At 36.7% G+C, this 57,671-nt stretch carries 59 protein-coding genes, 2 pseudogenes, 1 riboswitch and 1 other annotated feature (1 of these 63 running past the window's edge); of the genes and pseudogenes, 6 read left to right on the top strand and 55 right to left on the bottom strand.

Features of this window, described 5'->3' with window-relative positions; genetic code table 11:
* The 6 genes from ABH966_RS11865 to ABH966_RS11840 form a co-directional block, all read right to left on the bottom strand.
* Positions 1 to 847, bottom strand: partial view of a hypothetical protein gene (locus ABH966_RS11865; RefSeq protein WP_370078612.1) — the 5' portion only. It extends 35 nt beyond the left edge of the window; 847 of the gene's 882 nt are visible here — the first part of the coding sequence; its start codon is at positions 845 to 847; its stop codon lies beyond the left edge, outside the window.
* Positions 831 to 1,364, bottom strand: a complete 534-nt coding sequence (locus tag ABH966_RS11860) for a sigma-70 family RNA polymerase sigma factor (RefSeq protein WP_370078610.1) — start codon at positions 1,362 to 1,364, stop codon at positions 831 to 833. The genes ABH966_RS11865 and ABH966_RS11860 overlap by 17 nt, the downstream gene beginning before the upstream one ends.
* A 90-nt stretch (positions 1,365 to 1,454) precedes the next feature.
* Positions 1,455 to 1,841 carry an SRPBCC family protein gene (locus ABH966_RS11855; RefSeq protein WP_370078608.1) on the bottom strand — a complete coding sequence of 129 codons (387 nt, stop codon included), beginning with the start codon at positions 1,839 to 1,841 and terminating at the stop codon, positions 1,455 to 1,457.
* 155 nt (positions 1,842 to 1,996) lie between these two features.
* Positions 1,997 to 2,785, bottom strand: coding sequence for an ABC transporter permease (locus ABH966_RS11850; protein ID WP_370078606.1), 789 nt, complete (start codon positions 2,783 to 2,785; stop codon positions 1,997 to 1,999).
* A complete protein-coding gene (locus ABH966_RS11845; RefSeq protein WP_370078604.1) occupies positions 2,782 to 3,792 on the bottom strand; it encodes an ATP-binding cassette domain-containing protein in 1,011 nt (336 codons plus the stop codon). Before ABH966_RS11845 ends, ABH966_RS11850 begins: the two co-directional genes overlap by 4 nt.
* 149 nt (positions 3,793 to 3,941) lie before the next feature.
* Positions 3,942 to 5,141, bottom strand: a complete 1,200-nt coding sequence (locus tag ABH966_RS11840) for an MFS transporter (RefSeq protein ID WP_370078602.1) — start codon at positions 5,139 to 5,141, stop codon at positions 3,942 to 3,944.
* A gap of 133 nt (positions 5,142 to 5,274) precedes the next feature.
* On the opposite strand from ABH966_RS11840, the gene ABH966_RS11835 reads away from it, so the two are divergent.
* Positions 5,275 to 6,153 carry a LysR substrate-binding domain-containing protein gene (locus ABH966_RS11835; RefSeq protein ID WP_370078600.1) on the top strand — a complete coding sequence of 293 codons (879 nt, stop codon included), beginning with the start codon at positions 5,275 to 5,277 and terminating at the stop codon, positions 6,151 to 6,153.
* 225 nt (positions 6,154 to 6,378) lie between these two features.
* Here ABH966_RS11835 and ABH966_RS11830 read toward each other — a convergent pair whose 3' ends face one another.
* From ABH966_RS11830 to ABH966_RS11805, 6 genes are all read right to left on the bottom strand, one after another.
* The gene (locus tag ABH966_RS11830) at positions 6,379 to 7,479 is read right to left on the bottom strand and encodes a lactonase family protein (protein ID WP_370078598.1); all 1,101 of its coding nucleotides are present in this window, start codon (positions 7,477 to 7,479) and stop codon (positions 6,379 to 6,381) included.
* A 131-nt stretch (positions 7,480 to 7,610) separates the two neighbouring features.
* Complete coding sequence (locus ABH966_RS11825; protein ID WP_370078596.1) at positions 7,611 to 8,603, bottom strand: sensor histidine kinase; 993 nt, start codon at positions 8,601 to 8,603, stop codon at positions 7,611 to 7,613.
* Positions 8,600 to 9,271 (bottom strand): response regulator transcription factor, encoded by a 672-nt coding sequence (locus ABH966_RS11820; protein ID WP_370078594.1) that lies wholly within the window; start codon positions 9,269 to 9,271, stop codon positions 8,600 to 8,602. Before ABH966_RS11820 ends, ABH966_RS11825 begins: the two co-directional genes overlap by 4 nt.
* On the bottom strand, positions 9,271 to 10,260 hold the full coding sequence (locus ABH966_RS11815) for an alpha/beta fold hydrolase (RefSeq protein ID WP_370078592.1): 990 nt from the start codon (positions 10,258 to 10,260) through the stop codon (positions 9,271 to 9,273). Before ABH966_RS11815 ends, ABH966_RS11820 begins: the two co-directional genes overlap by 1 nt.
* Positions 10,261 to 10,382: 122 nt before the next feature.
* On the bottom strand, positions 10,383 to 12,194 hold the full coding sequence (locus ABH966_RS11810) for an ABC transporter ATP-binding protein (RefSeq protein ID WP_370078590.1): 1,812 nt from the start codon (positions 12,192 to 12,194) through the stop codon (positions 10,383 to 10,385).
* A complete protein-coding gene (locus ABH966_RS11805) occupies positions 12,191 to 13,924 on the bottom strand; it encodes an ABC transporter ATP-binding protein (protein WP_370078588.1) in 1,734 nt (577 codons plus the stop codon). The genes ABH966_RS11810 and ABH966_RS11805 overlap by 4 nt, the downstream gene beginning before the upstream one ends.
* 314 nt (positions 13,925 to 14,238) lie before the next feature.
* Here ABH966_RS11805 and ABH966_RS11800 point away from each other — a divergent pair, with 314 nt between their 5' ends.
* From ABH966_RS11800 to ABH966_RS11790, 3 genes are all read left to right on the top strand, one after another.
* Positions 14,239 to 15,300, top strand: coding sequence for a tetratricopeptide repeat protein (locus ABH966_RS11800; protein ID WP_370078586.1), 1,062 nt, complete (start codon positions 14,239 to 14,241; stop codon positions 15,298 to 15,300).
* Positions 15,301 to 15,482: 182 nt separating this feature from the next.
* Positions 15,483 to 16,385 carry a M23 family metallopeptidase gene (locus ABH966_RS11795; RefSeq protein ID WP_370078584.1) on the top strand — a complete coding sequence of 301 codons (903 nt, stop codon included), beginning with the start codon at positions 15,483 to 15,485 and terminating at the stop codon, positions 16,383 to 16,385.
* Between the two features lie 46 nt (positions 16,386 to 16,431).
* A complete protein-coding gene (locus tag ABH966_RS11790; RefSeq protein ID WP_370078582.1) occupies positions 16,432 to 16,707 on the top strand; it encodes a DUF4190 domain-containing protein in 276 nt (91 codons plus the stop codon).
* A 149-nt stretch (positions 16,708 to 16,856) separates the two neighbouring features.
* Here the strand turns inward: ABH966_RS11790 and ABH966_RS11785 are convergent, their stop codons facing one another.
* From ABH966_RS11785 to ABH966_RS11645, 29 genes are all read right to left on the bottom strand, one after another.
* Positions 16,857 to 17,897 (bottom strand): ribonucleotide-diphosphate reductase subunit beta, encoded by a 1,041-nt coding sequence (locus ABH966_RS11785; protein WP_370078580.1) that lies wholly within the window; start codon positions 17,895 to 17,897, stop codon positions 16,857 to 16,859.
* A gap of 12 nt (positions 17,898 to 17,909) precedes the next feature.
* The gene (locus tag ABH966_RS11780) at positions 17,910 to 20,123 is read right to left on the bottom strand and encodes a ribonucleoside-diphosphate reductase subunit alpha (protein WP_370078578.1); all 2,214 of its coding nucleotides are present in this window, start codon (positions 20,121 to 20,123) and stop codon (positions 17,910 to 17,912) included.
* 162 nt (positions 20,124 to 20,285) lie between these two features.
* Positions 20,286 to 20,473: riboswitch (cobalamin riboswitch) on the bottom strand.
* Between the two features lie 110 nt (positions 20,474 to 20,583).
* The gene (locus ABH966_RS11775) at positions 20,584 to 21,267 is read right to left on the bottom strand and encodes a hypothetical protein (protein WP_370078576.1); all 684 of its coding nucleotides are present in this window, start codon (positions 21,265 to 21,267) and stop codon (positions 20,584 to 20,586) included.
* Positions 21,264 to 21,758, bottom strand: a complete 495-nt coding sequence (locus tag ABH966_RS11770) for an ECF transporter S component (protein ID WP_370078574.1) — start codon at positions 21,756 to 21,758, stop codon at positions 21,264 to 21,266. The genes ABH966_RS11775 and ABH966_RS11770 overlap by 4 nt, the downstream gene beginning before the upstream one ends.
* A gap of 238 nt (positions 21,759 to 21,996) precedes the next feature.
* Positions 21,997 to 22,341, bottom strand: a complete 345-nt coding sequence (locus ABH966_RS11765) for a bifunctional adenosylcobinamide kinase/adenosylcobinamide-phosphate guanylyltransferase (protein WP_370078572.1) — start codon at positions 22,339 to 22,341, stop codon at positions 21,997 to 21,999.
* A complete protein-coding gene (locus ABH966_RS11760) occupies positions 22,338 to 22,937 on the bottom strand; it encodes a histidine phosphatase family protein (protein ID WP_370078570.1) in 600 nt (199 codons plus the stop codon). Before ABH966_RS11760 ends, ABH966_RS11765 begins: the two co-directional genes overlap by 4 nt.
* A complete protein-coding gene (cobS, locus tag ABH966_RS11755) occupies positions 22,910 to 23,686 on the bottom strand; it encodes an adenosylcobinamide-GDP ribazoletransferase (protein WP_370078568.1) in 777 nt (258 codons plus the stop codon). The genes ABH966_RS11760 and cobS overlap by 28 nt, the downstream gene beginning before the upstream one ends.
* A gap of 23 nt (positions 23,687 to 23,709) precedes the next feature.
* Complete coding sequence (locus ABH966_RS11750) at positions 23,710 to 24,285, bottom strand: bifunctional adenosylcobinamide kinase/adenosylcobinamide-phosphate guanylyltransferase (protein WP_370078566.1); 576 nt, start codon at positions 24,283 to 24,285, stop codon at positions 23,710 to 23,712.
* 11 nt (positions 24,286 to 24,296) lie between these two features.
* Positions 24,297 to 24,905 carry a histidine phosphatase family protein gene (locus ABH966_RS11745; protein WP_370078564.1) on the bottom strand — a complete coding sequence of 203 codons (609 nt, stop codon included), beginning with the start codon at positions 24,903 to 24,905 and terminating at the stop codon, positions 24,297 to 24,299.
* Between the two features lie 11 nt (positions 24,906 to 24,916).
* Positions 24,917 to 25,996: a pyridoxal phosphate-dependent aminotransferase gene (locus ABH966_RS11740; RefSeq protein ID WP_370078562.1), complete on the bottom strand. Its 1,080-nt coding sequence runs from the start codon at positions 25,994 to 25,996 to the stop codon at positions 24,917 to 24,919.
* Positions 25,983 to 26,939, bottom strand: coding sequence for an adenosylcobinamide-phosphate synthase CbiB (gene cbiB / locus ABH966_RS11735; RefSeq protein WP_370078560.1), 957 nt, complete (start codon positions 26,937 to 26,939; stop codon positions 25,983 to 25,985). Before cbiB ends, ABH966_RS11740 begins: the two co-directional genes overlap by 14 nt.
* Positions 26,936 to 27,619 carry an adenosylcobinamide amidohydrolase gene (locus tag ABH966_RS11730; protein ID WP_370078558.1) on the bottom strand — a complete coding sequence of 228 codons (684 nt, stop codon included), beginning with the start codon at positions 27,617 to 27,619 and terminating at the stop codon, positions 26,936 to 26,938. The genes cbiB and ABH966_RS11730 overlap by 4 nt, the downstream gene beginning before the upstream one ends.
* A 206-nt stretch (positions 27,620 to 27,825) precedes the next feature.
* A complete protein-coding gene (locus ABH966_RS11725) occupies positions 27,826 to 28,008 on the bottom strand; it encodes a hypothetical protein (protein ID WP_132358490.1) in 183 nt (60 codons plus the stop codon).
* A gap of 282 nt (positions 28,009 to 28,290) precedes the next feature.
* Positions 28,291 to 29,649 (bottom strand): aspartate kinase, encoded by a 1,359-nt coding sequence (locus ABH966_RS11720; RefSeq protein WP_370078556.1) that lies wholly within the window; start codon positions 29,647 to 29,649, stop codon positions 28,291 to 28,293.
* An 893-nt stretch (positions 29,650 to 30,542) separates the two neighbouring features.
* Positions 30,543 to 30,761: a hypothetical protein gene (locus ABH966_RS11715; protein WP_370078554.1), complete on the bottom strand. Its 219-nt coding sequence runs from the start codon at positions 30,759 to 30,761 to the stop codon at positions 30,543 to 30,545.
* A gap of 110 nt (positions 30,762 to 30,871) precedes the next feature.
* The gene (locus tag ABH966_RS11710; protein WP_370078552.1) at positions 30,872 to 32,209 is read right to left on the bottom strand and encodes a sodium-dependent transporter; all 1,338 of its coding nucleotides are present in this window, start codon (positions 32,207 to 32,209) and stop codon (positions 30,872 to 30,874) included.
* A gap of 322 nt (positions 32,210 to 32,531) precedes the next feature.
* Positions 32,532 to 32,755, bottom strand: a binding site (T-box leader).
* 208 nt (positions 32,756 to 32,963) lie between these two features.
* Positions 32,964 to 33,500, bottom strand: coding sequence for an SMI1/KNR4 family protein (locus ABH966_RS11705; protein WP_370078550.1), 537 nt, complete (start codon positions 33,498 to 33,500; stop codon positions 32,964 to 32,966).
* Positions 33,501 to 33,571: 71 nt separating this feature from the next.
* Positions 33,572 to 34,075 carry a DUF6630 family protein gene (locus ABH966_RS11700; RefSeq protein WP_370078548.1) on the bottom strand — a complete coding sequence of 168 codons (504 nt, stop codon included), beginning with the start codon at positions 34,073 to 34,075 and terminating at the stop codon, positions 33,572 to 33,574.
* A 28-nt stretch (positions 34,076 to 34,103) separates the two neighbouring features.
* Positions 34,104 to 34,616 carry a hypothetical protein gene (locus ABH966_RS11695; protein ID WP_370078546.1) on the bottom strand — a complete coding sequence of 171 codons (513 nt, stop codon included), beginning with the start codon at positions 34,614 to 34,616 and terminating at the stop codon, positions 34,104 to 34,106.
* Between the two features lie 27 nt (positions 34,617 to 34,643).
* Positions 34,644 to 34,958 (bottom strand): hypothetical protein, encoded by a 315-nt coding sequence (locus tag ABH966_RS11690; RefSeq protein ID WP_370078544.1) that lies wholly within the window; start codon positions 34,956 to 34,958, stop codon positions 34,644 to 34,646.
* Between the two features lie 27 nt (positions 34,959 to 34,985).
* Complete coding sequence (locus ABH966_RS11685) at positions 34,986 to 35,636, bottom strand: hypothetical protein (protein ID WP_370078542.1); 651 nt, start codon at positions 35,634 to 35,636, stop codon at positions 34,986 to 34,988.
* A gap of 493 nt (positions 35,637 to 36,129) precedes the next feature.
* Complete coding sequence (locus tag ABH966_RS11680) at positions 36,130 to 36,534, bottom strand: hypothetical protein (RefSeq protein ID WP_370078540.1); 405 nt, start codon at positions 36,532 to 36,534, stop codon at positions 36,130 to 36,132.
* Positions 36,535 to 36,662: 128 nt separating this feature from the next.
* Positions 36,663 to 37,472 carry a hypothetical protein gene (locus tag ABH966_RS11675; protein ID WP_370078538.1) on the bottom strand — a complete coding sequence of 270 codons (810 nt, stop codon included), beginning with the start codon at positions 37,470 to 37,472 and terminating at the stop codon, positions 36,663 to 36,665.
* 158 nt (positions 37,473 to 37,630) lie between these two features.
* A complete protein-coding gene (locus tag ABH966_RS11670; RefSeq protein WP_370078536.1) occupies positions 37,631 to 37,966 on the bottom strand; it encodes a DUF7716 domain-containing protein in 336 nt (111 codons plus the stop codon).
* A 276-nt stretch (positions 37,967 to 38,242) separates the two neighbouring features.
* Positions 38,243 to 38,452, bottom strand: a complete 210-nt coding sequence (locus ABH966_RS11665) for a hypothetical protein (protein ID WP_370078534.1) — start codon at positions 38,450 to 38,452, stop codon at positions 38,243 to 38,245.
* 180 nt (positions 38,453 to 38,632) lie between these two features.
* On the bottom strand, positions 38,633 to 39,100 hold the full coding sequence (locus ABH966_RS11660; protein ID WP_370078532.1) for an SMI1/KNR4 family protein: 468 nt from the start codon (positions 39,098 to 39,100) through the stop codon (positions 38,633 to 38,635).
* A gap of 102 nt (positions 39,101 to 39,202) precedes the next feature.
* The gene (locus ABH966_RS11655) at positions 39,203 to 39,508 is read right to left on the bottom strand and encodes a hypothetical protein (RefSeq protein WP_370078530.1); all 306 of its coding nucleotides are present in this window, start codon (positions 39,506 to 39,508) and stop codon (positions 39,203 to 39,205) included.
* 66 nt (positions 39,509 to 39,574) lie between these two features.
* Positions 39,575 to 40,228 (bottom strand): hypothetical protein, encoded by a 654-nt coding sequence (locus ABH966_RS11650; RefSeq protein ID WP_370078528.1) that lies wholly within the window; start codon positions 40,226 to 40,228, stop codon positions 39,575 to 39,577.
* Positions 40,229 to 40,939: 711 nt separating this feature from the next.
* On the bottom strand, positions 40,940 to 41,764 hold the full coding sequence (locus ABH966_RS11645; RefSeq protein ID WP_370078526.1) for a DNA alkylation repair protein: 825 nt from the start codon (positions 41,762 to 41,764) through the stop codon (positions 40,940 to 40,942).
* Positions 41,765 to 42,003: 239 nt separating this feature from the next.
* On the opposite strand from ABH966_RS11645, the gene ABH966_RS11640 reads away from it, so the two are divergent.
* Positions 42,004 to 42,957, top strand: a complete 954-nt coding sequence (locus tag ABH966_RS11640) for a TRM11 family SAM-dependent methyltransferase (RefSeq protein WP_370078524.1) — start codon at positions 42,004 to 42,006, stop codon at positions 42,955 to 42,957.
* A gap of 482 nt (positions 42,958 to 43,439) precedes the next feature.
* Here ABH966_RS11640 and ABH966_RS11635 read toward each other — a convergent pair whose 3' ends face one another.
* Positions 43,440 to 43,799, bottom strand: a complete 360-nt coding sequence (locus ABH966_RS11635) for a winged helix-turn-helix transcriptional regulator (RefSeq protein WP_370078522.1) — start codon at positions 43,797 to 43,799, stop codon at positions 43,440 to 43,442.
* Positions 43,800 to 43,937: 138 nt separating this feature from the next.
* Here ABH966_RS11635 and ABH966_RS11630 point away from each other — a divergent pair.
* Positions 43,938 to 44,806: pseudogene (locus ABH966_RS11630) on the top strand (SDR family oxidoreductase).
* A 423-nt stretch (positions 44,807 to 45,229) separates the two neighbouring features.
* Here the strand turns inward: ABH966_RS11630 and ABH966_RS11625 are convergent.
* From ABH966_RS11625 to ABH966_RS11565, 13 genes and pseudogenes are all read right to left on the bottom strand, one after another.
* Complete coding sequence (locus ABH966_RS11625; protein ID WP_370078520.1) at positions 45,230 to 45,856, bottom strand: V-type ATP synthase subunit I domain-containing protein; 627 nt, start codon at positions 45,854 to 45,856, stop codon at positions 45,230 to 45,232.
* 505 nt (positions 45,857 to 46,361) lie between these two features.
* The gene (locus tag ABH966_RS11620) at positions 46,362 to 46,886 is read right to left on the bottom strand and encodes a GNAT family N-acetyltransferase (protein ID WP_370078518.1); all 525 of its coding nucleotides are present in this window, start codon (positions 46,884 to 46,886) and stop codon (positions 46,362 to 46,364) included.
* Positions 46,887 to 47,208: 322 nt separating this feature from the next.
* Entirely contained in the window at positions 47,209 to 48,225 is a 1,017-nt protein-coding gene (locus tag ABH966_RS11615; protein WP_370078516.1) for an aminoglycoside phosphotransferase family protein, read from the bottom strand.
* The gene (gene rsgA / locus ABH966_RS11610; protein ID WP_370078514.1) at positions 48,222 to 49,289 is read right to left on the bottom strand and encodes a ribosome small subunit-dependent GTPase A; all 1,068 of its coding nucleotides are present in this window, start codon (positions 49,287 to 49,289) and stop codon (positions 48,222 to 48,224) included. The genes ABH966_RS11615 and rsgA overlap by 4 nt, the downstream gene beginning before the upstream one ends.
* A gap of 927 nt (positions 49,290 to 50,216) precedes the next feature.
* Positions 50,217 to 50,921 (bottom strand): annotated as a pseudogene (locus ABH966_RS11605) (SAM-dependent methyltransferase).
* 168 nt (positions 50,922 to 51,089) lie between these two features.
* Complete coding sequence (locus ABH966_RS11600; RefSeq protein ID WP_370078512.1) at positions 51,090 to 51,521, bottom strand: SMI1/KNR4 family protein; 432 nt, start codon at positions 51,519 to 51,521, stop codon at positions 51,090 to 51,092.
* A gap of 195 nt (positions 51,522 to 51,716) precedes the next feature.
* Complete coding sequence (locus ABH966_RS11595; RefSeq protein WP_370078510.1) at positions 51,717 to 52,154, bottom strand: VOC family protein; 438 nt, start codon at positions 52,152 to 52,154, stop codon at positions 51,717 to 51,719.
* A 522-nt stretch (positions 52,155 to 52,676) separates the two neighbouring features.
* Entirely contained in the window at positions 52,677 to 52,850 is a 174-nt protein-coding gene (locus ABH966_RS11590) for a hypothetical protein (RefSeq protein ID WP_370078508.1), read from the bottom strand.
* A gap of 451 nt (positions 52,851 to 53,301) precedes the next feature.
* Positions 53,302 to 53,958 carry a hypothetical protein gene (locus ABH966_RS11585; RefSeq protein WP_370078506.1) on the bottom strand — a complete coding sequence of 219 codons (657 nt, stop codon included), beginning with the start codon at positions 53,956 to 53,958 and terminating at the stop codon, positions 53,302 to 53,304.
* Positions 53,959 to 53,971: 13 nt separating this feature from the next.
* Complete coding sequence (locus ABH966_RS11580) at positions 53,972 to 54,436, bottom strand: hypothetical protein (RefSeq protein ID WP_370078504.1); 465 nt, start codon at positions 54,434 to 54,436, stop codon at positions 53,972 to 53,974.
* Between the two features lie 837 nt (positions 54,437 to 55,273).
* Entirely contained in the window at positions 55,274 to 55,762 is a 489-nt protein-coding gene (locus ABH966_RS11575; protein WP_370078502.1) for a magnesium transporter, read from the bottom strand.
* 173 nt (positions 55,763 to 55,935) lie between these two features.
* Positions 55,936 to 56,577: a DUF3885 domain-containing protein gene (locus tag ABH966_RS11570; protein ID WP_370078500.1), complete on the bottom strand. Its 642-nt coding sequence runs from the start codon at positions 56,575 to 56,577 to the stop codon at positions 55,936 to 55,938.
* A gap of 746 nt (positions 56,578 to 57,323) precedes the next feature.
* A complete protein-coding gene (locus tag ABH966_RS11565; RefSeq protein ID WP_370078498.1) occupies positions 57,324 to 57,446 on the bottom strand; it encodes a putative holin-like toxin in 123 nt (40 codons plus the stop codon).
* Between the last annotated feature and the right edge of the window lie 225 nt (positions 57,447 to 57,671).

Raw genomic sequence — 57,671 nt, 5'->3', positions numbered from 1 at the left:
TAGAAGTATTTCCTTCATGATCCAATGCATGTATCAGCAATTGAGAAGTAGCTATTTCTGATTTTAGAGGCACTGATATTAATTGCGCATCATTCGAATCAACTGCTTTCTCAATACGCTCGGTCCCAGTGTCTATTATTAATTTTTCAATGTTATGATTGTTAAGTAATGGAATAACAAGATTGTGGATGTCTTTTAAATAAACAGAAACCATGGTATCTACTTCGCTCTGTATATACTGATCCAATGCATAGCCTTTTCCATCATGCTTGAAAATTGCAATACCTCTAAAGCGATTCTCCGAAAAATAACCAATTCTATACTGTTGTATCGTTATTGTACCATTCATTTTAACAGTATCTGGATGAAACGGTCCCAGTACAGTATTTCGAATGTCCGCTTCATTCTGTACGTAAACGCGATAGCCAATTCGTTCAGACATATTCCCTAAAATGGCAATAATAATGACGATACATAGTAGTACGCGCCAAAACCATTTTTTCATAAATGCTAATATCGCAAAAATAAATAAGAACACAGAACTCACTAATCCTACTACCATCCAAGGTTTTGTTAATACGCTATAGTCTTTCACCCTTCCAGACTTTTCTGGATAGAAATTTGAATCGATAACCGTCGACGTCGTTAATTGGATATCATGTTGGAAAAGCATCATCTTTAAACCGATGATCAGACAAGCTGTTACGACTACTGTTAGGATAATTGGCATTAACGGTGTTCGCTTCTTCGTTTTTTGATTGATTTTTTGAAACGTTTTACCATGACTTTCATGAGAGAATTTACCTTCCTTATACATTTCATTGATGGCATTACGAATCTGATCCATATTCGAACCCCTCCTCCAATAGCGTGATGCCAACCATTTGACGTGCTCGCCTTAATCGTGTTTTGACCGTATTTTCTGGTAGCTTTAGTAAAGCTGCAACGTCCTTTAAGGAAAACTCGGCAAAGTGAAATAGTAGTAATACATCTTTGTATTTCGTCGGGAGTTTCTCAATCGATGCCACTAGCAATGCATCCGTCTCTCCCATCAATACTTCTTTTTCAGGATTATTGGAAAGGCTCTTTAATTTGCTCCAATAATCAATGACTTGTATTTTTTTATAACGCCAGCTTGAAAGATAACTATGACAATTGTTAATCGCAATTCGATATAAATATGTTTTGATGGAAGCTTCTTCACGGAATTGCTCCATTTTCTCATAATATTTAACAAAGGTATCTTGTACTAAATCTTCAGCCACTGCCCAATCTTGTACATATGTAAAGCATACGCGTAATAAATAATCCCCGTACATTGTCATGGCTCTAGATAAGTGAGCGTCCTTTTGTTCTTTTAACATTTTGCTCGCCCCCACAAAAGCATTTACAGTTAGACTGATGAACAATAAAAAAGTTTCATGAAAAATGAAAATTTCCATGAAACATACAAGTTAACAGATTTCATTTCCCTCCACTAAAACTTTTAAGCTTGCGAGAGAAGCCCCGTAGCCGCTCGTATTAAAAGTGACCGTGGTGCCATTTTTTTCTTCCTGTAAAAATATAGCGATCAGCGTTTCTTCTACACCTAAGTAAAAAGAAAACTCTCGATTTGGCGTTACATTTTTAATCGTTAACACCATCGGTAATTTTTCTGCAAGCTGATTTTGTTCATTCGGCATTATCGAGAAAATCATCTCTTCTCCTGCCTCTAATTTGGGAATTTCCCAAGTTGAATCTGGGGCGTACCATTGCGTCAGTAGCTGTTCCTCTGTGACAGCCTGCCAAACTGTAGCAATACTTGCATCAATCCAAATCGAACTTTTTTCTGGATCCATCATCGCATTCCTCCGTTTGTTGAATTCATTCCTTTTTCCATCATTTTATCCTATTATAGGAATCAGTAACAGTTACAACTTTAATTCTCGCAACAATCCAAAATAAAAAGCGTGTTTTGACAATTGCTTGATCAAAACACACTCTTTAAGGATTTTTCTTATGTTCTACGCATATAAGCACGAACTGTCAGTGGTGCAAAAATGATGACAACAATTGCCGCTCCAATAAGTGAAGCTGACAAATCCCAACCTATAGTTCCTGAATTTGCAAGTTCTCTAACGGCTGTGACGAGATGTGAAATTGGATTAAATTTCACAAACCACTGCAGGAAATTTGGCAAAGTCTCTGCTGGTACAAAAGCGTTAGAAAGAAATGTCAGTGGAAACAGAACGAGCATGGAAATTCCCTGTACACTCGAAGCTGTACGTGCAATGACACCAAAGAAGGCAAAAATCCAGCTAATAGCCCAGGCACAGACAATAACTAAAAGCCCCGCAAGTACAACGTAACCAAATCCACCTTCTGGTCGATACCCCATGATATATCCCATAGTAAAAGTAAGTACAGTTGCAATTGTATAACGAATTGTATCCGCCAATAGGGCCCCTGCCAGTGGAGCAATGCGGGCAATCGGTAGTGATTTAAATCGATCAAACACCCCTTTATCCATATCTTCCCGCAATTGGACTCCTGTAACGATTGAGGTAGTGATGACCGTTTGCACGAGAATTCCTGGAATGATGACTGGCAAATAGTTTTGCACATTGCCCGAAATGGCTCCCCCAAAAATATAGGTGAACATGAGGGTGAAAATAATCGGCTGAAGCGTTACGTCAAATAATTGCTCAGGTGTACGTCGAATTTTTAATACGCCTCGATAGGCCATCGTTAACGAATTTCTTAAAGATTGATTGAAGCTCGGCTTCTTTAGCAATTGACTTTTCATACTCTTTCCCCCTCTACTTGCTCAGAGCCTTTGAGTTCTTGGGGAACATTCTCATCGGTAATTGTCAAAAACACTTCATCTAAGGTCGGTTTTTGTACGCTGAACTCATCAAGTTGTATTCCTTTTTGACGAAGGGCGATCAGTAAATCCGTCACTGCGTCAACATTTGCCATCGGGGCCGTAATCTTCCCGATGTCCTGTGTAACTGTAGTTTTTACGTCGAGTATTTGTTCTACGGTTTCACGAGCAACTATGATCTCCTGAGGATTTTGAATGTTCAAATGTAAAGATGATGTACCTACAGATGCCTTTAGCTCATCGACCGTTCCCTCCGCAACAACTCGACCATGATCAATAACGGCAAGTCGATCTGCTAGCTCATCAACCTCTTGCAAATACTGTGTCGTTAATAGGACGGTTGATCCTGTATCTACTAATCGGCGGATTGTGTCCCACATTTGATTGCGTGTTCGAGGGTCTAACCCTGTAGTCGGCTCATCTAAGAAAATCAATGGTGGCTGTGCGATAAGACTTGCAGCCAAGTCCAAGCGACGTCGCATACCACCAGAGAAATTTTTCAAAGGACGTTTGGCAGCTTCTGATAAACCGAACTCTTCCAGTAATTCAGCTGCTTTATTTCGAGCCTCTGTACGTCCCAATCCTAGCAAACGAGAGAAGATTATCAAATTTTCCGTTGCACTAAGTGACTCGTCAACCGAAGCATACTGACCAGTGACTCCAATTAATTGACGGACAATGTGAGGCTCTTTCACTATGTCATAACCGAATATTCGTGCCGACCCCGCATCTGCTCGTAGAAGGGTTGCGAGCATTCTGATCGTAGTAGTCTTTCCCGCTCCGTTAGGGCCAAGTACACCATAGATAGTGCCAGCACGTACGTTTAGATCGACATCATCAACAGCACGATTTTCTCCAAAATGTTTGATGAGACCATGTGCTTCAATGGCCCATTCACTATTCCCTATCGTGCTTTCCATTCTATTCATTGTATTTCCTCCTTCGCTTATTTCCATCATTTCATTTTTCTTGAAACAGATGAAAATCACTTTTCTAAGTTTTTTATAGATGTTGTCTATAAACGGATAATACAACAAATATATGAACTGAATGTGAACCGAATTTGGGTTTATTTTTGCTACGATACTACAGCGTTTTTGTTTTGGGTCACTCTATATAAATTCATTGCACCGAGAGCGACAAATATGGCTACAATGTCCAGCGCCAATTGATAACTTGCAAAAAAAGTTACCATGAATCCAAATAACGAAGGGGCGATCACAATAAATAACTGATTCAACGTCAAGGCTGCACTTACAGTTAGACCAACATATTGTGGATTCGATTGCTCTGTTACACAAGCGATAAACAGTGAATACCAGCCAAGTGCTACGAAGCCTAATAAGAAACAACCTAATAGCATCAACATTTTTGCATGTAGCATAAGCGGCAATATGACGATAAGAATAACTGCACTAGCCATTACGATCATTAATAAAAATTCCCGCTTCTGCGCAAAAAATTGATCACTAATCCACGCAATTGCTACCCTTCCAATCATTCCACCGATTAATACAACGCTTAAATATTGCCCCGCCTCTGTTAAGGAATAACCTCCTTCTTGATGTAAATAACTCATGAAATGAGCAACAAGTATCATTTGTAACGTCATCATCACAATCCCAACAATATAGATTGGATATAAATCTTTATTATTTTTAATAGCTTCTAGCTTCTCTTTAAAAGTGACAGAGGTTGTAGCTACTGCTTCGCGATTTTTAGGCTCCTGATAAATCAGTAAAAAAAGCAATCCACCAGCAATAGCCACCAATCCTTGTACAAGATGTACCGATATTAGGCTATGATGATAGTACATATATGTGAGAATGGCTGACGCTAAAGCTCCACCGATAGGAATGCCTGTTTGTCGAATGCCAATCGCTAGTCCGCGATGTTTGTCTGGAAACCATTTCACAATTGCGGTGCTGCCCCCTGTTTGTGCACTTCCGTACCATACGCCCACGATTAATAATAAAAATAACAATACTGCATAATTATTGACCAACATGAGAAGTAAAGCTGAGAACCCTAATAAAATAGAGCCCCATCCGATAATTTGTTTTTCTCCTCTTTTATCCATTAAATAGCCGAACAGCATCATCGAAAAAATTGGCCCAATATTAACAGCAGAAACGATAAAACCTGTTTGAAACGATGATAAATCCCATTCAATTTGATAAAATGTAGCAATTGGCCCCATGCCGTACGTCACAAAAGTTGCCGCAGTTTGGGACAGTGTCGCTACTAATACGATGATCCATTTATAATATGTATTCATAAAAATTCCTCCAATGCTGTTTCACTGATTCATTAACTTTACGTATTTGAGTTTACGCTTGCTCAATGAATGCGTAAAATGGAGGAAAGTGATAGTAGCTATCAAAAAATTTTATAGGTGTGTGACATACAACATGAACATAGAAGAAATAGCATTAAAAATCGAAATTTTAGAGAGGCAAAATCTTAGTAAATCCGCTGAAATCACAAATTATACGCAATCTGCCTTAACCTCTAAAGTGAAGAAAATGGAGGGAGAGATTGGTCAGGAGGTGTTTAAGCGTACACCGCAGGGCTTGAAGATTACAAATGTAGGGACACAATATTTAAAATTTCTAAAGCTTATTACACAGGAGTACGATGAATTTTTACAAGAGATTGGTTTGACACAAACGAAGTCGAAAATTACCCTTGGCACTTCTCATACAACGATTAAAATTTATGGCGCATCCATTATGAATGCCTTGCAGACAAATAATATTCCTTTAGATGTCGATTTCACTGTGGAGTCTAGCACTTCCTTAAATGAAAAAATACATAATGCCGAAATGGATTGTGCACTGACGAGTAATCCTATTAAACACTACCCTGATGTAAATTATGACTTGATTGCAACAGAAACATTTGAAGTCATTTCGAACAATTCTTATATTATTGATTTTGAGAAACGTTCACCTGTCACACTCCTTGTGTTAAGTAGAGGCTGTATGTATACACGGGCGATGGCAGAGTGGTTAAAAAAGAATGAAGTTCCATTTACGATGAAAGAAATAAAATCGGTCAGTAGTATCCTTGATTTCCTACAAATTGACAATACGATTGCTGTATTAAATACAAAACTAATTGACCTTTATAACTACTCCAACATTCACTATTACGATTTGCCGCAGTTAAATAAAGTGATCGAGACTGTCTTTATTTACAAGAAGAACGAAAGTCAACAATCTTCTATTTTTCAATTAAAACATGTGATTAAATCATTGTTGCTGGAAGACCCTATCGAACGAAGCTAGTTCGATAGGGCCTTCTAGTGATTTATCGGAACAATTTTTAAATTTATCGCCTAACTTTTTTAATTTATCTACCAACTTTTAAAATTTATCAACCAACTTTTTTAATTTATCACCCAACTTTAATTTATCACCTAACTTTTAAAATTCATCAGCCAACTTTTTTTATTTATCACTCAACTTTTAAAATTCATCACCCAACTTAACTTTTTATCGCTCAACTTAAAGTCAAAGAACCGCTAATCCCTGCGAGCCAAAATAAGGGAGTTGAGTCCATGCAGCAACCTGCAATCTAACTAGACTTCCATCCCCTTGAATAGCAAATACGGAGACTGTTCCCTGATTTCCGTTCAGGGTGTAAAAATGCCGCCCATCTTTACTCACTCCAACATCCATCGGTAGTCCTGGAGCTGTACCTTGCGGTGTACTAGTAATATGCCCTGCCACTGACAGTTCACCATTGGGATCGATTCGGTAGGTGGAAATAGTGCCACTTAAAGTATTTGTTATGAATGCAAAACGTTCATCTCTAGTTGTGATTACCCAGCATGCGGTTTTATATCCGTTTGGTACAGAGCCACTGATCACTTGGAGAATCCCGTCGTTGTTCATTGAATAGGATGACAGGGCATTTGAACTCGCTTCAGTAACTAAGAGGATTCCAGAGGATAGAAAATAGGCACCCAATGGACCGTCACCATAAGAATCATTAACGATTGGTTCTGAAACTGTACCATTTTGATTTACGTTGAAAACGCTAAGACGGTTTGTAGTATACTCGGTTACAAGGAGCTTACTGCCATCACGTGTGAAAAGAACCTGAGCAGGCTCGGCATTGAAAGTACTGAGAGAACGTGAGGAGCCAGCAATAGGAGTAAGGCGTCCATGTTCTTCTATGCGAAAACCCATGATGTTAGATGCAAAATTGTTTGTGCCATACCCTACATTGGCAACATAGATAAAATCACCAAACACATCTACACTATTTGGCTGAGCACCTCCCGATGGCTTTACGTCCACTAGAACAGGTACACCGCTGTCACTAATGATAAAACTGCTGATACTATGGCTGCCTGCGTTCACTGCGAGAAGAAAACGACCATCATGGGATAAGGTTAATGCTCCTTGTGACGTCAGAGGATCGACACCATTGTTTGGGGTTGCCGCTGAGACTTTCCTTATGCCAGTACCTCTACCATTAGTTGGATAGGCACCCACAAAGGCGAGCATTCCATTTGTGTCCCTGTAAAAGGCAATGACTTGATTCATGACTTCATTATTCGTCATCATGTAAACCATACTTACACTTGCAGGGGAATTTTTGTTCATATAAACTTTCCTCCTTTTATAGCTTTATATGGTTCTTTAACGGTTTCAATTCCCTGTTTTTTATTTAAAAACATCAACTAACTTTTTTCGACGTAATAAAAAACAACGGCAAAATGAAAAAGCCGTTGTTTTTATGTTGAAATAGAAAAACAAAATGATGTCCCTTCTTCGGTTGAATGAAGTGAATAGCTTACTTGAAGAATTCTAGCGATGTCATCAATGATCTTCAAACCTAGACCCCCACTTAAACGATTTTGTTCAAAGCCAATACCGTTATCAATCATGAAAATCATACTATCTGTTATTGTTATCTCAAGCTTCGTAGCATTGGAATGTTTCAATGTATTTTGGAACACATTATCGAACATTCGTTGAAGCCATAGCTCATTACTAGTCCATGCTAAATGAGTATCCTCTGGATGATAGATTAATTCAATGTTATGCATTCTATATAAATAGCTCCATTTTTTTATCATCGTTTCTAACAGTATCGCGAGTTGTACTTGTTCCGTCACTATATAAGAATTCTCAATATCGTCTAAGGACTGCAAATTAAATTCATTCGTTAAGCTAGCGATATACTGTATTTGCTCATTCAAGGATTCTACCAATTTTGGTTGTTCCTTATAGTAATCTTCTAGATAAAATAATTGTAAACGGAGCGCTGTTAATGGTGTATTAATGTCGTGCCTCAGCTTTTGTAGTAGCTCTTTTTGTTGCTCTTGCTGTTGTTTAAGCTCTAATTCCCGATAAGAAGTTCGCTCAATTAGTATATTCACCGACTGAATTAGCTGTCCAATTTCATCCTCACTGCCAGCCTCTAATGTACTCGGTGTACTTTCATTACTCGCTAAGTCACGAATCGTTTTGTTTAGCATATTAATTTTCGCTAGTAATGAATTGATCGATTTCGAAAATAAAAATGCTAGCAAACATAAGGATAGGAAGAACACAATCAGCATCGTTGGATAGGCGAAAGATTCATGGAATGGAGTGCCTTTATTTCTAGTTTTAAAAGCAAATTCGTAAATAATAGACATCGACACACTAATCCCTAACAAGACGATTGGAACACTAACTATAGCAGTAAATAATAATAATCGATATTTTGTTTTTAATGTCATTTCTTTATGTAGGTATTTAATCGATACCCTTCTCCGTAAATATTTTGTAGGATGGTACCTGATGAATCATTCATTTTCGTTCTAATCTTTTTGATGTGAACATTGATGATATTTTGATTTCGATCTTCAAGTGGCCATAAATAGTCAAAAAAGTGATCCTTCGTTAACACCCTATCCTTGTTGTCAAATAAATAAAAGAAGATTTTACGTTCGATTGCTGTTAATGAAATTTCATCATGTATATTATTTTTAAATAATTTACGATGTTCGGTATCAATTAATAGATGCTGGATTTGCGTAAATGTTCCATATTGCTGCTCTAGCATTTTCTGCATTCTTAAAAGGAGCTCTCTCGGATCAAATGGTTTTGTCATATATTCTTCACCAACTGTTAACCCTTGAAGCTTGCTCTCTATATCGTTACGAGCCGAAAGAAAAATAATGGGGATATTTAAGCCTAAGCTTTTAATGTTCTTTGTTAGCTGATAGCCATCCTCCCCTGGAAGCATAATGTCCATTATGACTAAATCGATTTGATGGATAAGATTCATAATTTCTCGTCCATCAGTTTTCCATACAACGTCGTAACCTTCACGTTGTAGTATTTTTTGCATCAAATCGCCAATCATTTGGTCGTCTTCTACTATTAAAATTGTAAATCCTTTCATTACCTCGACCTTTCTTTGTTGCCAACTTTTGTCTTCATAAATTCTATCGCAAGATTATAAATTTCATCAGGTTTATATAAATAAATACTATGAGTACCACTTATTTCTTTCACTTCCGCTATATTAATTTGATCGGCAAATTCAGCATATTTCTGGCGATGGTACTTCGTAAATTCCAAATCTTTATTTTGTTCAGCAATGGCATCTATTAATAATATCGGAGTGTCTTTTGGTTTCGGAAGCTCTTCTGATTTTAAACTATTTTCATACACATGTAGTAGCTCATTTTTCATATCATTATTAAAAACTTGTTTATAGGATAGTGCTTTATAAATTTCTTTTTCTTCCCCCGTTAAAAACGATTGTTTTATTACTTCTGGATTATACACTTGCGAAGGTGTTAAACGATGTACGCCCAATTTCGTTAGCAAATTCATTCCCCTAACAGTCCATAAATCGACTACTCCCATTTTATGCTCCACATATTGACTTGGCAAACCAATATCAAGCGCAATAATCCCCTTAATTTCTTCAGGATATTTTTGAGCCCAATAAATAGCTTCAACCCCTGAAATGGAATGAGGTACTAATATATAAGGAGGCTTATTCCCACTTTTCAGGAGCGCTTCCCTCATCTGCGCTAACATTGTATCAACATCTCGTTCGTCCTTCGAGACATCGCTATAGCCATATCCCGCTCTTTCAATAACAGCAATCTTATGTTCTTGAGAAAATTTACTGTACAGTCCTTTCATTTCATAAATAGGTGCTGCAACCCCTGAGCCTGCCATAAACACATAAGTGTCCTGACCATCCCCCTCAGTGTAAACATTGATTTTTTGATGATCGACCTCAACAAGTGTTCCTTTAATATCTAAAAGTTTGGATTCCTTACTTAGCTGATATCGATGATAGCTGAATATCGCCACTAGTCCAATAAGCATGAACGCGATAAAGTAGATGACTATTTTCTTAAACATTTTTTTCATAAATTTCCCCTCTCAGTTGATAATGAAAAGGATAAACAATAAAAATAAATTTCCCATAAATTTTTTGCAGAAAATAAAAAAGCTGTCTATTAAGCTTACTTAATAGACAGCCTTCTATATTATTATTCCACTTGCTCTAGCAAAAGTTTTTGTTGGAGATTACTATAAATGCCTTGTTTTTTCATGAGCTGCTCGTGATTGCCCTGCTCAACTATTTCACCTTGTTGAATAACAAGAATTTGGTCAGCATTTTCGATTGTTTTTAGACGGTGCGCAATAACAAAGCTTGTGCGCCCCTGCATTAAATGCTGGAGACCTTTTTGAATATCGACCTCTGTTTGCGTATCCACACTGGATGTAGCTTCATCTAAAATCAAAATATCCGAATTTTCTAAAATTTCCTGGGCAATAGCCAATAATTGTCGTTGACCTTGACTTAAGTTCGCCCCACCTGCCTGTACAGGTGTATCGTATTGAGCTGGTAAATATTTAATGAAGTTATGGGCATTCGCGATTTTCGCCGCTTCTTCCACCTCTTCATCTGTAGCATCTAGTTTACCGAAACGAATATTTTCACGAATCGTTCCGGAAAATAAATACGTATCCTGCAATACAACACCCACTCGTTGACGGATCGTTGCCATTTTAAAATCCTCAATGTTATGACCATCAATCAAAATTTCACCTGCATCGACATCATAAAAACGAGTTAACAAATTGATTATCGTTGTTTTCCCTGATCCGGTTGGGCCAACAAGTGCAATAGTTTCACCAGCCTTGGCATGGAAGCTAATATTTTTCAGTACTGGCTTCTCTGGTACATAGCTGAAGGATACATGTTGAAATGACACGTCCCCTTTTAAACTTTGACAATCAATGGCATGCTTTTTATCAGCTACTTCCGAAGGTTCATCTAAAATTTCGAAGACTCGTTCGGCCCCAGCAATCGCTGACTGGAATGTATTCAAAAGGTTAGATAGCTGATTCAGCGGACGGAAAAATTGACGTGTATACGTGACAAATGCGGCGATAACCCCAATTGAAACGATTCCTTTTACCGATAAAAATGCTCCTGTACCAATAACAACAGCTAAACCTAAGTTATTCATAAAGTTATTAATAGGCCCGAGTAGACCAGAAGTAATTTCTGCTCGCTGTGCCGAGTTACGGAGATTTTCATTCTGTTTATGGAACGTCTCAATCGTTTGTTGTTCTGTTCCAAAAAGTGTCACAACCTCCGCCCCCGTAATCATCTCCTCAATAGTACCGTTCAGCTTCCCTAAATCACGTTGACGTGCCGCATAGTTTTTACTACTACGTTTGACAATTTGCTTCGTCGTAAAAACTATGAGTGGAATAATGATCAGCGTCACGATTGCTAGCTGCCAGCTAAGCGAGAACATAGCAATACTAACACCGATTACCGTTAGGACCGACGATACGATTTGTGTCACACTTTGTGCAAGTGCCGTATTTAAATTATCAATATCATTCGTTACACGGCTCATTAAATCACCGAGCGCTCGCTGATCGAAAAATCTCAGTGTTAATGTTTGTAGCTTTTTAAATAGTTCCAGTCGCAATGTTCGAATAGTTTTCATCGCCACATGAATCATGACATATGTTTGTAGCCAAGTAAAAATAGACGCTGCAGTATAGATAACTGCTAGCACAACACCTAGACGAATCGTACCAGCAATGTCCTTTTTCATAATATATTCATCAACGATATGTCCAATTAAGTACGGCCCTGCTAAGCTTAAAAATGTAGAAGCTACTACAAAAAAGATAGAAAAATAAAGGCCTATTTTTTGTTGCTTCACATATTGCCACACACGATTAATCGTTGCTTTTTGATTTTCAGCCTTCTCAGCTGGCCCAGCCATACGTGGACCACGTCCGAAATTCATTTGCTTTGGTTGACTTTTACTCATTGTTGTACACCAGCCTTTTGCTGTGAAGCGTAAATTGCTTGGTAAGGTTTGTTATTCTGCAATAACTGTTGATGTGTACCTTGACCAACAATTTCGCCGTCCTCTACTACTAGAATCAGGTCCGCCTGTTGAATAGAAGCAATTTTAGACGCTACGATAAACGTCGTTGTGTCTTGATATTCATTGCTTATGGCTTGCTGGACATGTTTTTCAGAGGAGCTATCAAGAGCAGATGTTGTATCATCCAGCACTAAAATGGCAGGTTGTCTGACGAGTGCACGCGTTAACGCCAATCGCTGCTTTTGACCGCCAGAGAGATTGGTTGCCCCCTGTGAAAGTTCATATGCTAAGCCTTTATCCAACCGGTCCACAAATTCAGTGGCACATGCTGCATCTAGAGCTTGCTGAATTTCCTCTGACGTTGCATCCTCTTTGCCAAGACGGATATTATTGTCAATTGCACCTGAGAACAGTAATGCTTTTTGAGAGGTAAAGCCGATATGTTTGCGTAAAGTGGATAATGCATAATCCTTTAGAGGCTTTCCATCCAAGTGTATTTCTCCACTTGTTGGATCAAATAAACGTGGTAATAACTTCACTAGCGTTGATTTTCCACTACCTGTTTTTCCGATCAGACCCACCGTTTGCCCCGGCTTTACGGAAAATGTAATATTTTTTAGCACATCCTCAGCCGATTCATAATAACGATAGCTCACATTTTGAAAGTCAATCGCCCCTTGAATTGGCGATGTAAGTGGATTTTCCGCTTCCTTAACCGCTACTTCTTTATTTAAGACGTCTACGATACGCTCCCCTGAAGGAATAGCACGTGCAATTTGCATTAGCACCATGCTAGAAGTCATCAAACCATTAAGTATAATCGTTAAATAATTAATAAAAGCTAGAATGACCCCAACTTGTAATGTACCGGCTTCTACTTTAATTGCCCCAAGCCAAAGCGCTGCTACAATTCCTAGATTAACAACGAACATCGTAAACGGCACAAGTACGCCAACAATTTGCTCGGCTGTAATAAAGCGCTTCGTCAGCGTATCATTAAGCTCACTAAATTGTTCAATTTGTTGCGTTTCACGACGGAACGCCTTCACAACACGAATCCCCGCTAAATTTTCCTGAAGCTTCGTATTAACACCATCAATTGCCTCCTGCACTCTACGGTATAGGACACCTGAGTACTTTGTGAAAAAGTACATCGCAATAATCAATATCGGCACAATAATAAGTAGGATCGAAAATAGCTCACGTGCCGTCACAAAAACAATAATGACCGCTCCAATAAATAATAGAGGACCACGTACAAAAATACGCAATGTCATCATAAACGCACGCTGAACACTTTCCACATCATTCGTTAAAATCGTAATAAGCTTCCCTGTTGTAAAAGCGTCACGTTCCTTTGCCGAATACGTCATCATTTTTTCATACAGTGACTGACGAACATCCGATGCAAAATGGATCGCTGCCTTCGAACTATAATAGGAGCAGCCAATCCCACCAACAAGTCCAAACACTGCACTCATTAGCATCCAGACGAACATTTTTAACACATATGGATTGTCGCCATTAGCAATACCCGTATCAATCATATGCTGCATAATAGTCGGCTGAAGTAAATCCATCGTTACCTCTAGTACCATTAATAATGGCGCAATCAAGGTAAAAAATTTATAGGGCCCTAAAAACCCTCCTAACTGTTTAATTGCCTGCATTCTTTCGTCTCCGTTCTTTTCTTTCACATCCGCTCTTAATTATAACTGAAAATCATTCTCAAATGGTAATTAATTTTTTCGTGTTTCGTAATATTCGGGACACGTTTAATCATGTAAATGAACTTCTAGCTTAAATAAAAGGATGTTTTATCCTATTTTTCCAGTATAATAATTATAGGTAATTAATTGGCTCATCATCATAACTTAAGGCTGAATTCTGTTCCGACTGAGCGCTTTCCTGAGGGCGTCCAGTTTCCCACTGCAATAAATTTTTGGTATGAGCACTTAAATCAAAGCAGAAACGAGGATGAATCATGGAAAACACAATACATAGAGCATTACAACTACGAAGCCAAGGAAAACTACAAGAATCGAAAGAAATGTTTTTGACATTATTATCAAATAATCCTCTCAATCCTTCCCTCCACTTTCAATGTGCACGAAGCTTTGATATTTTAGCTGAAGAAACAAAGGCAATGCCATTTTATGAGAAGGCGATTGAATTAGGCTTAGCAGATGATGAACTAGAGGACGCATTTATCAAATTAGGCTGCATTTATCGAACACACGAACGCTTTGTAGAGGCGAAAAAGCTATACTTAGAAGCGTTGAGTAAATTTCCTAAAAAAGAACAAATGAAAATATTTTACGCGATGTCATTATATAACTTAGGAGAGCATGCTGAAGCAATGGGTTTCTTAATTAGCAACATCGCTTATACGACAACTGATCAAGATATATTAACGTACTATCGAACAATTACTTATTTAGGTCATCGATTAGATTCTAGTAGCGATGAAATTATCACACTTGATAAAAATCAGCAATTACAGCCTTCTACAAAATCTATTGTAGAAAAAGTAACAGAGGGTCTTAAAGGTTTTGGTATTGGAGGTTTTTATACTAGTAGAGGTTTTGAGTATGATGAATATTATCGCTTTTTTAATGATCGAGATTTAGAAACACGGAGATGTGCCCTTACCGCTTTTACAGTAATGCTCGGTGCATGGCATGCTCTCAGTGGTTTTACCTTTATTCCACAGCACGACCGAAAATATTTAGGTGGATATAATCCAAATGAACCGCTTCATGAATTGAATAATTACATTGAAGCCTTCGTTGCTCATCATCAACAAATTAAACAAGATTTCCCTGTGATGTTTAACTATATGATTAGGTTTTTTATTTCTATTGAAGAAGAAAGAAAAGTACCATATGAACAATGGTTTCCAGAATTAGATGCTCATCTCGTCCAACGATTGAGAGATGAAGTATTACTTCCCAATAAATCACTTTTAGACGTCCCTACTGAATACAAATACTTTTTAAAGGAAGCTGGTATTCAACCATTTTTCGAAGACGATTTTTTTGAATAACTAGAGAAAAGCCATGTTAGCATGAATCACGCGAATATGGCTTTTTTCATGTAAGAACGCTGAACTCTCGGATAAAGGTTCTTTAATTATTATCACTATGTTAAAATGAAAATTAGAATGATATAAATATTACCAATAATGTAAGAGATTCTATTAAAGCATCTAAAGGGGGATGAGAAATAGTGCTTCCAATCTTTTATTCCATTGGTATGCTAATCGTATTACCTGCCAGCTTTATTATTTCGCTATGGAAAGCTGCTTTTAAAAGTAAACTGGAATGGTTGTTGGACTCATTGGTGACGGCAACACTAATCGTTTGGTTATTTCAAGCAGGAAACTGGAGTTGGGTCGGATATTATGTTCGCTTTCTTTGGTTGGCTCTCTTGATTGTCACTTTCATTTTTTCTTGGAAAAGGGTAAGAAATTTACCGTTTACCACAAAATATACGCTATCTCAAAAGTTTTCAATTGGTATTTATATTGTCCTCATTTTGGTTTTTGGTACTTATAATGCTTTGGTCGTGAAAAGCTATACAGTAACCGAAAAAGGAATTGAGTTATCTTTCCCACTTAAGGATGGCACCTATTATGTCGGACAGGGTGGCAATCAGGTGTTAATGAACTATCATCAAGCCTATCCAGGTCAAAAATATGCTTTAGACATTTTAAAATTAAATACGCTCGGAACCCGTGCAAGTGGACTATATCCAGAACAATTAGATAAATATCAAATATTCGCAGATGATTTATATAGTCCTTGTAACGGAAAAGTAGTCAACATACAAAATGATTTACCTGACCTCACTCCTCCGAAATCTAATCCAGAAAATCCTGAGGGAAATCATGTCACTCTTTCATGTGAGAACCATGATGCTACTGTTTTATTAGCTCATATGAAAAAAGGCAGCGTAGTGGTGGCACAAGGCGATAAAGTAACAACGGGCCAAATACTTGGAAAAGTAGGAAACTCGGGTAATACAAGCGAACCACATTTACATATTCACGCCGAAAAGGATGGGAAAGGTGTACCGATAACATTTAATGATCGATTTTTAGTGCGAAATAGTTTAGTACGATCATATTAACGATAAATAAAAAATGCTTAAATTCTTAAAAGAGGGCGGATAGCGAATGTCTGAAAAAAATCAAACAAACAATAATTCTGTAATTTCTTTAACGCTTGGAATTCTATCATTGTTTATACCTTTTATTGGCTTGATCTTAGGCATCATCGGAATAGTTTTTTCAAATAAAGCTGTAAAAGAAATTAATACAACTAATGAAAATGGTAGAGGATTAGCAACTGCAGGTTTAATTTGCAGTATAATAGGGATTATTTTACAAGTCCTTGCGATTTTGGGGTATGTAGCCTTTTTCTCAATGACGGTGGTAAATAATAACGGCTAACATGAGCACATTTCGTGCGATTTCTATTGTTTTTGTCCCCCGAACCCATTTGTTTAACCTGAGCAATTTTTTTCTTTTACTTAAGCGTCCCCCTATTCTCACAAAAAAATCCACCTCCATGTTTTTTCAACATGGAGGTGGACTTGGCATTACAAATCATCAAAGCCGTTATCTTCTACATTAACCTTTACATACTGGCGAGAACGTTGCTCGAAGAAATCTGTCTTCCCTAAATCAACATCCTCATACGCTTTAACCCACTTTAATGGATTTTTGCGATAGCCTTCAAATGGACGCTCTACGCCAAGCTGATTACAGCGTACATTAGCATAGAAATGTACATAATCATGCACATCTTCCACATCGAGGCCAGCAATTTTATCGCCAATTACTTCATTGGCCCAATCGATTTCTAGTTGAACGGCTTCACGGAAGATTTCCTGTACACGAGCTGCTCGTTCAGGTGTATCGTATTCAGGATATTCCTCTAATAGCTCCTGATAAATTTTCACAAATAAATCGACATGTAGCTGTTCATCGCGATTAATATAATTAATCATCGTTGACGAGGCCACCATTTTTTGATTGCGTGCTAAATGATAGAAGAACGCAAAGCCAGAATAGAAGAATAAACCTTCTAAAATCACATCATAAACAATCGCTTCTAGCATATTTTCAACAGATGGCTCCTCGGAAAATGCTTGGTAGCCCTTAATAACGAAATCATTACGTCGCTCTAGCACTGGCTCTGTACGCCAAAAATCAAATGTACGATCCTGCTCGTCTTTGTTGACAATACTTGATAGCACGTAGGAATAAGAGTGATTATGGATTACCTCTTGTTGCGCTAAAATAATCATTAGTGCATTTAAACTTGAATCTGTTAAATAATCCGCTACTTTCCCCGCAAAATCGGTTTGTACACTATCTAATAGTGCTAGCAAGCCAATGATTTTTAAAAAGGATTCCTGTTCATCTGCTGATAGCTGTGGAAACTGTTTGACATCATTGCTCATATTAATTTCAAACGGTGTCCAGAAGTTCCCTAGCATTTTTTTATACTTAGGATATGCCCAGCTAAAACGCACATCATCCCAGTTCAAAATGTTAGAAGAACGTCCGTTGACAATTCCTGTTGAACGGTTCGGTGCATCTTTATCCATAATTTGTCGTTTTGTAATAGTTGTCATTGTTATTTCCTCCTAGCTCGCGCAAGACTCACATTCTAGCAATTCTACAGATGTTGAGCGCACATAATAAGTCGTTTTTACACCGCTCGCCCAAGCATTCATATGCAATGCTAGTAAATCTTTCGCCTTAATCGTATTTTGAACGTATAAATTAAGTGAAATGCCTTGGTCGATATGACGTGCTCGTGCAGCATTTTGCTTGATTGTCCAATTTTGATCGATGAAATAAGCAGATTTATAATACCAAGTTGTCACAGGTGATAGATCAGGTACTGTTACTGGAATTTTGTAATCCTTCTTCTCTTCTGAATAACTCTTTTGGAAGATCGGATCAATCGTAGCCGTACTGCCTGCTAAAATAGATGTTGATGAGTTCGGTGCAACTGCCATTACATAGCCGTTACGCATACCTTTCTCAGCAACCGCGGCGCGTAATGCATTCCATTTATGACTGTCATAGCCACGTTTGTCAAAATACGCACCCGTATGCCAATCTGAGCCTTCAAATAATGGATAAGCTCCTTTTTCACATGCCAAATCGTTAGAAGCACGAATCGTTAAATATGCAATTTCTTCATATAGCTTGTCCGCAAACTCTACAGCTTCCTCAGACTCCCATTGAATTTCTTTCAAAGCTAATAAATGGTGCCAGCCAAACGTTCCAAGTCCAATACCACGGTAGCGTAGGTTCGTAATTTCTGCTTGTTTTACTGGAATTGTATTTAAAGCAATAACGTTATCTAACATACGTACTTGAACTGGGATTAATCGTTCTAGAACACCAGCCGGTACTGCTCTACCTAAATTGATAGACGATAAGTTACATACAACGAAATCTCCAGGCTTGCGACGTGTTACGATGACATCATCTTCAAGGGTAATAGACTCAAATTCAGTAGCTGACATATTTTGGAATATTTCTGTACACAGGTTCGAGCTGTAAACCATCCCTTCATGCTTATTCGGATTCATGCGATTGACTTCATCTCGATAGAACATAAACGGCACGCCTGTTTCAAGCTGAGAGCGCATAATACGCTTCATAATATCAATGGCTGGTACAACTTCACGACTTAACAATGGATTGGCGATACATTCCTCATATTTAGTACGGAAAGAGCCGTCACCCTTTTTCTCATCATAGAAATCCTCTAGTGAAAAGCCCATAACTTCTCGCACTTCATGTGGGTCAAATAAATGCCATTCCCCGCGCTCTTCTACCGTTTCCATAAATAAATCCGGTAAGCATAGCCCTGTGAAAATATCATGAGCACGCAAACGCTCATCCCCATTGTTTAAGCGTAAATCTAAAAACGTAAAGACGTCTTTATGCCAAACATCTAAATAGACAGCAATAGCGCCTTGTCGTTGACCAAGCTGATCGACTGAAACCGCCGTATTATTAAGTTGTTTAATCCATGGTAAAACACCACTTGATGCACCTTTAAAGCCTTTAATAGATGAGCCTCGGCTACGAATTTTACCCATATAAACACCAATACCACCGCCGTACTTCGATAATGTTGCGACATCTGTATTCGTGTCATAAATGCTTTGTAAACTATCATCTACTGTATCGATAAAGCAACTTGATAGCTGTCCATGTGTTTTACCTGCATTTGATAATGTTGGTGTGGCAACAGTCATATATAAATTACTCATTGCCCAGTAAGATTCACGTACTTTTTCTAAACGATTTTCTGTTTCATCCTGCATCAGAGTCATCGCAATGACCATCCATCGTTCCTGCGGTAATTCCACCGGTGTTTTCGTGTAATCACGGACTACATAGCGGTCCATTAATGTTTTTAAACCTATATACGTAAACAACTCATCTCGACTTGATTCTAAATAAGAAGCGAGTTCCTGAAGCTCCTGCTCACTATACTTTGTTGTTAAACTTTCATGATACAAACCAACTTCTGTATAGTGTGCTAAATGTTCTGGGAAAACCTTATAAACATCTTTCACTGAGACACCACGACGCATCGCAAATTGGTCATATAATTTTTCTAAATAAATTTGAGCTGCGACAAATGTCCAGTATGGCTCCTCTTCATCAATGAGGCTAAGCGTTTGTAAAATCATCGCATCTGCCCATGCTTCAAATGTGGCATTGTCGTTTTTTCGTAGCCATCGATCCGATAACCTCACAAAACTTTCGAGTTCATCCTCCGTGTAACTTTTCTTGAGCTTAGTCATTTGCTGTTCGATTTGAATTGTCATGTACACATTCTCTCCCTTTCCTTCTCCAGCAACACAAAAAGCGATCACGCAACATCTATCGGTTACGTGATCGCAGTAAAATCGGAAATGGAAATGAAGGATAAGCGCACAAAGAAGTGAACAAATCTCTCGCCTCCACTTCTCAATCCCCGAAGAATGTGTTGCTGTCTTGAACATATCGGCAGGTCTCCTGGCTCATGCTTCCTCCAAATGATCACCTTCCCGTTCTTCACAGTGGCCTACTCATCATTTGTCAGCACTTACAGTTGCGGGGACAGCTTCGGCCTAAGATGACTCTTTTTCCGAATTCCCTTTTAAACCATATTGGTACCGTTCGTCCAAAATACTATATATTGTGTTTTAACTCCTAAACAAATCTAACATATTGTGTTTATTGTTGCAATAGGCGATTTGCCCCTTGCAAGTTATAAAGTGCTACATTTTCTCGAAGCAAGCCCAATTACAATGCAGTTTTACGTAGTTTTTCAAAATTTCTAGGAAATTTTTTTTGTGCTAGCTGCTCTTTTTCAGGCTGTATTCCTAGCAAAACTACTGCACATGGACCAGCCGATTTCTCAACATCTAACGAACTTTTGACCTGTTGCTCGCTAAAAAGGCGGGTAAATTCTGCTTGTAGACCTTTTGATCCAACTGGCCATACTTGCTGCACAATCCCCTCTTTCCACGCCTGAAAAATAGGTTGGAGCTGTGCGACATCTTCAGGCTGAGCAAGGATTTCATTGCCTACAAGCGGTAATCCATAGGTGTACCAACTAAGCTGTTCATACTTAGTTGCTGTGTGTTTTTGCTGTTCACCTAGCATCGTTATAGATAATCCTGATTGTAGAGTCGGCATATTGGACTCTGTACTACCGTCTATCGGTGGACAATTAAGCCCCGCCTCATCAAAAACCTGCTGAATGCCTGCAACATAACGAGACCATGCAGCATCTCCTGAAAAATTAGCGAGTAAAATATGGTTTGGTAAAGCATTTGCAGCAAGCTGCTCTAAAAAAGTAACACGCGCCGTGAAGTATGCCGTTAGTTTGTCTGGAGCAGACACAACATCTTGTGGTTTTTCGCCAATGGCTGCGGCATTATCTGTTGTAGCAAACAGCTCACCTATTTTTATTGCATTTCTCAATGTACTCGACCTTCCTTACGCACAAACACCTTTGACAGAATTGGCATCACAATTGCAACGATCACCAGATTTACGAGTGTTGCCAATGGAAGACTAGTCAGTGACGCCCAGTAAAATGCCGGACTAATGATAAAGTAAAATGGTAAAGGTGCCACAACACCATTTAAAATAAGTGCCACGGGCCATTTCCAGAAATGCATTCCTTTTTTATGCATGACCCCAAAGACCCATACAACAATAAACATTTCTACTGCGATAATAATATGTAGTGGCCCTAGAGGGAAGCCAGTAGTTAAGGCTGAGATAAAATGCCCAATGACTCCCGCAACCCCAGCTAATACTGGAGATAAAAAGACAACGCTCAACATTGCAGGTGCAGAGTCAAGCGCTGCAGTTGAAATAAATGTTGGAATTTTAATGACTGCACCCACTGCACAAATTGCCGCAACCATGGCAGTGAGCGTCAATTTCATTAATCTTTGTCGATCCATCCCATTTCCTCTTTTCTTTAAATTTTTTATAATAGCGTGGGGTTGATTTCCGTTCCGGTTGGGCGCTTTCCTGGGGGCGTCCGATGAGCCGCTTCACTGCGCTGCAGGGTCTCATCTGTGACGCTAATCCCCAAGGAGTCGCCCAACCTCCACTCCAATCAACTTATTTACAAAGCATACGTCCTTGGAAATCTTATCCCCAAAATGAAAAGCCTAATAAAATTTTTTTAAAACTATATCATTTGATTTGTTCGCCTATACCGTACCAAATGCGTACGACTTGTTCAGCTTCAGCGAATAATGCCTGGTACAAACGCCCACATGTATCACGCAACAATCGTGCCTGTTTTTCCATTGGCACAACCCCACGACCCATATCGGTCACTATTATATAGACGGCACAATTTTCTTCAAGAGTCTTTAGTCTTGTCAAAATGATTTTGACAAGGGGTTCATCCTCCTCAAGATCTTGTGTCACGAGCCACTTCTCTATGTTTTTAATAACTAGTACATCACAGGCTGGGCTGTCATTAGGTAGATTGCCATCTACAAGCTCAACTTTTTGACCTTCGAGCAATTTCATGACATAGTCGGTTTTTCCACTATGGGCGCCTCCGATAAAGACATGCATCGCGCTCCCTCCTCCCAAGCCTTTCTTGTAAACGTTAAAGAAAATATTTTATCATGCGGTGATTGATACGACCAAAAAGTTTGCTCAGTCAGTGCAAATTCTACAAGAAGCGCTCGAATAACTCCACCATGGACAACGAGATGATAAACATCTTCGTCTTTTGGTAATGCCGTGAACCCTTCAATGACACGCGCACAAAAGGCATCAAAGCCTTCCCCCTTTGGAGGTGGTGACTGTACGGGATCATCTAACCATGCACAATAACGACTATCTGATTTTAAGTCATCATATGTGAGCCCTTCAAATTCACCGAAGTTCGACTCTCGAAATCTCCTATCAGACACATATGTTGCATTCGGAAAATAATGGGCTGCTGTTTCCCTACAGCGCAGCAAGTCACTACCATACACCTTAGTGGCATCTGAATCTACTATAGTCAGCAAAGATGCATCGGCTAATGAAGAATCTGTCCAACCGATATAACGCTTCTCCAAATTTTCCTTTGTTGGAGCATGTCTCATTAAGTGCACAATAACAACGTCACCCATAATACAACCTCCATTCCTTCAATTGATGCACCGAGTAAATCTCCAGAAACGCCACCAAAGTTGCGCACTGTAAATTGACGAAAGACTAAAAAGGCAATCGCTAATACAGCCATCAACACTAATGGAACAATGGAGAAACCTATGACAAACAACAAGCTACTATACGCCACAACTAATGTGATAAGCATAAAGCAGATAAGTGATCTCGGCTTAATATGTGTTTTAAAAAAGTAGGCAAGCCCCTTTTCCTTTGAGCATTTGAGCGACATAAAATAAAAGCTCATGCCTACTCGTGTTAATAACGGAATAAACACAGGCATCCATAGTGCAAACTTATGCTGCACGAATAACTCATGCAGTATCACAAATTTGCCAAGCACTAGAAATAACACGGACAGCACTCCAAATGCGCCAACACGTGGATCATCTAAAATTTCAAGCCGCTTCTCACGATCTCGATACGAAAAATAAGCATCTCCCATATCAATAAAACCATCTAAATGTAAACCACCTGTAAATAAGGCAAATAATCCGACAATCACAAAAGTAAGCAAAACCTCACTGCTTGCCGTCCATTCTGTTAAACTATAGATCACCGCCGCCACTGCGGTGCCCATAAGAGCCCCTATCCATGGTAAAAAGGCGAACATCCCGGTAATCGTTGCCTTCGTTAAAGGAATTTCTTTATGTACTGGCAAAACTGTAAAAAATTGAAACGCAAGTTGTATGCTATGCCAGAAATTTTTCATCGTCTTGCCACCTTCTTCATTTATTATTTCCACTTCTTTACGACACCATAATTTATTTCATATGCCTCATCCGCAATAGAAACGAACCATTGATGTAATTTTCCAAGCATTTGTCGATATAATTCTACTTCCTCGCTAGAATAAGGTGGCTCATCAAATAATTCGTTTGAGACGATAAAAAACGTCACCCTTTTCTCAAGTAACGTCTTTACCGCCTTTTTTAAAACATCAAGCTTTTGTTCTAAACAGCCAGGTTTTTCCACACAGGGAGTTCCCGTGTCAAAACCCTCGTAAAAAGCATTTGTCAGCCATGTCGTAACACAGTCCCATAACACAACATCTCCATCAGTCAGTTTACGTAATGTATTTGCAATGTCATAAGGTGCTTCTATCGTCAGCCATTCAATATTTTGTGCTCGTCTATCTGCCTGATGACGCACTATTCGCTTCTCCATCTCATGGTCCAACGCTACTCCAGAAGCAATATAAATAAGTCGTCGCGCTTGGTTAAACGCTGTTTGATAGTGAGAAACAGCCGCTTTTTCAGCAAAGTGGGATTTACCACTGCGTACTCCCCCTGTAATGAAAATCAGTGGCATAGTTACGCCTCCTATTGTAAATGTTGAATGTTCCCGATATCTTTCACGAGCCATTGTTGCTCGACTTTCTCAATAATCGTGATACTTGTACCATGAATAAATGGTTCTGCCCACAGCTGATTGATGCTTCGCCCTAAAATGGCATTAATGATACATTTAATCGTTACAGCATGGGACACAATTAAAACATTATTCTCGGGATATTTTTCTGCAATTTTCTTTAACGTAAACATCGCTCGCTCTGTTACCGTACCAAAGCTTTCCGTATGGGTTGCGACGAATTGTCCAGGATAATCGGTATATAATTCATAATCAAGGCAGTGCGTAGTCATAATGTCCTCGACTGTTTTTCCTTGCCAATCTCCTAAAAAAATCTCCCGTAAATTATCCTCATAATAGATTGGAAGCTGCCGATTACCTAGAAGAATATGCATCGTTTCCTTAGCACGGCCACTTGAACTGCTATATGCCGCTGTAAAGGAGATATTTTTCAAATGATCTCGAAGTTTTTCTGCATGTAAAATGCCCTTTTCCGATAACGGCGAATCTAACCATCCCTGTAGCCGCTGCTCTTTATTCCACATCGTTTCACCATGTCTTATTAAATAAAAAGTCGTCACCTTTGTCACCCCTAATTTGCGTTAAACCAAGCTTGCAAACAATTCTGTAAATACGTCATAGCCACAATATCTTTAATTCCTATACGGAACCATTCACCATTTAAGCCCATAAAGTTTTTTGTATGGCGTAGCACGACGCCCTTTGATAAACAGTATGTAAAAAATGTATCTGGTTGCTGATTTTTCGGTAATGCAAAACATACATAATTCGTTACACTATTCGTCACCTGACAACCATTTTCTTGTAAATAGCTCTGCAGCGCTTCCCGTTGATTTTTAGCATAGGCAATAGCTTGCTCACAATATACATGTTCATCTAAACAGCCTGTACCTATAACAAGGGCAAAGGCATTCAAGTTCCAATGCGGTAGGATATTCTTTAGCTCAGTAACAACTACCGGACTTGCTACTAAATAGCCTAGGCGTAATCCTGGGATCGCATACATTTTTGTCATCGAACGAACAACGATCAAATGAGGATTTTCTGCCACATATTGGATCAAAGAACAGGCTTCATCTACCCAGTCAATAAATGCCTCATCAATGACAAGCTCACAATTGACCTTTGCACCGTGGGAGATTAATTCGAGAAGCTCTTCTTTCTTTGGAAGCACCCCCGTCGGATTGTTCGGTGTACAAATATATAATGCATCTGCGTTCGCCATTTCGCTCTTCAGATGCTCCATCGGCAATGTGTAGTGGACAAAATCCTCGACAATTATCGGCACAATTTCAGCGCCTGCCGCTGTTAATGTTCGTTCATATTCTGAAAAAGTTGGATGTACGATAATAACACGCTTATTGGCGTAGCGTCTCACTAGAACACTAAAAAGCTCGGATGCACCATTGCCTAATAATATAGAATCTTTCTGAACTTCATGAAAAGCTGCCACCTTTGATAAAAACGGCTCACCGTCCGGATCTGGATAACGTTGAATAAGCGGATAAAATGTCCGCCAACGCGCTTCAACAAACGGGGGTGGCCCTGCCGAATTAACATTTTCACTAAAATCATACACCTTTTCGGGCATATTAAGTCCTAGCTGATGATAAACATTTTGCGGATTTGCTCCGTGATTAGGTAATTGCAAAAATTAACACCTCCACTGCTAACATAACAAGCGTAAAGAGCAAAGTCGCAATGCGCATATGAATTACAGACGTTGCAATATGCTCTTTTGTTAATGGAACTAATTTCTCGCCCATTATTGCTCGATAAGAAACGACACCCTGATATGTATTTTTTCCACCAAGCTGTACTCCTAATTGAACAGCTGTTGCTGCTTCTAAATAACCACTATTTGGACTTGGATGCTTTTTCGCATCCTGTGCCCAACGTTTTAAGCGGTTACCTAGAGATACGTTTGTTTCATTTTTCGTCCCAAGCACCATCAGTAGACCTGTTAATCGACTTGGAATAAAATTCAGTACATCATCTAGCTTTGCAGCAAACATACCAAAATCTTTATATTTTTCGTTTTTATAGCCAATCATAGAGTCTAACGTATTGACGGCCTTATAGCCCCATAACCCTATTGCGCCAAATAAAAAGGCATAAAATAATGGAGCGGTTACCCCATCACTCGTATTTTCAGAGACTGTTTCCACAACACCACGAACAATCTCATCCTCGTCAAGTTTCTCCGTATCACGGCCGACAATCCAAGAAAGCTTCACACGAGCTTCAGCAAAATCACCTTTAACAAGCGGTTCATAGACAGCCATCGCCGCTTCCTTCAAGCTACGTTGTGCTAGTCCAATCCCAATTAATAAGCCCTCAACCAAGATGCCAAATAGTGGGCTAACTTGATAGCTTAGTAGCATAATGGCTGTCACAACAAACATTGTTGTTCCTACTACAGCTAGTGCCATCACCATGCCACGGAATTTTCTCATTCTTCCTTTATTCCATAATTCAGTTTGAGATTGAATGAGCTTCCCAATCCAGCGTACTGGATGAGGCATTTTAGGAGGATCACCCACGATTAAATCAAAAACAAGCCCAATGATACAGGCAATTACCAGTGCCATCATAAAGGATTCTCCTCTTTGTCTTTTTTATATTTTTGAATGGCCTCACGCATCGTTTCATAAACTCCATGGCCAATGACTTTTCCTAGCATCGTAATCGGTCCAGCATATTGATGGTAGTCGCCTTCCTCTGTTGAAGCAATTAACAAACTATCCGTTGACGTACCTGTAGCTAGTGTACCCGTTGTAGGATCTGTAATCCCCTCATCAATAAGTGCTTTGACCTTAGCCTCTGTCGTAGAAATCATTGCTTGAAATAAAGCTTCATCCGACAATCTTCCATTGATCAGTACCCAAGTATTAATAGTCCCCGCATGATACTGCTCCTGACGATGAAAGGCACGCGTAATATCGACGGCATTACCAAGACCTGCCGTAATCATTATGACAAGATGAATTCCTTCATATGTAAACTCACGAATTGTTGCATATCGGGCATAGACGGCCGTCATCATCGCAACTGTATTGTCAATCGGAAAACCCTCAGACTGTAAAAACCGTTGTAATTCTAACTGTGGTTTGCGTTCATCATACGTATAAGGCACTGAACGATTCATCAAATGTGTATAAAAGCCAAAGCCTGGATTATGTACTGCCGACGATACGACCTTCATTGGTGAATCTGTTTGGATGGCAACATAATGGTCGGAAATATGAATATCTTCCTTACGTAGTACTGGCATTATCTCGCCTCCTATTCAAAGAAAAAAAAACAAATTCTTACAAAGAAGAATTTGTACTGTTTAGTCTTTAATTAATAACCTATCCCAAATATAAACCTTTTGAATTTGCGTACAGCATCACAACTTCATCATACTCAAATTATTTATTTTTTTGAAATTGTATCACAAATTCACGTTTTATCACAATTCAATTTTGAGACATTCCGTTATTGCCTTTGTTTTAAGGTTTTAAAACGAATAATAGATCCCGCAATGATAAACACCCAGCCAATACCGATATAAACAATTTTCATCGTTTTTGTCGAGGATGGTAAAATATCCATGATCGTTAAACAAACAAATAGTATGCCAATCATTGATAGCAACATACCAATCGATAATTTTTTCAACAGAAATACCTCCAATCAATGTACGCCCTTGATTTTACCGTATTCCCGCCAAAAAGAAAACACCAATCCAGTTTAAGGATTAGCGTTTACACCACATTAACGGGCAGCAATTGATCTGTACCGTAAGTGAAACGTCAGGTACACAAATCTGTACCGTAAGCGTAGCGGCAGGTACAAGACTCCCACCTAAAAATTTAGCGAAAGCAAAAAAGTTAGGGAGAACATTAGCTGCCCTTACAGTGGGGATGAAGACCCCCACTGATTAAGTTACACTTTATTCCTTTATACTCTCACATGTGCAAAAAATTCCCCATATAGTGCTTGTAAAATTTGATTTTCATATTCTTGTAGCACACCGAATACTAGACTAACTTCAGATGAGCCTTGATTAATCATCTCTATATTTGCACCTGTTTTTGAAATCGCAGTTGCAGCACGTGCCGCTAGACCCGTGTTATTACGCATGCCTTCGCCTACTATAACAATCATAGAGAAGCCATGACGCATTTGCACATCATCTGCATTCAACTCATTTTTCACACGAGCTAGAATTCTCTCTTCATTATCAAGTGTTATTTGATTTGAACGCATAATGACAGAAATATCGTCTAAACCAGAGGGTGTGTGTTCATATGAAATATTTTCATCTTCTAAAATTTGTAGAAGCTTACGGCCAAAGCCTACTTCCCTATTCATCAAATATTTTGACACATATAAAGTTGAAAAGCCACTATCTGCCGAGATACCTGTAACCGGACGTCCTGTTACAGAGCGTCTTGGTACAATACGAGTACCCGGGGCTGATGGATTATTTGTATTTTTTATGTTAACTGGCACCCCAATCTTGTAAACAGGCATTAACGCTTCATCATGGAAAACTGAAAAGCCTGCATAGGATAATTCGCGCATTTCGCGATACGTAATTTCTTTAATTTCTACTGGATCATTCACGACTTTCGGATTCGCGGAGAACACACAGTCCACATCCGTAAAGTTTTCATAAAGCTCTGCTTCAACAGCAGCTGCTAAAATCGAGCCTGTAATATCAGAGCCACCGCGGTCAAATGTACGCAGTATGCCCGCTTTAGTGTAACCGAAGAAACCCGGGAATACAATAATTTCCTTGGTATATTTTAGGGAGGCTAAATTTGCATAAGCCTCTGGTAAAGCATACGTGCGTTCAGGTAAATCATTGACGACCAAACCATCTTTAGGACTTACGTAACGTGCCGGCATACCGATTGAATTAAAATAAGCAGCGATTAGCTTCGCGTTATTGTCTTCCCCTGCCGCTTTGATGCTATCGATAAATAATTCCTCATTGGATTTATCACCTTGTACGCGTTCACGTAAATCTTCAGCGATCACGTCACAAATTGTATGATCTAATTCCAAACCATCCGCAATCGCCATAAAGCGATTGACAACGATTTGCAGTTCATCTTCAATCTCTTCATTTTTTAATGCTGCCATTGCTAAGTTAATTAATAAATCAGTTACCTTTATATCGTCACCAGAACGCTTCCCAGGTGCAGAAACGGCTACGATTTTACGTGCCGGATTAGATTTTACAATGTTTGCTACTTTTTGAATTTGCTCTGCGCTTGCTACAGATGTTCCACCAAATTTACATACGATCATAACCATCAAATCCTAACTTTTTAAATTAAATGTATTCCTCCAAAAAACAATTGAATGTACACAGTGTACAAATTATCGTTCCTCACGTCAATACAATTTAAAAAATTCACGCAATTAATCGATAGAAAATGGACAATTTTCACACTGTTTGATTTATTATACGGATTTCGTAGGAAATAGTTAAGGTTTTTGCAAATTTTTTTCGTAAAATTCCTATAATCGTACAAATATTCGTCTGAACTAGCTGAAATCATCAAATTTACAGAATTTTTCGATGCTCGATCTGACATGACAAGCCAAATCGTCTTTTCGAAAATAAATATGGATGTCAATATAAACAATTTTGCTTGTATAAAGATAAGATGTATCAATTCAACAGCAAAATGTGGGTCATTATTACAACATCTACAGCCGAAGCTCTTCGGACATGACTATCACAAGATAATTAGCCAACCAAAGTTTCATGCCCTTCTCACTTAGTGTCGTAATAAACCAAGTTACGAAATGTGCCTCATGTAAGTGTTTTTCAGCAAACTTGATTAAGTTGTAGTGCCTTTCTTCTATATTAATTGAAGAAAACGCTTTCCCCATTATGATATGCAGAAAAACTTGTGATGTTTGTGCTATTTCGAATGATGTCAAGCTATTCTTTTTTTTGATTTTTTATCTGTTTTAGGCGGGTATTGCTTTGATTTGCGTTGGTTTCCGCTTTTATTCTGTGGAGGGCTGAATTCGTAGGGACCTGAGCAGTTCTTTGAGGGACCCGATTACTTTCTTCTTGGACCGGAGCAGTTTTTTGAGGAACCCGATCGCTTTCCTCTTGGACCTGAGCAGTTCTTTGAGGGACCCGATCACTTTCTTCTTGGACCGGAGCAGTTTTTTGAGGAACCCGATCACTTTCCTTTTGAACCAGAGCAGTTTTTGAGGGACCCGATCACTTTCTTCTTGGACCGGAGCAGTTTTTTGAGGAACCCGATCACTTTCCTCTTGGACCTGAGCAGTTTTTTGGGGGACCCGATCACTTTCCTCTTGAACCTGAGCAGTTTTTTGGGGGACCCGATCACTTTCCTCTTGAACCTGAGCAGTTTTTTGGGGGAGAGTGAAGAATACAAAAAAATAACTCCAACATCAACTTTAATTTATATTTTGGAGTTGCTTTCAGATCATTTTATAACAAAAAAGACCTAACATAATGTTATGCTAGGGCCTTTTGCATTGTATTTTAAATCAATCCAATTACATTTAAAAATACGATAATAATTGCAATTGGTGCTATAAAGCGAAGTAAGAATAACCATAAAACGAATAATTTATAACCTTTATTTTTACTTACACCCAGTTCTTGCATTAATACTTCTTTCTTCATTTTAAACGGTACGAAGATCGCCACTAATAATACACCGAGTGGCATAAGAATATTACTTACTGTAAAGTCCGCTAAATCAAAGATTGTTTTTCCAAACAATTGCACATCGCTTAATACGCCATATGATAGCGCCGATGGAATCCCTACAACAAAGATTAGTACTCCGACCATCAATGCCATATTTTCGCGGTTCCCTTTACCTTTTTTCGTTAAAGAGGCCACGCTAATTTCCAACATGGAAATGGCTGATGTTATTGTTGCAAAGAAAAATAGTAACAAGAAAATAATGAAGAACAATTTCCCGAATGCCATTTTACTGAAAATTGCTGGCAAGACAATAAATAATAGACCAGGTCCTTGAGATGGTTCCATTCCAAATGCGAAGACTACCGGGAAAATAGCAAGCCCTGCAAGTAATGTAATCACAAGCGTTAAACCGACGATAGAAAATGCGGAACGTGGTAAACTTTCTTCTTTCGGTAAGTATGAGCTATACGTAACCATTACGCCTACACCGACAGATAACGAGAAGAACGACTGCCCCATCGCATATAAAATAATTTCAGATGTAACATTTGAGAAATCAGGTTGCAAGAAGAAGCGAACCCCTTCTCCTGCCCCATCTAATGTAAGAGCACGAATAATTAATACAAAGAATAAAATAAATAATGCTGGCATGAAATACTTATTTACTTTTTCAACACCGTTTTGTACACCTTTACTTACGATAAAAATAGTCATAAGAATAAATAATAGCTGTGATCCAACCGCTAATAATGGATTAGAAATAATTTCACCAAAGGTTGCTTCGTAAGAGCCATTTCCTTCCCACAGTCTACCTGTAATTGCGTTCCATAAATATAATAAAATCCATCCTCCTACAACACTGTAGAATGAAAGCAAGATGAAACATGTGACGATCCCTAATTTACCGACCCACGGCCATAGCGTATTAGGAGCAATATTTCTATAGGCATCAACAGCCTCTTTTTGCGTACTTCTTCCAACTACAAATTCTGCCAATAATAACGGTAAACCAATTAATAAAGTAAAACCGATGAAAATAAGGAAGAACGCACCGCCACCTCCAATACCGGCCATATACGGGAACTTCCAAATCGCGCCAAGACCGATTGCCGAGCCTGCTGCTGCTAAAATGAAACCTAATTTCGATGTCCATTGCTGTGATTCCATCTCTTTATCTCCTCTCTTTTTCTGTTTATTACAATTCGGTCTTTATTCATATTGGTCTATCGTAAGTCCTTTCAAATAAAAATCGCCTCAACGAAACGTAGGGAAAATAAAAATATCACAATAAAAAACGTCCCTACGCAAATACGTAGGGACGATTATATATCGCGGTACCACCCTAGTTATGAAGATACAACAAGCGTAAAACTTTAATAAAAAACGCCCCTACGCAATTACGTAGGGACGATGTAATATCGCGGTACCACCCTAGTTATGAAAACACAACAAGAATAAGACCTAAATAAAAAACGTCCCTACGTAAATACGTAGGGACGATAGATATCGCGGTACCACCCTAGTTGTGAATAAAATTCTTCACCACTTTATTTGATAACGGTATTCACTACCGTCTTCCACTTCCTCACAACGTGTGATTTATGAAAGATGCTCCAGGTCGAAATTCATGATCATCTATATACTGATTCGCACCAACCATCAGCTCTCTGAAATAGGGAGATTTTCACTACTTAATCCTATCATTGCCCAAATATTAATTTTCCGAATTGATACTATCATTTTTATCACACATTTAATACTAGCGTCAATTAATTTTTTGAATTTTTATGTATTATCCTCTTTTTTTCGCTATAAAAATTCGAAATATGACTTTTGAATGAATAATTTTGCAATACTTATGATTTATACTTTATTAAATACTGCGACAGGTTTATAGTTTTTTAGTTCAACTTTTCGATCATTAATCCTTTAAACCAATAAAGGTATTTTTACTATCTTTATTAGGAAAATCACTTGGGAATATAGGGCAAATAATACTACCACTTAATACATCATGGAGAAAACCAGTCATAGAGCCCTTATATTCAAAGTAATCACCTGATCCATCATCTACTAAAATAGCCCAATCACCTTGAGTATTCACAATCCAATTTAATGTATCCCCATTTTCAGTTCGTCCCCAGGTCAAGATTCCTCCATTTGTTGGGTATATCTCATATGGAAAGTTCTCAGGGAAACTCTCCTTTAAAGTTAAATATGCACCTTTATTCAAATTTTGTTGAATAAAGAAATTCATATTATCATTTTTTGCAAAAGGAGAATATATCATTATAAAGTTACCAATATTACCTGAACCATATAAAGCGATAAACTCTTTATATGGTTCAGGTAATACTATACCTAATTTATTTTCAACTTCGCTCCATTTCGGAGAGTCATCTAAAGAAATTGCAAAATTGGGTGGTGAAAGAATGGATTTTAATTTTTTAAAAGACATTGTTGCCTCCTAATACTTCCTGTTTATATTAGATTATGTGCTGACTTCTAACGAGAATGAGGATAGCTACTTCAGAAAGAATCTTGAATTCTATATCCCGCTTCTTGCACCAACTTCTTTATTTCATCAATATCAGATGATGGAACAGTGATTAGAACGTAACAGTCACTATCAATATCCAAATATGCCAACGAAATTCCCTCTTCCTTTAATTTTTCGGAAATTTCATTTAAACATTGGGAAGTTGGTAGCTCATCAAATTCTCCATCTTCAAAATCTCCCCAACTTATGCACGCCATTTTTTTCCTATCTAGCAATTCATCAACAACATCACAAATGTATAACCCTGATTCTTTCCAATCGAGTTCAAATGCCAAATCATGATCGAGAAGTGCATCAACCAAAGAAATCCATGCCAATTGATCAATGGGGCTATCTATTCCTCTTTCATCCAGTCGATCTTGGAACTTCTCGAAATAGGTTTCTGGCTTTTCTATAGCTAATGAAACCTCTGAAAAAATTTGTTCTTCTACATCACACGAAAGCTTTTTCACAAGTAGTAACAGTGCATTCATACACTCACTCCTTTTCCATCCAATGCTTTTAGCGTATAAGGCGTTGTAAATCAGGTACTTTTTCATTTTGTATTACGAATTGCAAAATCTCATCCTCATCAATTTTATATCCAGGCTTATCCTTAGGAATTTCGGCAAGGGGTGTTTGAAGCAACGGATGCTCTATATTAGGTGTAGCTAATCCCTCTTTCTCTCTTATTAATTGAATACAATAATAATCGTAAGGAATACAATCAAACGATAAAATTTCACTTGATTTATGAGGTGTGTCGCTTAAACTATAGATGTGAAAATCACATATTTCATAAAGATTTTCTCCAAAATCATTTGTATCGTTCCAACTGCACATTAATCTTTGGTAGACATGATTTTCTGGTGAAATATTAAACAATTCAGGCATTTCCCCAGTTTTCCAATAATGATATAGGCATATCATAAAAACATGATGAGTCTTATTCTCAGAATAAAAATCTCGATCTTTTGTGAACATATTAGTTGCATATTTGTATGTTAGCTCTGCAATATCTTCATAACCCCACAATAAGGAAAGTCCGATAAGCCCCCCTATTTAACTGTCTGATACACTCCCTCTATTAGGATTGCTTTTAATCATCTGAATCAACCAAAATAGTTGCTGCTCTAATAAAATCCATGCTGATGGTTCTCCATTTAGTATTCTATTTTTTGCATTCATTTCAAGGTGAACACCTATTCCCATTTTCAAGCGATCAGCTAAACGATTTCGTTCATTTTTTTGAATTAAGTCTTTCATTTCATTTAGCCGATTATCTAGTATTTCTTTTACTTCCTCATCTGAAATTACTCTTTTTTTATACTCTTTCATCGCTCGATCAAAATACTTCCAATATTTATTAGTACGCATCCTTCCGCTCCTTTTTGATTTTTACACTTACAGTCGATTTTCCCAATGCAAATGTTCACCAATCATTATTTTTGATAAAACGGAACTATTATCATAGTAAATACTGTAATCCATTTGTTTATACCAACTTGTAGCAAACATTGATATTTTTTTAATTCTATTATCTTGCAACTCATCAACTCTAACATACCAATTATTAGGTGGTGTAATTGAAACATAGTACACTAAACCATTTTCCTCATAAACATGGCAAAGAGAAGATAATTTAGAGGTAGTAGGATTGGACTCATAAATATGCGCATTAACGATTACTTTTTCCTCATTTATATAATCTACATATCTTATGTTTTCTCCATATTTCGTAACATCTTTATCATATTTTCTAATCACCAAAAGAATATTTACATTATTATCGATACCATAGGTAACTAAATTTTTCGACTCAAAGTTGGACTTACTGGGTTTAGCAAGAGGCTTCCCTTTCTTGATTGATATGACGGAAGGGATTAAATTCTCAAATGGAATTAACTCTTCAGTGACTCCTAAAGAATACGACCATTTAGTAACCTTGCTCTTCAACTTAAGATAATGCTGATGAATGTCCTTTGAATAACTATTAAAGTAATTCGATAGCTCTTTTCTTTTCAATTCTATTTTTTCATCATTACATATTTCCATTATTCCCCTCCCGAACTTGTGTAATTATTTTTTCCTGTTCCGGATAAACATGTACCGATCAAGTAATCTTCTAGTTATAAACTTTGTCGAATACCATAATATCCTCTTCGAACTCCTATTTTGAACAGTAGAATTTATTATTAAAGCTTTATCATCACTCCCTTTGAAAAAATCTGCCTCTTTACCACGAGGAATCACACACCATATGGACATACCAAGTTTACTAATAAATCTACAATAGCATATTTCAATCCATTTTTTGCCTCCTTAAAGTACCTTTATTTTGAATTTCACCCAAGATATTCGTACTATAGTTAGTACTTTTTGCTTTGCTTCAAACACGATTACTTTTTTCATTAAAAGAGGGATATCACTCAAAAAATGCAATAATAATCATAAAAAAAAGAGTAGCAATAATCCCAAAGGATATTTATGCTACTCTCGTAAAAGAATTAATCTTATCTTAAGATAAACTACAAATTCTACTACAATTTCAATTTCTCATTGTATTTTTAAATTTTTTTGACTTCCATACACGTAATGCAGCTTTAAATGATAAATCCTTCAATTGGGAAATAATATTAATTGCTTCCTCCCAAGTATACATTTTATAAGAGCTAAACCTTTCAGTATCAGCAGTATTTGAAAGTAGTATTAAATACTTTCCTTTGTATCTGTCACCATTCAAATCATCCTTTTTATCCGACGACTTTGCAGGATAGAGCGAAATAACAGCATTATCTACTGGATAGTATGTATAACCAGTTTGAGCCTCTACTCCCATATCCCAAGGACTAGATGTATCTTTACTAAATTTTCCATCCAATTCATCTTTGATGACGAACCAACTCTTATAAGTAGTACTGTCCTCTGGAACATATTGTACGATTACCTTCAATTCAGTTCCTCCTCCTATAAATGTTGATATATCAACGGTTTAGGCCATTGATAGGGTGTTCAAATAAGCTTACAATTTATGAACCTGTCTAAAAAACACATGCAGTTTTCCGAATATTTATTACACTTTTACGTAAACAAACTTTGTAATTCCTCATATTCACCAAACCAAAATTTTAGTGCATCTTGATTTATCCCGTCTCTCCCCTTCCACCAATCCACGGGATATAACCAATCCGAGCTATGTCTAGATCTTGGAGCTAAACCAAGATTTATGAATTGATGTAAAAAACCTTTATGCTCTTCTGTTTCTAATATACTACAAAAACCAAGCGTCTCTAGTAATGCTTTTCTTTGTTCTTCATTTGATTTAAATCCTTCAATCTTTCTAATCTTATTTTGTACTTTAGATGGTGTAACATTACTTTCTGTATTTCTAACAATCTCAATAACAGATTGAAAAATATCAAAATCTTTTTTTGTCGGTTTTATATGCGGAAGCTTATTATGCTGTTGAAGTATAAATGAAAAATCATATATGTTACCTGAAATAACCCCACCATGACCAAAACGAATTTTGTTTATGAATGTTAAATCTACTAAATCTTCGGCATTATTGGCACATATCTCACAAGAGATAAAATCACTTTTAAAATTATGAATAGGAAATTGTCTCATAATCACAAATACTGGTAAACCTGATCTCCAATCTAAACGCTGGGTACTTAAACTGGCCAGAAATAAATCGGCCGCGAAACCTTTACTACATTTCCTCATTTCAAACATTGCATTCTCAATAGCTTCATTATGCGTCTGTAAAATTTTATCAAACGTATAACCTGCTGTCTTAGCATATTGAAAATCTTCCTCTGATGTTTTCTCTGGATTCAACAAGCTATAATTTAATAGAATTTTTAAAGCCTTATCATCATACTTCATTCTTTAGAATGCTCCTCCATTTATTTTTTTAAGTCCTGATTTCTGAGGGTAGACACTAATAAACGAAATGAAGCATTTCCATTTCTAATAGAAAAAGAGTGGAAAATATCCTATATTTAGGTTTTCTACTCTTTTATCTTTATTTTTAATTTAACTACTTAAAAAACCAAAAACGCATCATTTTCAAAATAATAAATGAACGCTTGGAGTAACTGATCTAGTGATGGATTTTCTAACTGATCCTTTACATTGTCAATTACATCCTCAATACTTGTACCATCCAATGTTTCTATCCAACCATTTTCTTTCACTTGTTCTGGTAAAAAATCATCTGAATCGGGTGGAAAATCAAAGCTATCTAGCGAAAATATCCCCTTTGTATGTAGATTCCATTCTTTTGAATTTGGAGGAAGATAAAACCAAGTCTCTGGATTTTTCTCTGGATGTGATAACACATCCCTAACACTGATTAAATTCATTTTTTCTTCCGTCATAATTTCACAGCCTTTCCTTAGTTTTTTAAATTCACCCTCTTGGCTTAGATAAAGACTGCTCTACCAATAGATGATCTTCCTCCAACTGTATACCTTCAATGCTATTTTTCACTTTTAACTCCTTCTTTTTCGAATCCTTTTCTAGTATTTATATATCCCATGCAGGCGTTCTTGATTTAGATAAAATCTTCTTGACTTCTATAATTAAGTTCACTAGTTGCTCAATCTTTTCGTCTAGGGAATAGGATTTTCCGTTAAGAAACTATAAATATTCTATTATAGTTGAATGGGTTTATAACTCAAAGCTTTATCAACTACTTCCTCTGGGAGTAAATTATCGTAAAAAATGTAATTAGCAGCTTCTGGATCAATTACGTTATGAAGAAACTCTTCTAATAACTGATCATCCCCCGCTTCTGTTTTTCCTTCAGCATTCATTATCCTAGTTACAAGCAATATAAGCTCGTCTCTATTTAATTTTCTCATAGATATTTTCTCCTCCATTGCCCATCTTCCCATTTTGGAATCAAAATTTTGTAGCTGTAGTGAGGTCTATGGTGACCCCTTCTTTAAAAAAGGGCTTGGACATCCCCTTTATTTTGATTCTTACTTTCTATCTTTTAGATTTAGTTCATAGTATGGAACTAAATTTCACTCTTATTTATATCAGAATTCATATGAATCATCTTCTACTTCGTCATCCAAGCATTCTTCGAGATTATTGATAAATTCCATAAAACTACTTGCTAAAAAATAAATACATCTGTCTGTTACTTCTCCTAAATCTAAATAAATCAGAACCACTTGTTTTGAATCAAGGTCTATACAAAAGATATTCCCACCCGCGTCATTTGCAAAAGGTAGATACTTTTGAGGAATAATATTTCGGTTTTTGAAATCTAAATATCCTTCTTCCAATGTGTACCCGATATTGTTACGATATTTCATTGGAAGGAAAACATGTACCCGAGTTTCCAAATCTGACTGTTCTTCAAAAAAGCAAGGGTCTTTAGGTAAACCACCATTATATTGAAGGTAATGATTCTTCAATTCTTGAGGTAGTTGAAAACTTAATAACATTTCAACTTCTTCGATATCTTCTCGTGTTAGCTGAAATGAACACTTATAAAACATTTATTCAACCTCCATGTAATATTTGTCTTTGTAATAATCCAAAAATAAAACGAACTCTACTACCTTTCATTGTCCCGAGTGTTTAACATCTCTTATTTAAATCTATCCAAATAATTCTTCTGCTAAATATGCTATTTCGTGAATTGCATCTTCAAATTTTTCTTCCTCTTCTGTAGAATACTTGCCGTCATGAAAATAAAAGTATTTGCTGATATCTACAAAACATAAAGCTAATTTTTTAGGAACTTCTGGTTTATTTGAATACTCCGTAATTAGTACCTTCATTGCTTCAATTAATGAATGATAGTTTTTTTCATTTAATCCCAATCCCACTCTTATAGAATGTAGAACAGAGTTATCACCAATGGTATATTCATAAACTATTTCTAAAGCCTCTTCTACTTTCATAAACCTCTCTCCAATCTTGGACATTTTCATTGCCAAAGCAGGCTCATCATAATAAAAAATTGAAAATCAAATTTTTTTCAATTGCATATACTGCACGTTATTAGTATTTTCGTAATCTATTCGCCCTAATCCTCCTCTCATCCCTATAATAAAATCCCCTTTATAGACAATAAGTGAGTTCGGTACAAAAGCACTGAATGGGAAATTATTGAATATAATATTCTTTTTAAATGTTCCATCTTCACTAGATAAACTAAATAAATTTTCGCTAGATAGTATATACAAGTGACTATTGAATATATAAAAAGCAATTGGACATTCTTTTAAATCAAGACACTCTCTAATAGAAAAGTTTGTACCATCGTAAACTAGCTGATATAAACTTCCTGTATTTAAATACAGATGTTCTAAGCCTTCTAAAAAATATAGATCTCCTTTATATTCAAATATTGATTTGACATTACATTTTTTTAATAATATTTCTGATGAATCCGGATAAACAACCTTTAACTCTCCTCCCCATTCTCCATAATCTGTGCCAATTATTTTTAAATCTAAATAGTCATATTGTATACTGTGCTTTTCACGATACCTAGAAATCACGAGTTCATCGTTTTTTATTTCAACACAATACTGCTTTGAATTATTTATGATTTGAAACCATTTACCGCTTCCCGGACTGGGAATTTCAGCATTTATAAAGTCATTCCATAATGGCATAATGTTTTAATACCTCCAATCATACACAGGCGCTGTAAGCTCGTCTTCTATCAAATAACCCATACGGATTACAAACGTATCTATATAACTCAGGATATCCGCCAGCAGGATCAAACCCCAAGTACGTTCCATCATATGAATAATAGTATTTAAAACGATATTAATTCAATCCAGGCATCGTTTTCTGCGCCTGTAAATAATATGGAATAAAACCCCTTTTCGTCTTCATCTTACCATAAACATTATACTTCGCTACCCTAACTATAGTTCTATCCAAAAAGTTCTTTTGCTGAACTGAGCATTTCTATTGCTTACCTATTTCCCTGTTTCACACAGGTATTCATTCCCCTTTTTGTGGAGATTCTCTTCTTTTGCATCCATTCTTATACATAACAAAAAACTAGGCTCACATTCTGTATGAAGCCTAGCTTTTTCTCTTTTTATTAAATAGCTGTCCAACCGCCATCAATGACTAATTCTGCACCTGTCATAAAGCGTGATTCGTCTGATGCTAAAAATCACAACGCCATAGGCTACATCCTCTGGTTCACCAAAGTATGGAAGCTGCGTATACGTTTTATAGAAAGGAAGAGCTCCTCCTTCTTCCATCGTTGTTGCTGTCATTGGTGTTACGATGATACCTGGATGTACGGATTTACACGGATTTTATCTTTTCCGTATTCAATTGCGAATACATTTTTCAATAGCCAATTAACTTTTTACTATTGTTCTTTGAGCCTTTTTAATGATTCTTTCAGTTGCCTTAGTTGGAGATTCTTTTTGCCATTCATCACATAGGTTTATTACCCACTCTGATTGAGTTTTGCTAGCATCATTTAACCAGTTGCCGACAGAATCTTGAACGTACTTAGCCGGATCAGATTTAAGCAAATTTAGAATAGGAAGTGCCATTTGCGGTTCTTCCTTTAATATTTCTATATGCTTTGTCCATACTCCGCGAGGACGGATTGATTCTAAACTGAACCTACGAATGTTTTCATCTTCACTTTTCGCCCACTCCGTTAACAAATCTACACTATTCTTAATATTTGCCGAAAGGTCCTCCCTAATTGACATCCATGCAATTTCCCGAACACCAAAATGATGATCTGCTGCGAAAGGTTGAATATACAAAAGCTTTTCCTCTAAAGAATAATCATTGTTTTTATTCATAAATGCCGCCCAACATCGGACACTATCAGATACGTGATGAGCGCATATTGTAATTAGCTCCTCTTTTTTTGTTGCACGCTCATCCATTAAGACTGTATCTAACAAACTTCCAATTAAACGTATGGCCTTCATTCCCGTTTCAACTTTTTGCTTCTCTACCTCAGTCAGTATAAATTCTAACTTTTCTTCTAGCCCAATGGATGGTAGAACATTTTTTAATAAAGTAATATGGTGAACAGCTTGCCACTCCGTTAAATTAACACTCTCTATTTTCCCTTGATTCAACAACGTTAAAACGTCACCAGGGATATCGCTAGCCTTTCTAGCTCCCTTTCTATGTATAATATCTTCTTTTACTACCATTTTAACACCCTCCTATAATTGATCTGACCTGTTGAAATGAATAGATGTTTATTTTTATATTATTTCTTTTCACAGATTATTTCTACTATTCCCTCTAATCGATTGAATCTCGCCATAAATGTGTATCGAGTGGCTTGATAGAGACGCCTATGATACGATTACAAAATAAACAACCTCATTTGTTTTTTATTAACTATAGTGAAATCAAGTGAACAACAATATAAAAGGATGGTAATCAATTGAGCAACGAGCAAAATAATAATAAATTTATATACACATATGTACATCATGTTGACGAATACGATCTATGTAGAATGGAGATGCGTTCATTTTTTAGCCTTGATTCCCAATCAAACTATATCATAAGCAATAATAAAATTGATCCAAGCCGTAGCCCTTTTATACAAGAACGACTTGAAGTGCTATATGAAGATAATAGCGTAGAGAACATCAAGACATTGGTGAAGGGTATAAACATAAATGAAGCAACTTTTAAAGTGGTTTGTTTAAATAGTATGGATATAGGTGAAACGAAGAAAATTCGTCAGTCAGAGCGTCGATTGTTAGAACGTGAGATAGGGTTGTGCATTGAGGGAGAACCAGACCTAACTCATCCCGAAATTGTATTTGGTCTAATTTTAATAGATGGAATATGGTATTTTGGAAAGTATATGAAGAGTGAATCCATTTGGCTTAAACATTTACACAAACCAAACAGTTATTCAACGGCACTTAGTACAAGAGTAGCTCGTGCTGTTGCGAATATCGCAGTTCCCCAGCCTCAAAATATTCGAGCGATTGATCCTTGTTGTGGTATTGGGACAGTCGTTATTGAAGCCCTTTCCATGGGAATTAATATGGAAGGGCGAGATATATATTACAATGTTTGTAAAGGTGCCCGAGAAAACATCGCTTATTTTGGATTAACAGGCAAAATTACAGTAGGTCCAATCTCGGAAGTAACGGAACACTATGATGTCGCCATAATTGATTTACCTTATAACTTATTTACGCATTCATCACCAGAAGATCAATTTGATATTATAAAACACGCTCGCAGGATTGCCGATAAGGTTATTGTCGTTACAATTGAAACAATTGATGACATGATAAAAGATGCAGGTTTTGTGATATCAGATCGATGCGTTGCTAAAAAGCAATCGTTTTTACGTCAAATTCTATTATGTGAATAAAAACACGTATTCCCGAAACTATCATTATGTCCGATAGTTTTAGGAGTACGCAAACAGCGATTAGCTGAATAGCATTTCTAAAAAATTCAGTTACATAAAACAGAGACCTTGATAACTATCTGGGTCTCTTTCTGTTGGTTTGAATTAAAAAAGGTTTGATCATGTTTTACTTATATATTCGAAAATAGCGCCCTTTTGCTGAATAATTAAAGCGCATTTCTTGTCTACCAATTTTTAGGCAGTGATAATTTCTTTTTCAAAAAGGCTGTATTCGTATAGTTTGTTGCCGTTAATACTTAAAGACCAAGTTGATTCTACACGTTTTGTAGATTAACTTGGTCTTTATGTTTTGATTTTAGTAAATCCTTCTTTAACTAAGCCACTGTTGGTTCAATAAGAAAAGAATTCTATATGAGAGTGTTCATTTTTTAATTCGATACCTGTATTTGTAATAATTATTAATCCTTAAGTTTTTCATACATCTATATTTTTTTATTTAGTAAATCTTTACCCCAAACTTGCATTGCTTCTAATACAGGTATAAACTTTTGCCCCTGCTCTGTTAATGAATATTCTACTTTCGGTGGAACAACTTTATATACTTCTCTGTGTACTAGACCATCCTCTTCAAGCTCTCTTAATTGTCTAGTTAGAATTCCTTTCGAGATACCAGGTAGCAGCCTCAATAATTCATTAAACCTAATAATTTCATTTTTGCTTAAATGCCACAAAATTACGATTTTCCATCTGCCTGCAATTGCATTTTGAGCAACTGTTAATGGACAAATTTCTTGCAGCGTTTCTTCAGAGACCGTTTCATCTTGATAACTAAAACGTGCCAAAATAAAACCTCCTTTTCTTTAGGTACTATTTTTATGACTATGTTATTAAATTGTGCCTACTTACATAAATCTTTCTTTGGTAATAGTATATGCATTAGGAACAAAAATCAAAAATAACATTGTAGTGGAGGAGATTCTATGAAAGTCTTAATAACTGGTGCAACTGGAAATTTAGGTTATAAAATTGTTGAGTACTTACTTCCCAAATTATCAGTTGAAGAAATAATTGTTGGTGTGCGTGACGACAATTCTGAAAAAGCCCTTAGCTATAAGGAGCAGGGCCTAGAAGTTCGTGTAACAGATTTTGAAAATCCAGAAACATTACTTACAGCATTCAAAGGTGTAGATCGTTTATTCATTATGTCAACATTTGGTGACTTTGAAATAGTTATGCGTCAGCATACAAACGCAGTAGAAGCTGCCAAAGCAGCAGATGTAAAACAAATTATTTATCCAAGTGTTACGAGAGCAGAAGGAAATGACTTCTTCCTTGCTGGTCTTCATAGAGCAGGTGAAGTAGCAATTATTGAATCAGGTATTCCGTATGTGATTCTACGTAACAACTGGTATGTAGAAAATGAACTTGGCACAATTCGAGGCTGTATGACTGGTGCCCCTTGGATAACTTCTGCTGGTGAAGGAAAAATCGGTTGGGTATATCGCCCAGATTTAGCTGAGGTAGCAGCGAATGTTTTAGTAGCAGATGGTCACGAAAATAAGATTTATGAACTTTCTGGTAAAAATTTAACACAACAGCAATTTGTTGATACTTTAAATGAAGTCTTAGGCAAAGAAGTTCCTTTATTAGCAGTAGACGATGCTTCATATGAAGAAATGTTAAAAGGTGCTGGAGTACCTGAAGCCTACCTTCCAATGTTAGTAATGACTCAAAAAGGTATTCGTGAAGGAGGATTAGAATCAACACATACCGATTTAGATTACTTATTAAATCGTCAGGCTATTCACTAAAACAAGCACTAACACATTTATTTTTAAATACAAAGTAGATAAAGCAAATTTAAATATTGTATCTTACAACGTACCAGCCCACTTAAGGCTGGTACTTCGCTATTTCTTCCCAAAAACTGTTTTTACACTTCTGCAACCACCTATCACTTGATTACAAGCATCTTATTAAACTAAACTACACTGTTAGTTCAATAAGAAAAAAGTTCTGTCTAAGTAGATATTTTTGATAGCAGGGAGTTGGAGTAGAAAGAGAGATACACGGTGTACCGAAGGGCGAACCTCGGATGAGCCTTAGCATATTAAGCTAAGGCTCATTTTTTCGGCACAATTACCGTATCGAATCTTATAAATACATCCAACTCTTCACCTTCAAAAATATCAACTGTGCCCAATGGTGTCACTACATTTGAAAGAATCTTTGAGCAAACAGTCTTCAAAAAACATTAAAACCTGAAAAATACCTAAGCCTCTTTGGATCCATTCAGAGCCCTGTTTAGCAGTCTATGGCCTGTTATCCAAACTGCCACCCCGGTCCCCCACAATATCAAAGCTGAGCCAAAACCAACAGATGTCCACCATACCATAATTTGATAATTACCCCAGGTAACATTAATAAGGAAAGTAAACAGCGCGATTGCCGAAAGCAGACAAAGAAGTGAACCCGTAATATAATAGATCTTCACCTGGAAAAGGTGCGCTAGAGGAAAGAAATGAGCACCGACAATAAGAGCCATAACAGGGACAAACAAATCCAAATGATTGGTAGATCCACAAATTCCGGCAGCAATGGCTATCAATACGCCTTCTAAACCGAAAATAATACCGAACCACATATTCTTTCGTTTCCAACGCTGAGAATTCCCTTCCGCCCTCTCGTTTGATAACCTTTTTGAATTCGTTATCAATACGATTCCTCCAATAAGCAATATGACACCAATCAATAGGGAAAAGATCAACAGCCAGAGAAATCCAAAACCTTGCAGTCCTCTAATTCCAATTCCCGCCCATAGAGTACCGAAAAATGCCATGAAGATAACTCCTGAAGCTGTCCCGCGCACAGCGGCTTTAGGAATGATGTTTTGCGACATATCATGAACCCTCCTCTTTCAATTTCATTCTAAAAGGCTAAAAGATTCTGTCTCACCATTACGGATAATTTCGCCAAAGTAAAGATAATAATAATATTCATTATTTTTGGAGTTCATACATTGTACATTCCATACGGTTGTAGTTTATATGAGATACCATTATTAGAGGAAATCCAAAACCATCTGTCAGGATGGTCTTACAGTTAACATATCGCGACCCTATTAGAAATTCCTCATCAGAAAACCCCTTGGTGTTGCTTCGAAATAAAGTTTGATCAAAACACCCTCGCAAGCCAGCATTTTTGAATAAAATAAAAAGAATCCACTTTGAAAAAAGATTGATCAAAATGGATACTTCCTTAGCAAATATTTAAGTTTGATTTTTATAAAAAATGAATCGCTCAATAGATCATGAACAATCGCGCCTGTGGTATAAATATTATATTTTTGCTAAAACAGAGTTAATAAAATCGGTTTTTTCTTCGACATTGCTTCCCGAGAGATTCTATTCTACTACGGCTTCTGTTATTTTCTCATCTAGATTTTTAATCGCATGCACCGAATTATCCTGAATGATGCCTGTTTCTACAAAACCAAATGAGGCGTATAATTCTTTAGCTATGACATTACTTTTATCATAGAAGAGGTCTACATATTGTGCTTCCCCATATGGGAAATTTTCAATATCCGCCAACATTTTTTCAAAGGCAAGCTTGCCATATCCTTTCCCCTGATAACTCTTATCAATCATAAAATGCCAAATGAAATAGGCCTTCTCCCCGTAATAAACTTCATTTTGAAATGATTCATGATCCGTCGTATCATAAATATACATCAAAAATCCAATCATCGTATTATTCGCATAAATAGCTAATGGAGAAGCTGGTATACCATCTGTGTTCAACATATGAGCGTCTGCGAAGCATCTAAGGTTAGTAGTTTCTAATATAAATTCTTTCTGGTTTTCTTCAACATCAAGCGCTATTACTTCATCTATGTTATCCCCATCTATTTTTCGTAATTCAATCATCTTTTTATCTCCTCTCTAAGTCAAGCCACTTCCACACATGGCCTAAAACATTCCAAATATCATTTCCATATTTCTCAAAATAGGGTACACAAAATATTCACCAATGCTAACTCTACTAAAGGGTTTTGTAACTTTTAGTTCTAAGAAATAGATAGGAGAAATAATAAACAAAACTCAAATTATTCATTAATGGATAATTAGTTATTTTCATTTGTTTTCTCTACTTTCTTATTTTAAAATTGTTAAATTCCATATATTAAAACGATACATCAAACAGATACATTCAGTTTTTTATATATTATGACACAATAGTTATATTTATTTACACATTTCTCATCTCATGAATTTTTTGCAAGGTACTAAGGTGCAATGCTTTATCTTCGGGCGACTTAGCGAATTTATACCACTCCACGAGCCTGTATCCGAACATAGCAAGAATTAGTTCATAGATACAATGATCGGATATATGGGACACATCCGCATATTCCGAAAAACCCCTGTAATATGCAGGAATGCATTTTTGGTAGTAGTCAATCATATGACAGATGTCCGCTTCATCAGTTATTAAACTCGCGATATCCTCGCCCATGTACCCCCATCCGGCGGTATCCCAATCGATAAGTACGATTTTATTGTCCGAATAGAATATGTTTGCCACCCAAAAATCTCTGTGGCAAAGCACTATTGGTAGCTTTTCAATTCGACTGAATATTTCGTCCGCATTGCTATCTAAGTCTATGAGCATTTTACACAGGTGCTTCGGGATTTCACAGTCATCGGACCGTATATAATCATACAAAACATCCCATGACCGATAACGCAGATAGTAGTTTTTCATAAACTCCACCTTGCTTAAATTGGGTAAATTCTGCAATATGTTTGGTCGTTCAGTGTACAACTTGCCTTGAAATCGCCCCAATTCCTGGGCTATACGTTCATACATTTCCGAGGTTAGATTTAAGCCTGACACACCATCAATATATTCCATCCACAGTTGAATCTCATCGCCATTTATTTCGGCGTGATAACACTCCGGCCAACGGAACGAGTCGGAGAAAACCTTTTTGAAATCCGATACAAAGAAGTCGTATTCCCTACGCCATGAATCTGGATCACCATAACGCTCAAATTTTTTCTGTGTTTTCCAAACTATCTTATACGGCAGATTTTCACCATCAGAAGTTTCAACCATGCCTGTTACAAGCCGAACAATTCCTATTGTCCCGCCTTGCAACTCTTTAAGTTGATAATTTGCGCGGATTATCGTCTTGTCGAGCATTTTACTCAAAACAAGCGTCAGTATTTCGGGCTTTACAAACTTTTCATTCTGGTTGTTCATCTCTTGTTTCCTCCCTTTTTACCCTTATGTCGCATGGCAATCGACTTTTGCCACGCCCGTTTATCTATGAGATACCCCGATTTATCATCCACAAATTTGTTTTCCCGCTTCTGTACAAGGTAACGCTCCCAATGCTCTTGTGCCAATGAACCATCGGCAAGGGCGGCAAGAACTGCGCAGCCCGGCTCCGTCTGATGGCGGCAGTCATTGAAGCGACACTGTGTGAATAATTCCTCCACATCGTTAAATCCCGCGCTGATCCCGTCGTCCGCACCGAACAGCCCAAGTTCACGCATACCAGGCGTATCAATAACCATCGCACCGGAAGGGAGCATGAAAAGCTGGCGATGCGTTGTTGTGTGCCGGCCCCGGCTGTCGGCCTCGCGGATAGCCTTGACAGTCATCACTTCCTGATTCATCAAAGCGTTTAGCAGCGAAGATTTTCCCACACCAGACATACCGAGTAATACTACGGTTTTTCCTGGTTGGAGATATTCGCTCAACCCGTCTAAACCATTCCCGGTGTGGCTGGAAACTGCATGTACTGGCACATCAGGAGCGGCTTTCTGAACTTCAGCTATCGGTGTGTTGAAATCCGTAGCCAAGTCAGCTTTTGTTAAGATTACGACAGGCTGGCTGTTGCTCTGCCGTGCCTGTGTCAGGTAGCGCATGATGCGGCTGATCTTGAAATCCCAGTTTAAGGATGACACGATAAATACGTAATCAAAATTCGTTGCTACGACTTGCTCCAGTATAGTTTTGACATAGCCTACTGCGTGTCCCGAATAGTCCGCGCGGGAAAATTTCGAGCGGCGAGGCAGCAATTTGGCAATGAGCGAAGCACCGTTTTCGTTGTATTGTAAAAATACAAAATCGCCAACGCACGGAAAATCTTCCCGAGTCACCGCAGTGTGGTAGAAAGCGCCCTTCAATACAGCGGTCACTTCTCCTTGTTCGGTGATGACGGTATATTGCTCTCGCTGTAGTTCCGTAACCCTTCCAGGTATTAAACCTTTCGGCAGCGTTTCGGCTTCGATATAGCCGTATTGTTTCAAATCAATCATTGAACAGATCCTCTCCTAAAAGTTGTTTTTGGGCATAAAAATACCGCGAACAAGCAGCCTCCTAAGAAGCTGCTGTTTCGCGGAGAAAAGTCAAAACTCGACTATAATCAAAAAGGAATACGACTTTCATCGTATCCCGCTAACAGCAGTATTCACGAAAGGTTACTGTTTACGGCATAGCAAAAAACACGGGTGATATTCCCGGTTGCTCTCATTCCAAGCTATAATCAAAAATTGGAATTTACTATGCCCGATATTCGGTTAAGTTAAAACCACCAATACCATATAAGTTGTCATTAAAAAACATCTCCTTTCGCAGAAAAAAAGTTGGAATATAATTCCACTACTATAGTGTGACATAACCCTTCGTGAAAAATCAACAGAAAATTTGTATAATTCGAATTTTATCGGTCAGCTACCTCTCCAACTCCATCCCCCAACTATCGCAAATAACATGAGAAAAGCCACCTTCATTCTCGATTTGAAGGTGGCCTCTCATGTCGCTTTGCTGCCTTTACATTTTTTGTGTAAAAGTAAACGACAATGCAATTACAGAAACAATAAGCGATAAAAAGCTTATTGCAAACACTTTATCAAGACATTTTTTAAATGGGACTATTATTGCTTTTTAACTTCACGAAATAATAAAACAGGTAGTAAATCACCATCGATTTACTCCCTTTTAGATTCTCAAAAGCGATGGTTATTGCAATGTAAGATTGATTAAAAATTACCTTCAACCTTTATTTATCAGCAAATGCAAAAACTCCATTTTGAAAAAAGTTTGATCAAAATGGAGCTAATCTTTCTAACTAAGTATGAGAATTTTATAAAAAAGTTTGATCAATTAAATGAGCCTTCTTCAACTAAAGCTCTGTTAGTTCAATAAAAATTATTTCAAAAAGATAACCGCCCAACGTTGTTCTTCTAACCTTTTTTTATTTTCAACATCGAATTAGCATTTTCTTGAAATTCATATGGAACTTTTACTTCTTCAACAGTACAGTTATTGTCAGCAAGATATCTTATTAGTTTGTCTAAATGCTTATATCTTTTTCCCTCTAAATCAACTAAAGGAAAAATACGAACTTCCTCTTTTGTAACCCTCAACAGCTCGTTTAGCGTTTCTAAGTGAAATTGATAATCTAACCTATCTGCATACATAAATAAAAAATGTGCTGAGAGAAGAATCTCAAATTCATCATTCTTAAATGGCAAAGAAGGCATTTTAACAGGTATTTATCTTTCACTCGATTTCTTCATATCATTATCAAAATCTTGTAAAGCCGTTAAACGAAATTTTCTAAGACCTTCTACATCCTTAAAATAGTCCCATTTATAGTTGTTTTTAGCTTCTTCCATATGCTTCATTGCGTGTTCAATATCTTGAAGACCTTTATTTTTTAGACCTTCACCAGAATGATAATAGGCAATGTCACAAGCGGTTACATCGAAACCTGATTTGTTGCCAATGGCTGTAAATGAACAAGCTCCTGCTGGACAATCAAGTATTTTCTTTCCTCGTAGTTCTTCTTCTGAAAGTAAGAACATATCCAAATACTCTTCAAAAGTTCTCCCAATGAAAACTATTCTCTCTAAATCTAACTTTGTACTCTGCTTCATTTTACTCAACTGAACTCGCCCCACCCTTCTAAAAGTACATTCATAATACCACAGAAATGGTAAATTCAACCTTTTTTATTGAGATAGCTTGCTCCAATAGTTAAGTAGAAAAAGGCTTTACTCCTTATTGAAGTAAAGCTCCGTTAGTTGAACAAGCGTTTATCTTATTATTGGACATTATTCATCTTCATCGAACTCACCGTTTTCAGAATCCAATTTAATAAAATCCTTTAAATTTGAGGTATATTCCTCTATTTCTGCGGTCTCGTGGTTCCAAATATAAATTTCATCATTCATTTTCCCGTTTATAACTTGAAGACATAATTTATCCCCTGTACCATCATCACCAATAGCTATTAGATCACTAGACATTTCTTCATCTTTTGCATCCTGGTTTTGCCTTACGACATCATCCCAAGTTTTTTTAGGATTCTTTTGGTCTTTGATCGGAAAAAGAGTCCATTCGCCGATTTCGGCATTATTAACTAATCGAAAAAGTTCCTTGTATTGTTCAGGAAAAACTGCACCTAATTTTTCTTCAGCTGATTTTATATCAAAATCTGTAACGCCAGCTTTTCTTGTTGAAATCAAGTCTCTTAATTCTTTCACTTAAAACTTACCGCCTTTTCTTGTGTCATCCTATGTAACAATCCTGTATTGTTAGTTCTAGAAATACTTAAAAGAGCTACGTATGTAACTCAATGATTTTTAATCAACGCACCCGTTAATTTAAGTACATTTCTTCACAAACTAAAAAAATAAGAAAGTAACGCAGAGTCGTACTTTCATTTTAATTAACATAACTTATTTGATTTCCTCAGCCAACTCCAAAATAATTCCTTCTGGACCGCGAACGTAGCATAATTTATAACTTTCTTCATATTGCTGTATCTCACTAAAGATTTTCGTACCCTTCTTTTTCAATTTGGCAACAACAGCTTCAATATCTTCAACAGTAAATGCAATATGTCGGATACCCAGTGTATTTGCAAAGGGTTGCTGAAAATCTTTTTCATCTGACGGTGAATAAAATTTGATTAGCTCTATCCATGTCTGACCGTCTGTCGTTCCCAATCCTACACACGCTACTTTAACGTCATTAAGCCCAACTGCATATCCCATTAAGTCTCCTTCCATTTCCCATTCACCTTTTACCTCAAGTCCAAAATCGAGAAAAAACTCTTTAGCGGCAGGGAGATCATTTACGATTACACCCACATGATCTATTCTTCGGATCTTCAAATTTCATACCTCCATTGTTTCTGTTATTTTGCAATATCCTGTATTCAAATTCTAATATTAATAAAGGGAAAAAAGATACCAGCATCGCAGCTTACAAAGCCAATTAGATGATGCACATCGCAAGAAGGATATTACCAGCAATCCAAACTATGTGCCATTTTATAAATGGCTTGATGAACATGAATGAATAACTAAAAAAGGTGGATTTACAACGCTAAGAAATATACATGATTTTATGCACACTAAACAGTAAGCCATAATCGTGTAAATATTGATGTTTCAAGTGTTTGTGCTGCTTGCATAAAAAGCTGTATAAATAATGTGCATACAAAAAGCCACGAAACTGTTGATTTCACAACATTCGTTGCCTTTAAGTCTGTTTCCAAACTTACATTTGGGAACGTTTATTATGATTGTTTTGTATAGCTTATAAGTCCTTGTTGCACTAAAGCGCCCGATTGCTTAGGAGAATATTGGTACAAATAGAACGTCAAGAAAAATGTCTGCCGATATTAATGTGTATTAATGACCCATATTATCGTTATTACCACTAAGTGGTTCTACTACTTCTCCATCTTTATCTATTACAATACTGTCGGTTTCCTTATTAGCCTCGGTCAAAGACCCATAATAAATAAAAACACCAAAAGTAATGATAGCTATCGTTGTTAATACTATAGAAATTCTCTTTTTCATAAAGTAGTCATCTCCCTACATATAAATTTATTTTGTTCGAATTTTAACATACACTTTTTTCAATATAATCCAATTATAGCACAGCGCTTATTCAACAACTGCACCCGTTAGTTAAAGTATAACCTTCCCAAAGCGTCCTTTGGTAACTTTTCATTGAGATTCTATTTATATGTTACCGCCATTCAGAACAAGTGGATCGAACAACCCTTATTGCACTGAAGCCCCCGTAATATAATATCAGGTGCTGTACAGGAAAATGATATGGTAAATATGGTGAATCCAGATTTATATATGGATGTTGTTTATGTAAATAATAAGAAACAGAATTTTGGATTGTGGATAGTGAAAAAGTGCATTAATGAAAACAGATGATACTCATACTATTTATACGATTTCCAAAGAGATGACAGATAAATTAATTGATTTAATTGAATAGCAGTATTATTTTTTTTTAATTTTGTGGATCTATACCGATTTCTTCCATTTCGTTTGCAAATCTTTTCACTACATCAGATTTCATTTCTTCGTGTTTCTCTTTGTCAATTTCATGTCCATGTTCAGAGATACTTTGAATCTTATCATTACTTTCTAAATTAAATCTACCGTTATTCATATTGATAATGCTATATTCACCAAAAGTATTTTTCTTTAAATATAGAATGTACATTTCCCCATCAGTTAATTCAGCATAATTTTCAATTGATAATTTCTTTTGTTCATCGTAACTAATTGGCTCTATAATTGTTAGATTATCATTTTCAGTTATTGAAGAAGATTCATCTTGCTTCAATACCTTAGAAATTGTGATTGGTGTTTTCGTATAGAAATCTTCAATTACTGGAGGTAAACCAGCGTCAGATTCATTGTTTGATGAAATGTACTTTACGACATGTTCTCTATCTTCGAATTTTTTGTCAGTTTTCGCCATTACAACAAGTTCAGCATCATTAAATAATTGGCTTTCAGCATCATACGCAATATAGCTTCCATGAGTTACTACGGTTTCTATTTCTTCGTTTTTCTTAGGTTTTTCAGCTACCTGATCATTACCACATGCACATAACAACAAAGAAAATGAAGTTATAGTTAAAAATTGTGACTTTTTCATAGAAATCCTCCTATTACCATTTTTTATTAATTTCACCTGAATCATAACTTGTTAAACCAGAAGGGATTTCCCACCAACCTTGAACCATTACTGAATCGTGAGGTATACCTACATGTGCCATTTTAATAGTATGACCTACTTCGTGAGCAGCATTAAAATTTATACGAGATGCTGTATAATTTGACTGTGCTCTCATCTGATTATCATAAATAATTGATGTAGCGTAATCCCAGTTACTATCTAATGATACTGCACTCCCTGAACTATTATATCCACCTGCTTGTCCTAAAAGTCCACTTACAGAAGTAGTTCCGACAGAATAAATATCAGGACGACCTGCAGATGAAGTAGTTTTAGTAATATTAACTTTACTGCTACCATTCCAATAACTTCTTGCTTTATCATAATTAGCTGCATATCCATAAGCAGCTACAGATGAATGATAAAAAGCATTTGGCATAGCGTTATTTTTTTCCACCAGAGAACATATACACCAATCAGTGTAAATTTATATTGGAATATTGTCTATTTTCTGAATTTCATAAGGGGTTTTAACTTATTATAAGAAACTGCCTAAATAAATGTGGCAACAAAGGACTAACTGTATATTAAAATAGCTGAAATCTATATTACTTAGCTTTCTATGCATAACATCCTACCTAACTTTTAATTATTAACCTGCTACATTAGCTAAAGAAAAGGTTGTTATTCAATAATATGGCCCGATTGTTGAACAACAAGTTAAACAACACTCTTCAACTAAACTGCCACGTTAGCATAAGAAGCGACTGTGTTTATGATACAATCGCTATAGAAAAATTTTTACTTTTCAATTCTTTGGAAAAATACCTGATGTAACTCTATTTAATATTTTTCTAAATGGCCATTGGCATAAAGATATTGTGATGACTATTATCAAAATGAAAACAACTAATTGCAGAAAACGATTTGAAAATTGTCCAGCAATCCAATTACCTCCATAATAAATACAAATAACCCCCAATAGCACCGTGGAAAGATAGGAAAAAGAAGCGAGAATTAATTGTTTAGCCGTTAATTGTCTTATTGATTCTCTATTTTTGTGTATAAGATTGATTACCACAAATATACAGTAAGCTATAATAATAAATGAAAACACACAAATACACCTTCCATTATCAAATCTACTTTTCAACCATATCCATATTATAACATTTATTCTTTAACCAATCCGCCCCATTAGCCATCCATGTAGCGCAAAAACCAGCGCTACACCACAGAAAATGAAAGATGATTAAGTTCTTTCATGGGAGTTCAATAAGGATTATTTATATTTTTATCTTTCTAATACTATACAATATTGTTCTTTATATTTTTCATGGTTCCAATTGTACATTTGTACTAAATGATTTAGAGATAATTCTTCATAATAACATCTAATATACGGTATATTTATTTCATTATCGTCATGACCAATCCACACTCTCCATAGTTCTAATATCTGTCCTTCTCTAATATTTTCTTTTAGGTACTCCAGTAATTGCCTTGCCCTCAATTCCGAATAGATAAAATTCACTTCATAAATGAATGGATAACTTGTATATCCACTTACATCATAGTAAGCGTCCTTTTTAATGTCCAATTCATTTAAGTCATCTTCATTTTCAACAAATAATATTTGGGCATTAGGGTCCATCTTCTCCCAAGGTACCAACTCATGTGGTTTTATTTCTAATTCAATAGCTTCCTTAACAGTAATATACTTCGCTTTTGTTTCTACTTCTGGCATTTCATAATTTGTTGCTATAAATGAACAGAAACTCATTTATCAACCTCCTAAATTTAATCCTTATTAAATTATCCTGCTTACGTTAGTCATATGGCTCTACCCCTTATTGAAGTAAAACACCCGTTAGCCATCCATGTAGCGCAAAAACCAGCGCTACACCACAGAAAATGAAAGATGATTAAGTTCTTTCATGGAAGTACAATAAGGATTTATTTAAACACTTTATCTATTTCGTCCTTATCGTAATCTAATATCCAATCATTGTATGTATTATAAATGTCTCGTATAGATTCAGGTGAGGTAGCAAGCAAATCACATCCTCTATCATCATAAACGTGAAAAATGGTTTTCCTTTTGATATTTAAAAAATATATCCTATGAAAAATACTTGGTTGAATCCCTAAATCCTGGTTGCATACTGCTTTTAACAATGGAATGTACTTCATATCAGATACTTTACATTCAAGGGTAAACCTATGTGTTTTATATTTTCCGTCCTCATCATCTTCAGGAAAAATATAAGGCATTTCTGTATGCTTCAATTTATATAAGACTGATTTATCATAGACATATGGAGAAAAAATCCTCGCTTTGTGCTTATAGGTTTTTCCATCTCCAAAATCATTCACATCTACTACAATAACAATTTCCTCGTCTTGTAAATGTAGCAATTCAAACAGCGTGACAGCCCTTTTATAAACCTCCTGTACATAAGGACTATTTTCATAATCGTATTCTCTATCCCACTCTATCCCTAACTCGAACCGTATGCTGATTTCCCAGTTATAAAACAAAGGTGGTCTAAGAATTAAGTTAGGAAAATTTTCATTCATATAGTCATTTATAAGCATATTTCCACCTCAATTTGTTTCTTTAATTTTACCATTTTTCTTCAACAAAACTGCCCCGTTAGCCATCCATGTAGGGCAAAAACCAGCGATACATCACAGAGAATGAAAGATTATTTCGTTCTTTCATGGGAGTTGAATAACAAACAAGAGCTGTCAAAGCAGCTGTCATAACACATTTGATCGTACCTGAAAAATCCCTTGAACACGCATTAATACGTTGGAAATTGAAATTGTTAAATACCGCATAGGAAAGTGTAAAAAACCATCAAGTGAATTTTATACAATAATACATAAAACAGACAACTATTGTGTATTGCAAAATAAAAGGACAGAGTATTGTAACCTGATTTGGCGTTGCAACTTTACTTGGAGAGGAGGACCAGATAGCCTCGTATAGGCAAAGCCAGCCCTTAATATAGCTGGCTTCTTGGTTCATTACTCATGCCCTCAGAGGCCTCCATGTCAAGTTGCAACATTGTGTAATTGCAAAACTATGTATTTTTTCTTTGCAAAATACAACTATCTAGTTCTCTTCTTTCTCATGTTGAATTAATTATTTTCTTGTAAAGCCTATCATTCTGTATTTATTGATTTTGGGTAAATATTTGTTCTAATTGAATAAATACTTATCTCCGTGTTATAGTTCATATTGAAGATGTATATAAAATATATAAGACCATTTAGTGTTACAGCACCAAATGGTCTTCGTAACAAGGCGATTTGCAATGAGAAGAAAGTAAACCGACTCACATGCTTGGCAGGCGGAGGCGGTTTACTTTTTTTTGTGTAAAAGTAAACGACAATGCAATTACTGAAACTATAAGCGTAGAGAAACTTATAGCTACCATTATTGCTTCAAAAATAGTCATTGGTATCAACTCCTTTCTCTTCAAGGACTCGAAGAAAATAGGTGAAAATTTGATTACCAATCGCCCATATAGCCTCTATCTCGTTACTCTCTCATTATACCAAATTTTTAAGAATAACTCCTTTTTCCTGTGATGATTTGTCAAATTAAGTGCAACAATTGCTCATTAAAAGCCTCGTTTGCAGTTTTCCAACCAAGACATTTTCTTGGTCGGTTGTTGATATAG

The sequence above is a fragment of the Lysinibacillus sp. RC46 genome (genome assembly GCF_041262385.1).
Taxonomy (GTDB): Bacteria; Bacillota; Bacilli; order Bacillales_A; family Planococcaceae; genus Lysinibacillus.
The sequence above is the reverse complement of the archived record's forward strand: the minus strand, read 5'-3'. Positions and strand labels throughout refer to the sequence as shown.

Coding starts and splice junctions, on each gene's coding strand:
- ABH966_RS11765 (WP_370078572.1), bottom strand. CDS start 22,341: ATGAAATTGCTCGAAGGTCAAAAAGTTGAGCTTGTAGATGGCAATCTA.
- ABH966_RS11800 (WP_370078586.1), top strand. CDS start 14,239: ATGGAAAACACAATACATAGAGCATTACAACTACGAAGCCAAGGAAAA.
- cobS (WP_370078568.1), bottom strand. CDS start 23,686: ATGAAAAATTTCTGGCATAGCATACAACTTGCGTTTCAATTTTTTACA.
- ABH966_RS11815 (WP_370078592.1), bottom strand. CDS start 10,260: ATGAAAAAAATGTTTAAGAAAATAGTCATCTACTTTATCGCGTTCATG.
- ABH966_RS11835 (WP_370078600.1), top strand. CDS start 5,275: ATGAACATAGAAGAAATAGCATTAAAAATCGAAATTTTAGAGAGGCAA.
- ABH966_RS11820 (WP_370078594.1), bottom strand. CDS start 9,271: ATGAAAGGATTTACAATTTTAATAGTAGAAGACGACCAAATGATTGGC.
- ABH966_RS11620 (WP_370078518.1), bottom strand. CDS start 46,886: ATGATTGAATTACGAAAAATAGATGGGGATAACATAGATGAAGTAATA.
- ABH966_RS11720 (WP_370078556.1), bottom strand. CDS start 29,649: ATGATCGTATGTAAATTTGGTGGAACATCTGTAGCAAGCGCAGAGCAA.
- ABH966_RS11660 (WP_370078532.1), bottom strand. CDS start 39,100: ATGTTTTATAAGTGTTCATTTCAGCTAACACGAGAAGATATCGAAGAA.
- ABH966_RS11750 (WP_370078566.1), bottom strand. CDS start 24,285: ATGCCACTGATTTTCATTACAGGGGGAGTACGCAGTGGTAAATCCCAC.
- ABH966_RS11625 (WP_370078520.1), bottom strand. CDS start 45,856: ATGTCGCAAAACATCATTCCTAAAGCCGCTGTGCGCGGGACAGCTTCA.
- cbiB (WP_370078560.1), bottom strand. CDS start 26,939: ATGATGGCACTGGTAATTGCCTGTATCATTGGGCTTGTTTTTGATTTA.
- ABH966_RS11705 (WP_370078550.1), bottom strand. CDS start 33,500: ATGTCTTTTAAAAAATTAAAATCCATTCTTTCACCACCCAATTTTGCA.
- ABH966_RS11845 (WP_370078604.1), bottom strand. CDS start 3,792: ATGAATAGAATGGAAAGCACGATAGGGAATAGTGAATGGGCCATTGAA.
- ABH966_RS11645 (WP_370078526.1), bottom strand. CDS start 41,764: ATGGTAGTAAAAGAAGATATTATACATAGAAAGGGAGCTAGAAAGGCT.
- ABH966_RS11690 (WP_370078544.1), bottom strand. CDS start 34,958: ATGCGTACTAATAAATATTGGAAGTATTTTGATCGAGCGATGAAAGAG.
- ABH966_RS11760 (WP_370078570.1), bottom strand. CDS start 22,937: ATGGGTGACGTTGTTATTGTGCACTTAATGAGACATGCTCCAACAAAG.
- ABH966_RS11570 (WP_370078500.1), bottom strand. CDS start 56,577: ATGCTTATAAATGACTATATGAATGAAAATTTTCCTAACTTAATTCTT.
- ABH966_RS11840 (WP_370078602.1), bottom strand. CDS start 5,141: ATGAATACATATTATAAATGGATCATCGTATTAGTAGCGACACTGTCC.
- ABH966_RS11850 (WP_370078606.1), bottom strand. CDS start 2,785: ATGAAAAGTCAATTGCTAAAGAAGCCGAGCTTCAATCAATCTTTAAGA.
- ABH966_RS11670 (WP_370078536.1), bottom strand. CDS start 37,966: ATGACGGAAGAAAAAATGAATTTAATCAGTGTTAGGGATGTGTTATCA.
- ABH966_RS11675 (WP_370078538.1), bottom strand. CDS start 37,472: ATGAAGTATGATGATAAGGCTTTAAAAATTCTATTAAATTATAGCTTG.
- ABH966_RS11615 (WP_370078516.1), bottom strand. CDS start 48,225: ATGAACAACCAGAATGAAAAGTTTGTAAAGCCCGAAATACTGACGCTT.
- ABH966_RS11780 (WP_370078578.1), bottom strand. CDS start 20,123: ATGACAATTCAAATCGAACAGCAAATGACTAAGCTCAAGAAAAGTTAC.
- ABH966_RS11565 (WP_370078498.1), bottom strand. CDS start 57,446: ATGACTATTTTTGAAGCAATAATGGTAGCTATAAGTTTCTCTACGCTT.
- ABH966_RS11790 (WP_370078582.1), top strand. CDS start 16,432: ATGTCTGAAAAAAATCAAACAAACAATAATTCTGTAATTTCTTTAACG.
- ABH966_RS11590 (WP_370078508.1), bottom strand. CDS start 52,850: ATGAAAAAGAGAATTTCTATAGTATTAACAACGATAGCTATCATTACT.
- ABH966_RS11700 (WP_370078548.1), bottom strand. CDS start 34,075: ATGAATGCACTGTTACTACTTGTGAAAAAGCTTTCGTGTGATGTAGAA.
- ABH966_RS11855 (WP_370078608.1), bottom strand. CDS start 1,841: ATGATGGATCCAGAAAAAAGTTCGATTTGGATTGATGCAAGTATTGCT.
- ABH966_RS11665 (WP_370078534.1), bottom strand. CDS start 38,452: ATGAGAAAATTAAATAGAGACGAGCTTATATTGCTTGTAACTAGGATA.
- ABH966_RS11655 (WP_370078530.1), bottom strand. CDS start 39,508: ATGAAAGTAGAAGAGGCTTTAGAAATAGTTTATGAATATACCATTGGT.
- ABH966_RS11810 (WP_370078590.1), bottom strand. CDS start 12,194: ATGAGTAAAAGTCAACCAAAGCAAATGAATTTCGGACGTGGTCCACGT.
- ABH966_RS11785 (WP_370078580.1), bottom strand. CDS start 17,897: ATGACAACTATTACAAAACGACAAATTATGGATAAAGATGCACCGAAC.
- rsgA (WP_370078514.1), bottom strand. CDS start 49,289: ATGATTGATTTGAAACAATACGGCTATATCGAAGCCGAAACGCTGCCG.
- ABH966_RS11805 (WP_370078588.1), bottom strand. CDS start 13,924: ATGCAGGCAATTAAACAGTTAGGAGGGTTTTTAGGGCCCTATAAATTT.
- ABH966_RS11710 (WP_370078552.1), bottom strand. CDS start 32,209: ATGGAATCACAGCAATGGACATCGAAATTAGGTTTCATTTTAGCAGCA.
- ABH966_RS11860 (WP_370078610.1), bottom strand. CDS start 1,364: ATGTTAAAAGAACAAAAGGACGCTCACTTATCTAGAGCCATGACAATG.
- ABH966_RS11770 (WP_370078574.1), bottom strand. CDS start 21,758: ATGGATCGACAAAGATTAATGAAATTGACGCTCACTGCCATGGTTGCG.
- ABH966_RS11650 (WP_370078528.1), bottom strand. CDS start 40,228: ATGCCATTATGGAATGACTTTATAAATGCTGAAATTCCCAGTCCGGGA.
- ABH966_RS11830 (WP_370078598.1), bottom strand. CDS start 7,479: ATGAACAAAAATTCCCCTGCAAGTGTAAGTATGGTTTACATGATGACG.
- ABH966_RS11575 (WP_370078502.1), bottom strand. CDS start 55,762: ATGAGTTTCTGTTCATTTATAGCAACAAATTATGAAATGCCAGAAGTA.
- ABH966_RS11685 (WP_370078542.1), bottom strand. CDS start 35,636: ATGGAAATATGTAATGATGAAAAAATAGAATTGAAAAGAAAAGAGCTA.
- ABH966_RS11730 (WP_370078558.1), bottom strand. CDS start 27,619: ATGCCAGTACTACGTAAGGAAGATATTCATATTTCCGACCATTATGTT.
- ABH966_RS11585 (WP_370078506.1), bottom strand. CDS start 53,958: ATGAAAAAGTCACAATTTTTAACTATAACTTCATTTTCTTTGTTGTTA.
- ABH966_RS11825 (WP_370078596.1), bottom strand. CDS start 8,603: ATGACATTAAAAACAAAATATCGATTATTATTATTTACTGCTATAGTT.